Origin of the sequence: Micromonospora sp. DT62, assembly GCF_049847285.1 — a bacterium.
In the GTDB taxonomy this organism is placed as follows: domain Bacteria; phylum Actinomycetota; class Actinomycetes; order Mycobacteriales; family Micromonosporaceae; genus Micromonospora; species Micromonospora reichwaldensis.
The window spans coordinates 1-55942 of sequence record NZ_JBNCOB010000018.1 but is presented as its reverse complement, the minus strand read 5'-3'; the positions used below and the strand labels follow the sequence as shown (position 1 = coordinate 55942).

The following is a 55942-nucleotide window of genomic DNA, read 5'->3' as shown; positions in this document are numbered from 1 at the left end:
CGCGATGGACATCGCCGTGGACGCCTCGTACGCGGCCCGGCGCACCCTGCTGTCGCTGCGCAGGGGCGTCTGGGTGGTGCCGAAACACCTGCTCGGCCGCCCGTCGGACACCCTCAACGGCGCCCTGGCCCGGCGGTTGCCGTGGCGGCTGCGCCAGCGCATCACCCAGCGGATGCTCGCCGCCACCGTCGGCGCGCCCACCCGCTACGGCCTGCCCGCCCCCGCGCACGGCTTCCTCCAGGACCACCCGACGCTGTCGGACGGGCTGCTGTCCCGGCTGACCCACGGCGAGATCGAACCCCGCCCCGGCATCGCCGGCTTCGACGGCGACCGCGTCACCTTCACCGACGGCCGCGTCGACGAGGTCGACCTGGTGATCTGGTGCACCGGCTACCGGGTGGAGATCCCATTCCTCGACCCGGCGTTGCTCGGCGACGGGGCGGACACCCTGCCGCTGTACCGGCACGTGTTCCACCTCGACGCGCCCGGGCTGGCGTTCGTCGGGCTGATGCAGTCCACCGGTGCGGCGTTCCCGCTGGTCGAGGCGCAGGCCAAGCTGGTCGCGGCGCAGCTGTCCGGCCGCTACGCGCTGCCCGAGGCGCAGCGGCAGCGCGCCGCCTGCCGAGCCGAGCTGCGCGCCGCCACCGCCCGGTGGGGGCAGCGCCGGCCCGCCATGCGGGTGGACTTCGACGCGTACCTGGCAGAGCTGAGGCGGGAACTGGCCGCCGGCACCCGCCGCGCCCGCGGCAGCGGAGCCACGGCATGAGCGGGCTGGCGGGTCGCCGGGTGCTGGTCACCGGGGCCAGCGGCACCTTCGGCCGGCACCTGTGCGCCGCGTTCACCGCCGCCGGGGCACAGGTCGTCGGCATCGACCGCCAGCCGGGCACCGTCGCCGTCGACCACGACCCGGGCGACGGCGGGGGCGTGCCGGTGCTCGGCTGCGACCTGACCGACCCGGCCGCCGTGGCGCCCACGGTCGCCGCAGCCGTGGACCGCCTCGGCGGGCTGGACCTGCTGGTCAACAACGCCGGCGTCGGCGGACCCGTCCCGGCCGAGCTGCCACCCGACGAGGTGGTACGCCAGCAGCTGGAGGTGAACCTGCTCGCCGCCTGGCGCACCACCGCCGCCGCGCTGCCCGCCCTGGAGGCCGCCCGTGGGCGGGTGGTCTTCGTCGCCAGCCGGATGGCCCTGCTGCCGCTGCCGCTGGCCGCCGCGTACGGGGTCAGCAAGCGGGCCCTGGTCGCCTACGCCGACGCGCTGCGCCACGAGGTGGGCAGCCACGTCGGGGTGAGCGTCGTCTACCCGAGCATGGTCGCCTCGCCGATTCACGACAGCACCGCCGACGCCGGCCTGTCCCTGAACGGGGTATCCCGCCCGGAGACGGTGGACGGAGTGGTCGCGGCGATCCTGCACGCCGCCACCGCCCGGCGGGCGCCCCGGGACGTGGCCACCACCAGGCGTGGACGCCTCGAGCTGGCCCTCGCCCGGCACGCGCCGAGGCTGGCCGACCGGCTCGTGCGCCGTACCGTCTCAGCCCGGCTCGCCGCCGGTGACCTGGACGCCGCGCCGCTGGCGGCGGGGATGGTCCGCCGGCACCGCGACACCGGCTAGCGTGGGCGGGTGGCCGTCTCCCCGTACATCGCCAAGCTGCGCGCCCACGTCGGCCACGATCTGCTCCTGCTGCCCGGGGTGAGCGGCGTCGTCCGCGACGACGACGGGCGGGTGCTGCTTGCCCGGCGCGCCGACAACGGCCGCTGGTCGGTGCCCGCCGGCCTCATCGACCCCGGCGAGCAGCCCGCCGACGCCGTCGCGCGGGAGGTGTACGAGGAGACCGGCGTGCGCGTACGCGTCGACGGGGTCGCCGGCGTCGCCACCCACCGGGTCGTCTACCCCAACGGCGACACCTGCGAATACCTCAACGTGTGGTTCCGGTGCCGGGCCGTGGGCGGCGAGGCCCGGATCAACGACGACGAGTCCACCGAGGTGGCCTGGTTCGACCCGGGCGACCTGCCGGAGCTCGACGAGTGGGCGCGGCTGCGCATCGACACCACACTGCGCGAGGACGCCCCCACCTGGCACGCCGGGCCCGGCGAGCGGCATTCCGCGCTCAGCCGGCCCGACGCCCTCTGAACGCCGCTCACCCCGCCGCCTCGAAGGTCACCTCCAGCGGCGTTCCGGCAGCCAGGTCCACGTCCCGCTCGCCGTACGGGCTGCGCACCGTCAGCCGCTGCGCGACGGGGGAGCACAGGCGGGCCCGGACCTGCCCGGGTGACCAGGACAGCTCCTCGACGCCGACGCGGCCCCGGCAGGCCACCCCGCGCAGCACCCCCGCGTCCAGGCCCGGCAGCGCGGCCGGCAGCAGCCGCAGCAGCCCCGGGCGGGACTGCACCAGCGACTCGATCAGCACCGCCGGCAGGGCGTGCGCGGCGTCGGCGTTGTACGTCACCAGGTGCGGGTTGTGCGCGCTCATCAGGGACCGGAAGAACATGTCGTTGCCGACGATCTTCAGCAGGTTCGCGGCGGTCAGCGTCCCGTCGTGCAGCCGGGCGGCGGCCAGCGCCCGGTGCAGGCTGCCGTGCGCGGAGAGGTTCTCGTCGCCGCGCAGCGTCAGCGCCCGGTGCGCGGCCCGCGCCAGCTCGGGGGTGTCGTCCGGGTTGATCTCGTCGAGCGGCCACACCGGGTAGAGGTGGCTGACGTGGCGGTGGTCGTCGTCGCCGTGGTAGCCGGGCCACGCCCACTCGGCCAGCGCCCCGCGCCCGTCCACCCGGTACGCGGGCAGCCGCCCCAGCAGCCCCGCCCACCGGTCCGAGCCGGTCACCTCGGCGGCGGTACGCAGGGCGTGCCGGGCGGCGGCGATGTCCATCGTGGCGTTCACCGCCACGTGCACCGCCCGCCCCCGCTCGTCGTGCGGGCCGGTCTCCGCCGAGTACGACGGCACCACGACCACCGTGCCCGCCTCGTCGGTGACGGTGAGCAGGTCCGCGAAGAAGTCCGCCACCTCCGCCAGCCAGCCGGCCAGTTCCCCGAGGGGCGCACCGGTGACCAGGTGCTGCTCGTGCAGCGGGTGCAGCAGCCAGTCCGCGCCGGGCAGCCACGCGGCGAAGGGCCAGTCCTCGTGCAGGTGGAACAGGTGGCCGTGCTCGCCGTCGGTGCGGCTGGGCGCCAGCAGGCCCCGGGCCCCGTAGATCGCCCGCGCGTTGCGCCGCCAGTCGTCGACCTGGCCGCATACCAGGTTGGCATGCGCCGCGGTCACCTCCGGCAGGGCGCCGACGTTCGCGCCGGCCAGTTGCAGGTTCAGGTTGGCGTCGGTGGTGAAGTCACCCGCCCAGGCGGCGTCCCACGAGCCGAGCCACAGCCCGGTCAGCCGGGGCGGCAGGACACCGCTGGAGCTGAGCAGCAGGTACCGGCCGGCGTGGAACAGCCGCTCCAGCAGGGCCGGCCGCAGGGTGCCCGGGTCGGCGTCCTGCGCCGCGATCAGCTCGCCCACCGGCAGTTCCCGCTGCGCGTCCGGCACCCGCAGGTCCAGGCTCACCCGCCCGTAGGCGCGACCATGCGGCACGACGTGCCGGGCCAGCAGCGTCTCGTAGTCGTCGCCGGCGTGGGCCGCCAGCCGCTCCTCCAGCTCGCCGGTGCGCCACGGCGGCGTGTCGGGGCGGTCGAGCGCCGTGGTCAGCAGCGCCGGGCCGCGTACCGCCACCCGGTCGTCGCCGAGGACCGCCACGTCGCCGCGCAGCAGGGTGAGCCCCTCGAAGCCGTACGCGCCGCCCGCGTCGGGGTAGCGGCCCCGCACCCGCAGGAAGACCAGATCTTTCCGGCGGTACGCGGCGACGGTGTAGCGCACCGAATCCGGCCGGCCCGGCAGGTCCCCGGTGCCGCCCACCTCGCAGGGGCCCCCGTTGACGTGGGTGACCACCAGCGTGTCGGCCCGGGAGACGAACGAACGCCGCCGGCCGCCCGCCCACTCGACGACGACCTCCCCGGTGGTGAACTCGGTGCGGCGCCGGTAGTCGCCGACGGGGCCGGGCGCCACGGCGTCGACGGTGAGGGCGAAGCCGGGATGGAACGACTGCGTCCAGCGCAGTACGCCGTCGCCGGCGAGCAGCCGGCTGGCCTCGGCGCGCCGGCCGGCGAGGATCAGCTCGCGGATGCGGGGCAGCAGGGCGGCCAGCTCGGGCGGCCGGGCGTCGCGGGTGCCGTTGGGCAGGACGAAGCGGTGGTGGTTGACGATGATGCGTTCGGTGTGCGGCCGGCCGTACACCATGATGCCGGCCTCGCCGTTGCCGGAGAGGAACGCGTCCTCCCAGCGCTCGGCGGGGGCGGTGTCGACGATGCGGTGCGCGGCGGGGGACGGCCGGGCCGTCATCGGCCGGCCCTCGCCGCCGGGGCGGGGACGGCGGTGCTGCCGCGTACCGTCAGCCGGGGCGGTAGCAGGGTGACCTCCGGCACCGCCTCGCCGTCGAGCTTGCGCATCAGCAGCGACACGGCCTGCGTGCCGATCTCCTCGGCGGGGACGGGCACGGCGGTGAGCATCGGGCTGGCCTGCTCGGCGAAGCGGTCGGGGCAGACGGCGACCACCGACACGTCCTGCGGCACCCGCCGGCCCAGCGCGGGCAGCGTGGCCAGCACCGGGTCCACGGCGGCCTCGTTCTGCACGATCAGCCCCGACACGTCGGGGTGGCGTTCCAGCAGGTCGGTGAGGGTACGGCGGACGGCCGCCGCACCCTCCTCGCAGGGCAGCGCCACCGCGTCGACGCCGTGCCCGGTGGCGGCCTCGACCACGCCGGCGCGGGTGCGGTGCGCGAAGCCCGTGCCCCGGTCGTAGACGGCGGCGGGCGCGCCGAGCAGCGCCACGCGCCGGTGCCCCAGCCCGGCCAGGTGCGCGACGCAGGCCCACCCGGCCCGGTGGAAGTCCAGGTCCACGCAGGTCAGGCCGGTGGCGTCGGCGGGCAGGCCGATGAGCACGCTGGGTCGGGCCAGTGCCCGCAGCAGCGGCACCCGCGGGTCGTCCAGCTCCACGTCCATCACCAGGACGCCGTCGACCAGGGCGGTGGCGGCGACGCGCCGCAGGCCGGCGGGCCCCTCGTCGGAGGTGACCAGCAGCACGTCGTGGTCGAAGCGGCGGGCGGTGGTGACCACGGCCATGGCGAACTGCATCACCACGGGCACCTGCATCCCCGCGCGCAGCGGCAGGACCAGCGCGATCACGTTGGCCCGCCGGCTGGCCAGGGCCCGCGCGCCGGCGTGCGGGTGGTAGCCGAGCGACCGGATGCTGGCCAGCACCCGGTTGCGGGTGACCTCGGAGATGGCGCGCTTGCCGCTGAGCACGTACGACACGGTGCTCACCGCGACCCCGGCGTGCCGGGCGACGTCGGCGATGGTGGGCTGCTCGGGCGACGGGCGCCCCCGCGTCCCGCTCACCGCGCCCGCCCCGACGCCGGCACGGCCGCCCGGTCGTCGGGGGCCGCCTCGTCGCCGCGTACGGCGAGGGTGCCGACCAGCCGCACGTCGCGCGCGGAGCGCCCGACCAGGACGGTGTGGGTGGCGTCCTCCACCACCCGTCGGCCCCGGGTCTCGTCCCACCAGCTCAGCTCGGCGGTACGCAGCCGCAGCCGCACCACCTGCCGCTGCCCCGGCGCGAGGCTGATCCGGGCGAAGTCGCGCAGCTGGCGCAGCGGCTGCTTGACGCGGGAGCGGCGCTGGCGCGTGTAGAGCTGCACGACCTCCTCGCCGGGGCGGTCGCCGGCGTTGGTGACCTCGACGCTCACCTCGACCTCCTCGCCGGCGGTGGCCTCGTCGACGCTCAACCGCAGGCCGGCGTACTCGAAGCGGGTGTAGCTGAGGCCGTGGCCGAACGGGTACAGCGGGTCGCCCCGGTGGTACAGGTAGGTGGCGTCGGAGCCGATCACGTCGTAGTCGAGCAGGTCGGGCAGGTCGGCGGCGTCGGCGTACCAGGTCTGGGTGAGCCGGCCGCCGGGTTCGGCGTCGCCCAGCAGCACGTCGCCCAGCGCGGTGCCGTGCTCCTGGCCGCCGTGCGCCGACCAGAGCACCGCCGGCAGGTGCGTCCCGGCCCAACCGACGGCGTACGGGTAGCTGCTGGTCACCACCAGCACGGTGCGCGGGTTGGCGGCGTGCACCGCCCGCAGCAGCGTCTCCTGGCCCGTGGGCAGGGCCAGGTCGACGCGGTCCTCGGTTTCCCGGCCGTTGACCATCGGGTGGTTGCCCAGCGCCACCACCGCCACGTCGGCTTCGGCGGCCAGGGCGGCGGCCTCGGCGGCCCCGTCCGCCAGCAACTCCACCGTGAAGCGGGTCGCGTCGCCCGGCGTCGGGGCGTCGGCGCGCAGCCGCCCGTCCGCGTCGACGGCGACGTACCGGTCGGTGGCGAGGTGGTGCAGCAGCACCGTGCCGTCGGGGCCGTCGTGGAAGCGGAACGTCTCGCGTACCACCCAGCCGCCCGGTCCCGGGCGGTCGTTGGCGAGTGCGCCGGCCTCGTCGGCTCCGACGTGCCGGCCGTTGCCCGCGGCGCGCAGCGCCACCACGTCGCGTCCCCAGTCGAAGACGTCGAACCCGGTGGCGTCGGCGCCGACGGTCAGCGGGCCGCCGTCGGGGCTGTCCGGGCAGCCGACGTAGCGCCCGCCGACGCGCAGCGCGATCCGGTCGGTGCCGGGGTGGGTGGTGACCGTGGACAGTCGCTCGGCCAGGCCCTGGTACGCGGTCACCGCGTACGGCAGGGTGCCGCTGTACCAGTCCTCGTAAACGGCGTCGGCCAGCGGGCCGAGCACGGCCACCCGCAGGCCCGCGTCGGTCAGCGGGAGCAGCCCGTCGTTGCGCAGCAGCACGATCGACTGGCGGGCGGCCTCGCGGGCCAGGTCCCGGTGCGCGGGGCGGTCGACGGCGTCCGGCGCGACGCCGGCGAAGGGGTCGTCGCGCGGCGGGTCCAGGTCGCCGAGGCGGACCCGGACGGTGAGGATCCGCCGGACGGCGCGGTCCACGTCGGACCCGGTGATCAGCCCCCGGTCCAGCGCCTCGGTCAGTCGCGCGACGGTCGGGGCGCTGTCGGCGTCGTCCTCGGTGAAGCTGTCGATCCCGGCGCGCAGGGCGGCGGCGAAGCCGCTGACGTGGTCGGGCAGGTGGCCCTGCACCCCGGCGATGTTGGTCACCGCGCCGGCGTCCCCGACGATCAGCAGTTCCTCGGGCGTCCAGCGGCGCAGTTCGTTCTCGATGAGCGGGCTCAGGTGCGCGGGCACCCCGTCGACCAGGTTGTAGGAGGCCATCACGGCGACGGCCGCGCCGGCAGCGAGGGGGGCGCGGAAGGCGGGCAGCTCGTACTCGTGCAGCACCCGGGGGGACAGGTCGCTGGAGGTGGTGGCCCGGTCGGTCTCGTTGTTGTAGGCGAGGAAGTGCTTGACCGTCGGCGCCGTACGCAGCCGCTGCGGGTGGTCGCCGCGCAGTCCCTGGGCGTACGCGGTGGCGAGCCGGCCGGTCAGCCACGGGTCCTCGGACCAGCCCTCCTCGTTGCGTCCCCAGCGGGGGTCGCGTAGCGGGTTGACCACCGGCGCCCAGACGTTGAGGCCGACCCGCTCGGGGTCGGCGTGGTGCTTGGCGCGTACCTCGTCGCCGACGGCGGCGCCGACGGCCCGGACCAGTTCGGGGTTCCAGCTGCTGGCGAGCCCGACCGCCTGCGGGAAGACGGTGGCCTTGCCGAGCCAGGCCACCCCGTGCAGCGCCTCGGTGCCGGTGCGGAAGGGGGGTAGGCCGAGGCGGGGCACGGGCGCCTGCCACTGGTGCAGCAGGCCGAGTTTCTCCGGCAGGGTGAGCCGGTCCAGCAGGTCGTCGACGATGGCTTGCGGGGAGGGGGCGGGGTGGTCGGTCATGGTCGGGTCGCCTTCCGTGGGTCCGCGTCACGACCGTGTCGAAGCGCTTCGACGAACGGTGGCGTGAGCGGCGTCGCGGTGGGAGTGGCGGCCGCCGGCCCGGAAGCGTTGAAGCGCTTCGACGACTGCGCGAGACATGCCGCCCCGGGTGCCCGAGCCACAGGGCGGCGGTTCGAGGTTGGCACCCCGCGCCGGTCCGGTCAAGGCCTGCTGGCCCCGGGGGTCACGCCGCGGGGAGCCGACCCGACTCGACGGCGGCGAGCGAGGCGGTGGCGCCACCGAGCGCGGTGGCGGCCGAGTCCAGGGTGGAGGCGTCGAGCAGGCAGCCGCCGGAATCCGGCGCGTGGGTGCGCGCGGCGAACTCCGTGCGGGCCGCCGGCAGCAGCCACGGGGCCAGGGTCGCGAGGTGCCCGCCGACCACCACGGCTTGCGGGTTGAGCAGGTTGGCCAGGACGGAAGCGGCGTGCCCGAGCCGGCAGCCGGCGTCGGCCAGTCCGGCCAGGACGCCGGGGTCGCCCTGGCGGGCCAGCGCCTGGATCCGTTCGATCTCCGGCAGGAAGTCGGTGACCGGCCCGTCCTGCTGGGTGTCGGGCAGCAGGCGGCCGACCACCGCCGGCAGCCCGGCGTACGCGACCAGGCAGCCGCGCCGCCCGCACCCGCAGGCGGGACCGGCCGGGTCGAGCGTCAGGTGCCCGATCTCGCCCGCGAATCCCCGTCCGCCGCGCAGCAGCCGGCCGCCGGCGACGATCCCCGCGCCGACGGAGGCCCCGCCGGTCAGGTGGACCAGGTGGGCGGCCCCGGCGTACGCGCCGTGGCGGTGCTCGGCGAGGACGGCGAGGTTGGCGTCGGTGTCGACGTCGACGGTGAGACCGGGCTCGCGCAGTGCGGCCCGCAGGTCGGCGGCGAGGGTCACCTCCCGCCAGCCGAGCGCGGTGGCCCGGGGAACGGCGCCGTCGGCGTCGACGAGGCCGGGCACGCCCACGGTCAGGCCGAGCACGCGGCGGCCCTGCCCGGTCAGCCGGGTGATCGCCCGCCGGGCCAGGGCCGCCAGCGCGCGGACCGTCTCGGCGGGGGAGGACGTCGGCGCGGCGAAGGCACGCCGCCAGGTGAGCAGCCGGGTGCCGGCCAGGTCGACGGCCACCACCACCAGTTCGTCGGCGGCGATCTGCATGCCCAGGGCCGCGTACGGGGCGCCGTCGAGGACGAGCATGGTCGCGGGGCGCCCGACCCGGTTCTCGGTCAGCCCGGTCTCGCGCAGCAGCCGCCGTTCGATCAGCTCGCCGACCAGGCTGGACACGGTGGCCTTGTTCAGCCCGGTGTGCGCCGCGATGTCGGCCCGGGAGCAGGGGGCGTGACGGCGGACGTGCCGCAGCACGACGGCCCGGTTGGCCGTACGGACGTCGCCGAGGTCGCTCGGCCGCGGTTCGCTGTGGCTGCTGATCACGATCTGTCCGCTCCCTGGGCGACGGTGCGCGATCCCGGTGGTGCCGCGCGCCCCATCATCGCGTACGTGGCGGGGGCCGCTGTCTTGTGGGACGGATCACCGTCGATTAGTTTGTTCGGCTAGAACCCCAACTAATTCTAGCCGAACACGCGCGGTCCGCGAAACCGCCACCGAAGACGAAGGGAGTGCGCCGTGAAGCCGTCCCTGCCGGGCGCATCCACCGACCGCCGGTCCCTGCTGCGCCTGCTCGGCCTCGGCGCCGCCGCGACGATGGGCGGCACCACCCTGGCCGGCTGCAGCAAGGAGGCCGGGAGCAAGGGCAGCGCCACGAAGGCCGACGCCATCCGTGCGGTGCTGCCCACCCACAAGCCGGCCGACCTGCTCAAGCCCGACATCGTCGGGGAAGGGCCGATCCCCGACGGCTACCTCAGCTACCCGCGCAGCCTCGTCGACGCCGTCACCGAGCAGCCCGGCCGGGGCGGCCCGCCGATCCGCACCATGAGCCCGTGGTGGGGCCCCGCCCCACCGACGGCGGGCCGCAACTCCTACCTCGCGGCGGTCAACGCCAAGCTGGGCGTCGAGGTGCACCCGAGCCTGCAGGACGGCACCACGTACGCCGACAAGCTCAACGCGATGCTCGGCGCCCGCGACGTGCCGGAGCTGCTCAGCGCCCCCAACTGGGAGGTCGACAAGGTCGCCCGGTTCTCCGACGCGGTCAAGGCGCTGTTCGAGGACCTCACCGACCACCTCAAGGGCGACGCCGCCGCGAAGTACCCGTACCTGGCCGCGCTGCCCACCGGCGCCTGGGAGTACTCGGTCTGGGGCGGGCGACTGTACGCCGTGCCGTTCCCCACCGACGGGCCGTTCGGGTACGCCCTGTTCCACCGCGCCGACCTGCTCGCCCAGGCCGGCCTGGCGGCGCCGACGTCACCCGAGGAACTGCACGAGTTCGGCCGCAAGGTCACCGACCCCGCCAAGGGGGTGTGGGCCTTCGGCAGCGTCTTCGAGATGGTGCAGCAGTTCTTCGGCTGCCAGCAGTACTGGCGCAAGAAGCCCGACGGCGGCCTGGAGCACAAGTTCGAGAACCCCGCCTTCGCCGCCGCCCTGGAGTTCACCGCCAAGCTGTTCGCCGACGGGCTCGTGCACCCCGACACCGTGGCCAGCAAGGGCGCCGACGAGAAGCAGCTGTTCAAGGCCGGCAAGATCCTGATGTACCAGGACGGCCTCGGCGCCTGGCAGGGCATGCAGGGCGAGCGGGTCAAGCAGCTGCCGAGCTTCGACATGCAGCCGCTGCCGGTCTTCGGCGTGGCCGGGGCGCAGCCGGTCATCTGGGGCAGCGAGAAGCCCATCTTCTACACCTTCCTCAAGAAGGGCCTGGGCGCCGAGCGCGTCGACGAGCTGCTGCGGGTGCTGAACTGGTGCGCCGCGCCCTTCGGCAGCCGCGAGTTCGAGCTGCGCGAGTACGGCGTGGAGGGCAAGCACTTCACCCGCTCGGCCGACGGCAGCCCCATCCCCACCGAGCTGGGTCGCAAGGAACTGGGCGCGCAGTACACGCACATCGGCGGCCGGGTCCCGGTCAAGGTGCGCAGCGGGGACACCCCCGACTACGTGCGCGACTACCTGGGCTACTACCAGAAGAACATCGCCCTCATGGAGAAGGACCTCTTCGCCGGCATCAAGCTGGAGCTCCCGGCCAACTGGTCGAAGATCATCCAGCCGACCGACGACAAGATCCGCGACATCCTGCGGGGCCGCCGCCCCGTCAGCGACCTGGCACAGGTACGCAAGGAGTTCCTCGCCTCCGGAGGTGAGGAGGGGCGCGCGTTCCACGAGAAGGCGCTCGCCGACAACGGCCGATGAGCGGCCCGGGCACCGCCGGCTCGGTCGACGCGCCGGCGGCCACCGGCCAGCCCGCACCCGCCGGCCGCACCCTGCCCGTGCGGCCCCGGCGTACCCTGCGGGACCGGTTGCGCCGGGACTGGCCGCTGCTGGTCATGACGGCGCCGGCCGCGTCCCTGCTGCTGGTCTTCCACTATCTGCCGACGCTGGGCAACGTCATCGCCTTCCAGGACTACAACCCGTTCGTCGGCGACGACCCCGTCGAGGCGTTCTGGTACAGCGAGTGGATCGGCTTCGGCAACTTCGAGGCGCTCTTCGGCGACCCGCTGTTCTGGGACGCGGTCCGTAACACCCTGAGCATCACCGCGTTCCAGCTCGTCTTCTTCTTCCCGCTGCCGATCATGTTGGCGATCCTGCTCAACAGCCTGGTCTCCGGGCGGGTGCGCGGCTTCGTGCAGAGCGTGGTCTACCTGCCGCACTTCTTCAGCTGGGTGCTGGTGGTCACGTTCTTCGTGCAGATGCTCGGCGGGGCCGGGCTGCTGGCCCAGGAGATGCGCGAGGCGGGCATGCAGCCGTTCGACGTGATGACCAACCCGGACACCTTCATCGTGCTGGTCACCGCCGAGTCGGTGTGGAAGGACATCGGCTGGGGTGCCATCGTGTTCCTGGCCGCGCTGGCCGCGATCGACCCCAACCTGTACGAGGCGGCGGCGGCCGACGGGGCCGGGCGGTGGCGGCGGCTGTGGCACATCACCCTGCCGGGCCTGCGCCCGGTGATCGTGCTGCTGCTCATCATGCGGCTCGGCGACGCGCTGTCGGTCGGCTTCGAGCAGTTCATCCTGCAACGCGAGGCGGTCGGCCGGGAGGCCGCGGAGGTGCTGGACACGTTCGTCTACCACCAGGCCATCAGCACCCAGCAGTGGGGCCTCGGCGCCGCCGCCGGCCTGTTCAAGGCCGTGGTGGGGCTGATCCTCATCCTCACCGCCAACAAGGTGGCGCACCGGCTCGGCGAGCAGGGGGTGTACGCGAAATCATGACCGCACAGCTCAGTGGCGTCGGCCCCGCGCCGGCCCGCCCGACACCCGATCCGCTGCCCAGGCGGCGGCGGTCCCAGCGACCCGCCTGGGAGGAACCGCCCACGGCGGCAGGCACCCTGGCCAAGGCGACGGTGCTCACGCTGCTCGTGGCGGCCGTGCTCGTGCCGCTGTGGGCGGTGTTGGTGACCAGCCTCGCCTCGCGCAGCACGATCGACGCCGCTGGCGGGATGGTGATGGTGCCCCGCGAGCTCGACCCGTCGGCGTACGTCACGATCTTCAGCGGCGGGCAGATCACCCAGGCGGTGTGGATCAGCACCCTCGTCACGGTCCTCGGCACGACCGTGAGCCTGGTGCTCACCGTTCTCGCCGCGTACGGGCTGTCCCGGCCCGGGTCGGTGGGGCACCGGGGGCTGCTCTTCTTCTTCCTGCTGACCTTCCTGATCTTTCCCGGTCTGGTGCCCAGTTACCTCGTGGTCACCGGCCTCGGGCTCAAGGACAGCATCTGGTCGCTGATCCTGCCCAGCGCGATCAGCGTGTTCAACCTCGTGGTGGTCCGGGCGTTCTTCATGAACGTCCCCGGTGAGCTGCTCGACAGCGCCCGCATCGACGGCGCCGGGGAGTTCCACATCCTGTGGCGCATCGTGCTGCCGCTGTCCAGGGCGGTGATCGCCGTCGTCGGCCTCTTCTACGCCGTCGGCTACTGGAACGCCTACTTCAACGCGGTGCTCTACATCGACGACAACGACAAGTTCCCCATCCAGCGGGTGTTGCAGAGCTACATCCTCGCCGGGCAGTCGCCGAACGTGTCCGGGGCGGCGGTCAGCCTGCCCGGCGTCACCGCGTACCCGCCGACGCTGGCGGTGAAGATGGCGGTGGTGGTGGTGACCGTGATACCCGCGGTGATCGTCTACCCGTTCGTGCAGCGGCACTTCACCAAGGGCGTCATCACCGGCGCGGTGAAGGGCTGACCGGGCCCGAGCGGCGCCCGACCCCTGACGGGTCGGGCGCCGCGGCACGTCAGGCCGGGTCGGGCAACCAGGCGTCGAAGGGCGCCGGGGTGACCGGCTCGCCGTTGAGCAGCAGCCGGGCCGGCAGATCCGCGCCGACGACGCTGACGTGCGTCACCCGCAGCGGCCCGTCGGTGTCCACGCGCAGGGCGTCGCCGTCGCGTACGGCCGTCACGACCGTGTCGCCGTCGACGTCGTGCAGCACCGTGCGGGCGTCGACCCCGCCCCAGCTCACCAGGGTCACGTCGCGGAACGGCCCGTCGCCCACCGTGTCGCCCGGCGCGACCACCGGCACGAGCGCGCCGTGGCGGACGTAGAGCGGCAGCCGGTGCGGCGGCATGGCGACCCGCAGGTGCCGCCCGCCGGGGTGCCGCTCGGCGGTGGCGGCGTCGACCCAGTCGTCGCCGACGGGCAGGTAGACGTCGCGCCGCCCGGACGGGTCCGTGACGGGGGCGACCAGCAGGTCGGTGCCGAGGCGGTACTGCAGGTCCGTGGTCCACGCGGTCGGGTCGTCGGGGGTGTCCACCAGCAGCGCGCGCATCATCGGCGTCCCGTCGGCGGCCGAGCGCACCGCCGCCGACCACAGGTACGGCATCAACCGGTAGCGCAGCCGCAGGGCGGCCACCGCGTCGCGTTCGGTCTCGGCGGGGAAGTCCCACGGCAGCCGGCTGGTGGTGCCGTGCAGACGGACCAGCGGCGACAGCGCGCCGAACTGGGTCCAGCGGACGTAGAGCTGCGGCGTCGGGGTGCCGTGAAAGCCGCCGGTGTCGTGGCTCCAGAACGGCACGCCGGACAGCCCGTGCGACAGCCCGCCGCGCAGGGTGCTGGCCAGCCCGGGCCAGGTGGCGTTGACGTCGCCGCTCCACTGGGCGCTGTGCCGCTGCCCGCCCAGGTACGACGAGCGCGCCCACACCGTGCGGTGCCCGGTCACCTCCTCGGTCACCTGCGCGACCACGTCGTTGAACAGCAGCGCGTACACGTTGTGCAGCTCGACGCCGGTCATCCCGTTGTGGGCGACGGCGTCGACGGGCACCCCCTCGGCGAAGTCGGTCTTGAACACCGCCACGCCCTGCTCCAGCAGGGGCCGCAGCAGCCCGGTGAACCACTCGACGGCCGCCGGGTTCGTGAAGTCCACGATGGCGCTCGCCGGATGGCTGCCGTGCCAGACGTCGGCGACGTACGGGCTGCCGTCGGCGCGGCGCAGGAAGTAGCCGGCCTCGGCCGCCGCGGCGTAGAGCGGGCTGCCGGTCATCAGGTACGGGTTCATCCAGAGGCAGACCCGGAAGCCCTGCCCCGCGAGGGTCCGCAGCATCTGCGTCGGCTCGGGGAACGCCTCGGCGTCCCACTGCAGGTCCGACCAGCGGCCGGCGACCTGCCAGTAGCAGTCCAGGTGCAGCACGTCGCAGGGGATGCCGCGCTCGCGCAGCAGACGGGCACGCTCCAGGACCCGCTCCTGCGAGTCGGGGAAGAAGCCGGAGGAGACCCAGGCGCCGAACGCCCACTTCGGCGGCAGGTACGGCCGGCCGGTGAGCTGGTCGAGCCGGTCGAGCACCTGCGCCGGGGTCGGGCCGGCCAGCACGTAGTAGTCGAGCAGGTCGTCGGGGACCAGGATCTGCATGCTGCTGTGGGTGGACTGGCAGACGTCGAACTGCACCGGCAGCCCGCTGTCGACCAGCACCCCGTAGCCCCGGTCCGACAGGTAGAACGGCACGTTCTTGTGGGAGCGGTCCGACTCGCCGCCGAAGGCGTCGAAGTTCCACATCAGCGGCCGCTGGCCCCGCTTGTCCAGCGGGGTGAACTTCTCGCCGAAGCCGACGAAGCGTTCGTCGCCGGGTGCCACGAAGCTCTCGTGCCAGGCGACGGGCGCGCCGTCGACGGTGGAACGACCGAACGGCAGGGTGCGCCGCCGGCCGCTGATGTCGCGGGTGCCCGGGTCCTGTTCCAGCAGCAGCCGCCGGTCCGCGCCGAGGAAGCGCAGGTGCCACGGGTCCAGCCGGATCTCGGCGACCACGGCGCCGGCGTCGATCCGGACGCGGGCCTCGTCGACGGTGACGGTGGCCGGGTGGGTGCCGGGGTGCACCAGCGACAGCGCCCGTGCGGAGCGGCTGCGGGCCTGCGGATCGTCGGACAGGCGTACCCGGATCACCCCCTCACCGGCGGCGTCGACGCGCACCACCATGCTCGCGCCGTCGGAGAGGGCGGCCTTGAACGTCACCCCGTGCGCGTCGGTCGCGACGACCTCGGCCCGACCGACGACGGCGGCCGCATCCTCGCCGGGGCCGCGCACCGGCAGGTCGGGTGGGTCGGCCACGAAGGTCTCGTACGGGACCAACGGCGGTCGGTAGGGCATCGGCGTCTCCTCCAGGCTGGTTCCGGCGGTCCCGCCAGTTTCTTTGGCTTCCCAACTAACTGTCAACGGCGAGCTGCACCGGATCGGCGACGCATCGGCGTTGACAGGCGAAAACCCCGTCAATATTTTGGATGCCTCCTCAACAAACTGGCGGTGGACGATGTGGGGTGACGACGCGGGGCTGCGCTACGGCGGCGACTACAACCCCGAACAGTGGCCGGCCGAGGTGTGGCGCGAGGACGTCGCCCTCATGCGCCGCGCCCGGGTCAACCTGGTCACCGTCGGCGTGTTCGCCTGGTCGCGACTCGAACCGGAGCCCGGTCGGTACACCTTCGACTGGCTGGACCAGGTGCTGGCCCTGCTGCACGACAACGGCATCTCCGTCGCCCTGGCCACCCCGACGGCGTCGCCTCCGCCCTGGTTCTCGCTGGCCCACCCCGACGCCCTGCCGGTGACCGCCGACGGCGTACGCCTGCACCACGGCAGCCGGGACACCTACTGCGCCGCCGCACCCGCCTACCGGGCCGCCGCCCGGCGCATCGCCGCCGCCCTCGCCGACCGCTACGCCCACCACCCGGCCCTCGCGCTGTGGCACGTGCACAACGAGTACGGCACCACCTGCCACTGCGCGCACACCGCCCGGGCGTTCCGGCGTTGGCTGGCCGACCGGCACGGCGATCTCGACGCGCTCAACGCCGCCTGGGCCACCAGCTTCTGGAGCCAGCACTACACCGACTGGGCGCAGGTCGACACCCCGCGCGCCACGCAGTACCTGGCCAACCCGGGGCACCTGCTGGACTTCCGCCGCTTCTGGTCGGACACTCTGCTCGCCGCGTACGCCGAGCAGCGCGACCTGCTGCGCGCGGCCAACCCGGCGGTCCCGGTCACCACCAACCACGTCCTCGCCGACTGGGTGCCCGTCGACCACGCCCGCTGGGCCGCCGAGGTGGACCTGGTGGCGATAGACCACTACCCGGACGCCACCGACGGCGGTGCGGAGGAGCAGACCGCCCTCGCCGCCGACCTGGCCCGGGGCTGGGCGCGGCACGGCGCCGGTCGGCGCACCGGCGACGTCGGCCGCCCGGCGCGGTGGCTGCTGATGGAGAGCGCCCCCAACCAGATCCACAGCGGCGGGCGGATGCACGCCAAGGAGCCCGGCCGGATGGCCCGGCACAGCCTCTCCCACGTCGCGCGCGGCTCACGGGGGGTGATGTTCTTCCAGTGGCGGGCCCCGGCCGGCGGGGCGGAACGCTTCCACTCCGCGCTGGTGCCGCACGCCGGCCCCGACACCCGCGTGTTCCGGGAGGCCGTCGACCTCGGCGCGACGCTGGAGCGGATCTCGGAGGTCGACGACGGCACGGTCGACGCCGCCGTCGCGATCGCCTGGGACGCCGCCAGCGGCTGGGCCCTGGGCCACCCGGGGATGCCGTCGCCGCGGCTGAACCACCGCGACGAGATGTCGGCGGCGCACCGGGCGCTGTGGCGCGCCGGCTTCGGCACCGACATCGTGCTGCCCGGCGACCGGCTCGACGGATACCGGCTGCTGGTGCTGCCCGCCCTCTACCTGGCCTCCGAAGCCACCGCCGACTGGGTGGGCGGGTACGTCCACGGCGGCGGTCACCTGCTGGTGACGTGGCTCAGCGGGGTCGCCGACGAGCACGCCCGCGTCCGGCTCGACGGTCACCCCGGGGCGTTCCGCGACGTGCTGGGCGTACGGGTCGAGGAGTTCCACCCCCTCGCCGACGGCGAGACGGTGCCCCTGTCCGACGCCGGGACCGGTCGCCTCTGGGCCGAGACGGTACGCCTCGCCGGCGCGGAGCCGGTGGCCTCGTACGCTGGCGGCCCGCTCGCGGGGCTGCCGGCGGTCACCCGCCACCGCAGCGGCGCCGGCACGGCCTGGTACCTGTCCACCCGACCCGACGACGCCACCTACCGTCGACTGGTGACGCAGGCGGCGCGGGCGGCCGGCGCGACACCCGTCTGCCCGGCGGCGCCGGCCGGGGTCGAGGCGGTGCGCCGACGCGCCGCCGGGGCGAGCTGGCTGTTCCTGCTCAACCACACCGACCGGCCGCAGCAGGTCCCGGCGGCCGGGGTCGACCTGCTCACCGGCGCGACGGCCGCCACGGAGGTGCACCTACCCGCCGGGGGCGCGGCCGTGCTCCGGGAGACCGGGGCCGCCGGCCGCCCTGGCGACCCGGGTCGCCACGACCGCTGACCCGTCCCTCGCGCTCAGGGCATGGCGACGGCGGCGCGGGACCGGTCGGCGGCGATCCGCACCGCCAGTCCCGCCAGCACCGTGCCCATCACGAGTCGCTGCACCCGCAGCCACAGCGGCCGGCGGGCGAAGAACCCGGCGAGCGCGCCGGCGCTGAGCACGATCAACGCGTTCACCGTCAGCGCCACCGCGATCTGGGTCAGCCCCAGCAGCAGGCTCTGCGCCGCCACGTGGCCACGGGCCGGGTCGATGAACTGCGGCAGCAGCGACACGTAGAGGATCGCGATCTTGGGGTTCAGCAGGTTGGTGACCAGACCCATGGTGAACAGCCGCCGGGCCGGGTCCGGCGGCAGCGGCGCCGGGGCGAACGGCGACTGCCCGCCCGGTCGCAGCGCCTGCCAGGCCAGCCACAGCAGGTACGCCGCGCCGGCCAGCTTGACCGCCGTGTACAGGGCGGGCACCAGCACGAACACCGTGGCGATGCCGGCGACCGCAGCGGCCAGGTAGATGCCGAATCCGGCGGCGACGCCCAGCAGCGACACCAGCCCCGCCCGCCGGCCCTGCGTCACCGACCGGGACACCAGGTAGACCATGTTCGGCCCGGGGGTCGACACCATCCCCAGCGCCACCAGCGCGATGCCCACCAGTGCACCCGTACCGACCATGGTTCCCCCGTTGCCGCTGCTCGCGCCGACCTTACGCCGTACGTCGCCGCGCCGCCGACCCGTGCCGGCGTGCCGCGCGCCCCCACGGTCGACACGACGTTGGGCACACTGGGCCGATGATGCACGCCCCCGCCACCCCGACCCTGCCGGAGCTCGTGCTGCGTCCCTGGCGCGACGACGACGCCGACGCCCTGATCGCCGCGTACCGCGACCCGGTGCTGCTGCGCTGGACCCGGGCGCCGGTGACCACGACCACCGAGGCGCGCCGGTTCCTGGCCGCGGCACACCGGGACTGGAACGACGGCCACCGGTTCTGCTTCGCCGTGCTGGAGCCGCACCCGGTCGGCGAGACCCTGGTGGCGCAGGTGGTCCTCAAGAACGTCACCGAAGGCGGCGCGGACGCCGAGGTCGGCTACTGGACCGCCGCGCCCGCGCGGGGCAGGGGCGTCGCCCCGCACGCCCTGACCGCGGTCACCGACTGGGCGTTCGCCCGGTTCGCCGGCCTGCGGCGGTTGGACCTGCTGCACCAGATCGACAACCCCGCGTCCTGCCGCGTCGCGGAGAAGGCCGGCTACTCCTTCCAGGAGGTGCTGCCGGCCTGCCCGCCGTTTCCCCGCGACGGCCACCGGCACGCCCGCTGGGCCCGGTCAGACCGGGAATGCCCGGCCGGGGCGGGGCGCTGACGTCTTCCGTCGGCCCCGACGCCGGTGGCCGCGTTACCGTGGTGATCCGGGGGAGGTGTCGGCAGGTGGACAGCTGGGAAGCGACGGTCGAGGCGCGCATCCGCGCGGCGCAGGAGCAGGGGGAGTTCGACGACCTGCCGGGCATGGGCAAGCCGATCCCCGGTCGCGGCCAGCCGTACGACGAGTCGTGGTGGATCAAGAGCTTCCTGGAGCGGGAGAAGCTCCCCACCGACCTGCTGCTGCCGACGCCACTGCAACTGCGCCGCCGCATCGAACAGGTGCCGGACGAGGTGCGGGACCTGCCGACCGAGGAGTCCGTGCGCGCGTTCGTCGCCGATCTCAACGGCCAGATCCTCTCCTGGCTGCGTACGCCCACCGGGCCCCGGGTCGCGGTGCGCCCGGTCAACGCCGACGAGGTGGTCCGCCAATGGCGGGCCGACCGGAAGACCACCACCGCCGCGGTCCCGGTCCCGCCCCCGGCGGCTGCGCCGCGCCGGCGGGGCTGGCTACCGCCCTGGCGCCGCCGGGTGGCGTAGCCCGTCAGTCCACCGCCGCCCGCCACGACCAGGACGTGCGCCGGGGGCGGCCGGGCAGTTCACCACGGCCCGTCAGCCACCGCAGCACCTGCGGCGCGGGCCCGGCGGGCGCGTCCGGAAAGAGCCGCCGCACCACGGCGGCGCTCAGCGGCTGCGGCGGCTGCCAGGACACCCCGAGACCGCGGGCGATGTCGTCGGTGTGCAGCAGCGTCTCCGCCACCCCCATCGCCGCGAAGCCCGCCGGGTCGCAGGGACCGTAGTGCCAGGCCCGCGCCTGCGGCGGGGCGGCGTCGACGGCCGCCCGCAGCAGGCCGCCGCAGGCGACGACGATCCGAAGCACCTCGGCCGGGCCGGCGGCGGGGGAGACGGCCAGGTCGAACGGCAGGTAGCCGTCGTCGGGTCGCCCGCTGACCTGGCCGGCGTACGCCAGCAGGTCGTGCGCGACGTGCGCGGCGGTGGTCCAGCAGCTCCAGTCCAGTTCGCCGGCCGGCACGCCCCAGTCCCGCCCGACGTGCGGGCTGAGGACGGCGGTCATCTCGGTCACGGCGCGGTCCACGTCGACGCCGGTCAGCTCGGGCACCTCCCGACCGTGCCACCGCGCCACCGCTGCCGCAACCGGATGACGCTTGCCAGCCGTCCTAACCCGCACTACGGTCGAATCCGTGACTGCCGGGTCGGCCATGGGCCACGAGCGGACAGGGCACCCGGCCGTCAGGTGAGCCGGGGGCGGGCCCGTGGCCCGCCGGCCCCCGATTGCCGGTGTCGACGCCACGTCCACCGCAGCGCGCTTCCCACCGTCCACGCCGGTCGTCCGGCGTATCCGCATCCTCGCCGCCACCGGTCGCCGGGCGGGCGATCCATCGTGGCCGCACATTCCTGCCCGAGCAGAGAGCAGAGCATTGCCCAACGACTTCAACCAGCAGATCATCGACGAGTTCCGCGCCAACCACGGCCGGGTCGGGGGTCCCTTCGAGGGAGCCCGGCTGGTCCTGCTCACCACCACCGGTGCCCGTTCCGGCACACCGCACACCACCCCGGTCGGCTACCTGCCCGACACCGAACGCATCCTCGTCATCGCCTCGGCCGGGGGCGGCCCGAGACACCCCGACTGGTACCGCAACCTCCTCGCCGACCCGCTCGTCACCGTCGAGGACGGGGTCTTCACCTACCAGGCCCGCGCGGTCGTGTTGACCGGCGCCGAACGCGACGAGATCTTCGCCCGGGCCGTGGAGGCCGACCCCGGTTGGGCCGCGTACCAGGCGAAGACGGCACGGGTCATTCCCGTGGTGGCGTTGCACCAGGTGGCGGGCGGGCCGCCGGAGGCGGCGTCCTGGGGAGCGGCGCTCAAACTCGTCCACGACGCGTTCCGTCGGGAGCTGGCGCTGATCCGCGACGAGGTCGCCCGCAGCGGCCCCGGCCTGGGCGCGCAGCTGCGGGTGAACTGCCTGACCTTCTGCCACGGCCTGCACCACCATCACCGCAACGAGGACGACGGGATGCTCGCCCGCCTGGAGGGGCAACGGCCGGACCTCGCCCCGACGCTGGCCCGGCTGCGCGAGGAACACGGTCGCATCGCGGCCCTCGTCGAACGCCTCCAGCAGGTCGTCGGCGACCCCGACGCCGACCCCGACGAGGCCCGCCGGGAGGTCGAGCGTCTCAGCACCGAACTGGAGGCCCATCTGACGTACGAGGAGGAGCAGCTCATTCCCGTTCTCGACGGCACCGGCTGACGGCAGGCGACTGCGCCCCGCGACCGGAGCCGGTCGCGGGGCGCAGTCCGGTCCGGTCGTCGTGGGCCGGATGCGTACGACCCGGGTTGTGCCCGGATTTGAGGGTTCACCGGCTAACGGTGGCTGAAAACGGGCGGAAGCCTCAAGAAGCATCGCAATGAAAAAATTGAGGCATGGATATCGGGGACATGAAGCGCTACATCCGCGAGACCTTCGACGGGGTGAACGCCCTGGAGGCGAACGGGGACACCTTCTACATCTACGACCCCGGTCGGGACCTACCCGCGGAGCGGCAGATGCCGTTCGCGACGATCGTGACCGGCGACCACTACGACGACGCCTCCGACCTGGGCCGACCGGGTGCGTGGCGGCTCAACGTCGGGCTGACCCGCTCGGCGTACGGGGCGCTGTTTGCGCAGGGGCACGGACCGGATGTCGACCACACGGTGCCGGACACCGTGCTGCCGCATCCGGTCTACGCCCCGCAGCACTGGGTGTGTGTCGTGAACCCCGGCGAGGCGAGCGTGGACACGGTGCGGCAACTGCTGGCCGAGGCGTACGCCTTCGCCGCCCGCAAACACGCCAACCACCGGTCCCGGCAGGGCTCGTCCTGAGATTCGTGGCGGCCGGCGCGTCCCACGCACCGGCTGTCACATCCTGGGGCTAGTTTCGGCAGGTCTGCCGTCGGGCAGGCTCGCCGAGACGAGGGGACACCGCGCGATGTCGCGTAACACGCAGACCGTCGAGACCTATCTGGACGGCTTCCGAAAGAACGACCACGCGCAGATCCTGTCCTGCCTCACCGACGACATCGAGTGGACGGTGTTCGGCGCCTTCCACCTGAAGGGCAAGGAGGCGTACGACGCCGCGATCGAGGGGCCGGGCTTCGTGCCGCCGCCCCGGCTGGAGGTCGTACGCATGGTGGAGCAGGGTGACACCGTGATGGCGGAACTCGTCGGCTCGGTGCGGCGCGACACCGGCGAGGAGATGCGCATGTCGATGGCCGAGGTGTTCGTCATGCGCGACGGCAAGATCGCCGAGCGCCGCGCGTGGGTCATCGAGCTGAAGGAGAACGACCACCGCTGACGGGCGAGAGGTCAGCCCGGGCTTGATCTGGCCGAGCTGCACGAGCAGCTGCCCCCCTCGGTGCACCTCGACCATGTCCCGGCGGCCGCAGCGGTCAGCTCTGCTGGTAGTTCACCGCCGCCAGGCCGCAGGGCGCGTGCAGGTGCAGGTAGTAGGCGCCCTCACCGAAGTCCACGTCGGCTCCGCCGACCAGGCCGAGATAGTCCATCGGCTGCCGGCAGGCGGGGCAGTCGACGTGCTCGGCGTCCTGGATCCAGTCGGGGTGGCCGCCCAGGGTGGAGCCGCCCTCGTCCCACGCGCTGGCTTCGAACGGCGAGGCCCGGCGGGGGCCGACCACCGGAAGCACGGCCGGCGGATCCTCCGGCTCGGTGGTGACCGGCGCGTAGTCCGGGCGGCTGTTGCCCGCCCACCAGACGGCGTCGCCGTCGGGCGTGACCTCGCAGCACAGCGTCGTGTAGCAGGCGCAGAGGTGGCAGGTCACGATCCTCAGCCGGCCGGCCCAGCCGGTGTGGGCCAGGACCTCACCCACCTCGGGGCTGTCGGTGTCGAGGTCGGCGATGGTCCACAGTGGGGAGGCGCACCACGGGCAGGCAGGGCCGTCGTCGGACCTTGGCACCTCGTGCGGAATCAACCGGTACGCCGTAGGTGCGCACAGCTCCCGGCGGCTGCCGTCGGGAGCGACCGTCCAACCGGCCTGGTGGGCGTAGGCCAGCGCCCCGACGTGCAGTTTGTCGGAACCGGCCGGCGGCTGCTCCTGCCATCTCCGCAGGGCCTGCTCAGCGCGCGGGTCGCCGGCGTGCGCGAGGATGAGCAGCAGATGGTTGAGCCGGTGCGGCGTCCGGCCGGCGTCGACGTCGTCGATGATCCGGCGGACCACGTCTCCGGTCGCGCCGCGATACAAGGTCGGCGGCCACAGTACGCCCGCGTCGAGCAGCTGACTCAGGTGTCCGACGAGGCGTGCCGGCTCGGCGGCGGCGATCTCGATCAGTTCCTCGAGCGCGGCGTCGTCGCCGGCTCCGGCCGCCCGGACCAGTTCCTCGATCATGGCAGCATGGTAGCCAGGCGGTCCGTCGACCAGGCGTGGTGACCATCGGGCCGCCGCAGGTCGGGCGCAGCCGGCCCACCGCACACAAGGCCACCCCGGCTCAGCGGTTGTCGCCGCTGCCACCCAGCACGCCGCGGCCCTGGCGGCTGGCCAGCTTGGCCAGGTTGGCGGTCGCGATGTCGTCCAACGACAGGTCGAGGTAGTCGGCGAGCACCGCCACGTACCAGAGGACGTCACCGAGTTCCTTGGCGATGTCGGCCCGATCGATGCGCGCCTCGTCGCTGTCGAGGTCCCGGACCCACTTCTTGAACTTCTCGGCGATCTCACCGGACTCGCCGACGAGTCCGAGCACGAGGTGGAGCAGTTCGTTCCTCTTGTCACGCGGGGCGGCCGTACGGAGGGCCCCGCGCTGGTACTCGTCCAGGTCCATGGCGGACCAGTATGGACGATTCCCTCCCACCCGCCCAGCCGGCTCTCCCGACGACCGCGCGAAGGCTGACCCGGCCCACCTGAGACGAGACGGGCACCCTCCTGACCGATTATCGGATTACCGGTAATGATAAGCCGGCAAAGAGCTGGCACGAAAGCCGCAAATCGGCCGCACATCATAATGACTGTTCTTGGGTAACAACAATATGGAGTATTGTTGTGGCGTGTCCAAGGTGTGTAATCGGTGCGAGAAGACCCGGCCGCTCGAGAGCTTCATGAAGGCGGGCCGCGAGTTGGTCTCGTGCGCCTCGTGCCGCGAGTACGCCCGCGCCAACAACCACAAGAACCGCAGAGCCAATCCGGACAAGATCCGAGCCGACAACCTCTGGTCCTTCTACCGGATCAGGCCGCAGGAGTACGACGCGCGGCGTGTGACTCAGGACTACCGGTGCGCCATCTGCGGTCGCCATGAGAGCGAACTGAAGGTCAGGTCCAGGGGCCGGCCACGACTTGACGGGACACCGAAGTCCGAGCCGTTTCGCCTCGTCGTGGACCACTGCCACAACTCCCGGCAAGTACGCGGTCTGCTCTGCGGTGAGTGCAATATCGGCCTCGGCGTGTTTCAGGACTCGCCCCAGGCGCTGATGGCGGCCGCCCGCTACCTCCTGGCACGGGAGGACGCACCGCTCGTGTCGGAGTCGAGACCTGCGACAGAAGCGTGATCTGGCGCGAGGGTGATCGAGGTTGACCTGACGATGCTCTGGCTGTGACGGTCGGTTGTCGGGTTCGGAGGGGGAGCAAGTGGTCGCGCAACGGCTGCGGGGCGGCCCCGACGGCGCGGAGCTGCACAGCGTGGGCGTCTTCTACCGCGTACGCGTCACCGGCGGTGAACTCCGTGATGAGACGGACGGTTCGACCGACCTGGCGCGGTGGATTCCGCTGACGCGGGTGGGCACCCTGGACCGGTCCGTCGTCATCGACGTCGGGCTCGAGTTGCACCGTCGTGCGCCGCTCACCGGGCACGTGGAGCCGATCGAGGTCACGGGACCGCTGCGGCACTGACCGCCGCCGTGCCGAGGAAGCCGCCGGACTGCCGCGACCACAGGTCCGCGTAGAGCCCGCCGCGTTCCAGCAGCTCGGCGTGGGTGCCCTGCTCGGCGATCCGCCCGGCGTCGAGGACCACGATCCGGTCCATCCGGGCGATGGTGGAGAGCCGGTGGGCGATCGCGATCACCGTACGGCCGGTCATCACCTCGCTGAGCGTGTCGTGGATGGCGGCCTCCGCCTCGGAGTCGAGCGCGGACGTGGCCTCGTCCAGGACCAGGATCGGCGCGTTGCGGTAGAACGCGCGGGCCAGCGCGATCCGCTGCCGCTGGCCACCGGACAGGCGTACGCCCCGTTCGCCGACATGCGCGTCCAGGCCGGTGCGACCGTCCGCGTCCCTCAGCGTGGCGACGAACCGGTCGGCGGACGCCCGGCGTACCGCTGCTTCGACCCGTGCGTCGTCGGCGTCGGGGCCGGCGATGTTCTCGCGGACCGAGCGGTGCAGCAGGGTGGCCTCCTGGGCGACCATGGCGATCTGGCCGCGCAGGCTCTCCTGCGTCACGTCCGTGATGTCGGTGCCGTCGATCATGATCGTGCCGGACTCCGCGTCGTGGAACCGCAGCAGCAGCCCGACCAGCGTGGACTTGCCCGCACCCGACCTGCCGACGATGCCGACGCGCTCACCCGCGGCGACGTCGAGGCTGAGCCGGTCGAGCCCGCCCCCGCCACGGCCGTAGTGGTGGCTGACCTGCGCGAAGGTGATGGCACCACCGCGTACCCGCAGCTGGGTCGCCTGGGGTTTGTCCGCGACCGCGAGCGGTTGCGCGACGGTCCGCAGGGCCCGCCGGAGCGCGCCCACCGACCCGAACAGCGACGACACGGCGTCCAGGAGCCACTCCGCCATCGCGGTGATCCGGAAGCTGAGCGCCAGCGCGGCCGCGACGAGACCCAGGGGCGCGGCATCGGTACGCCAGAGCACGATCCCGTATCCGACCAGTCCGACGAGCAGCGCGCTGCTGAGCGCCATCATGGTGCCGTTGATCGTCACCTCGACCCGCTGCAGGTCCAGGTGTGCGCGCCGGGACAGCGCGAACACCCGGCGGTCGTGCGCCGTGCGGGTGTCCTGGCCGCCGAGCAGCGCGAGCGTGTCGACGTTGCCGTACGAGTCGACGAGCAGGCCGGTCAGCGCGGACTCCGCGTCCTGCAGGCGCTCCGACGCGCGCCGGTAGCGCGGCACGATCCACCGCATGAGCAGCGCGTACGCCAGTATCCAGGCCCCCAGCGGGAGCAGCAGGCGCACGTCGATCGTGGACATCAGCCACACCGAGCCGGCGATGTAGGCGGTCACGAACACCAGCGTGTGCACGACCGAGTACGCGGCGGTGCTGGCGGCATCGCCACCGTCGCGTACCAGGGTGGCGATGCGTCCGGCGAGGTCGGCGCGGAACCAGCCGACGGACTGCCGGGACACGTGCCGGTGTGCCCGCCAGCGGGCGAGCGGGCGGGCGTTGGCGCGGAACGCGATGTCGTCCAGCGCCTCGCCGATGACGTGGATCAGCGGCCTGACCAGCAGCACGAACACGGCGACGGTGAGCAACCCGGTGCCGTGGTCGGCCCAGAGCCGGTCCGGGCTCGCGGCGGCGAGCGTGTCGACGAGGCGTCCGGCGTACCCGATGAGCCACACCTCGATCGCGGCGGCCAGGACGGTGGTGGCGACGGCCGCCGTCACGACCGGTCGTAGCGGTCGCAACTCCTCCAGGAGGAACCGCCGGGCGCCGGCGGCCGGGGTGCGGTCGTCGCCGGTCGGGAAGGGATCAACAGGGTTTTCGAACAGACCGAACACGAAGTGCCTTTCCGGCGGTGGAGACGGACAGGGAACCGGGGAAACCGCCGGACGTCCTCATGATCGATCTCCGCTTCGTGTCGGGTGGATGTCCTCGCGAGGCTAGGCGACATGGCGGCGCGCCGCCTTCCTTTTTCGCGCCGGGGCCCGGGCAGTGATCTGGCCCACGCCTGTCACAACGGTCGGTCACGCGGTGTCTTGAGACCGAAGGCCCAGGAAACGGAGGAGACACCATGAACGGGAACACCGATGTGATCGTGATCGGCGGCGGGTACGCGGGCGTCATGGCGGCCAATCGCCTGACCCGGCGCGACGACGTGACAGTGACCCTGATCAACCCGCGGCCGACCTTCGTCGAGCGGATCCGCCTGCACCAGTTGGTGGGTGGGACCGACGACGCGGTCGTCGACTACCGGGACGTCCTGGCCGGGCGTGTGCGGCTGGTCGTCGACAGCGTGACCCGGATCGACGCTGCGGATCGCCGCGTGACGCTGGCGACGGGCGGCACGGTCGGCTACGACTACCTGGTCTACGCGGTGGGCAGCGGCAGCGCCGCCCCGGACGTGCCCGGCGCGGCCGAGTTCGCCTACCCGGTGGCGAGCCTGGAGGAGGCCCAGCGGTTGCGGCCCGTCCTCGCCGCCGCCCCCGCCGCGGCCCCGGTGACGGTGGTCGGCGGGGGCCCGACCGGCATCGAGACCGCCGCCGAGCTGGCGGAGGCGGGACGCGCCGTGACCCTGGTCTGCGGTGAGGTGCTGGGACCGTACCTGCATCCGCGGGTTCGGCGCTCGGTGGCCGCGAGGCTCGCCCGGCTCGGGGTGAGCGTGCTCGACGGCCCCGACGCGACGGTGACGGCCGTCGCCGGCGATGCCGTGCGGCTCGGCGGCGGTCGCCGGCTGCCGAGCGCGGTGACCATCTGGACCGCCGGATTCGGCGTGCCGGACCTGGCCGGCCGCAGCGGGCTGAGCACCGACTCGTCGGGCCGGCTGGTCACGGACGAGACGTTGACGAGCGTGGACGACGCGCGCATCGTCGCGGCCGGGGACTCGGCGGCGCCGTCGGACCTGCCGTTCCGGATGAGTTGCCAGGCCGCGATGCAGCTCGGCCCGCAGGCCGCCGAGACGGTACTCAGCCGGCTCGCGGGTGAGCAGGCCGCGCCGGTCCACGTGGGGTTCGCCGGCCAGTGCGTCAGCCTGGGGCGTCGCGCCGGCCTGTTCCAGTTCTCCCGCCGCAACGACACCGCGGTGCGGCTGCATCTCGGCGGCCGCCCGGCCGCGAAGCTCAAGGAACTGGTCTGCAGGAGCATCATCTGGCAGCTGGCGTACGAGGCACGCAGACCCGGTTCGCTCGCCCTGCGGATCAAGGACGACACGCGCCAGCAGTTGCTGCGGGCCAGACGCGTCGAGGCGACGGCGCGGGCGGCCCGGCCGTCATGAGAGCCCTCGCCCCCCGAGGGTCCGGCCGCGAAGAGGCGTTCGAGGGGCCTCTACTGTGTCCGCAATCCGCAGAAGCTGACCCGCATCGGGTCGGAGACCCCGCTCACCCTGCGATGAACGGTCGATTACGGTTCCTCACGGCAGAGCCATCCCCCGACCGTGAGGAACCGTGGTGACCGACACCAGCACGACGACCGTCCCCGTCCGCGTCTTCGGCGGCCCGACCGCTCTCATCGAGTACGGCGGCCTCAGGTTCCTGACCGACCCGACCTTCGACGCCCCCGGCGACTACCCGCTGGGTCCCGGCATGGTCCTGACCAAGACGGCCCCCGCCGTCGCCGGCGCGGCCGACCTCGGCCCCGTCGACGCGGTGCTGCTCTCCCACGACCAGCACCCCGACAACCTCGACCACGCCGGTCGGGCCCTGCTGGCCGACGTCGCCCTGACCGTGACGACTCCCAGCGGCGCGGGTCGTCTCGGCGGCACCGCCCGGGGCCTGGCGCCGTGGGAGTCCGTCGAGCTGGAGCGCCCGGGCGGGGGCACCGTGACCGTGACGGGCGTGCCCGCCCGGCACGGTCCGGAGGGCTGCGAGCCGCTCACCGGCGAGGTCGTCGGGTTCGTCCTGACCGCCGCCGACCTGCCCACGGTCTACGTCAGCGGCGACAACGCCTCGCTGGACCTGGTCCGGCAGATCGCCGAGCGCTTCGGGCCGGTCGACACCGCCGTGCTGTTCGCCGGGGCCGTGCGTACCCCCATGTTCGACGGGGCGCTGCTCACCCTCGACAGCGCCCAGGCCGCCGAGGCCGCCCGCATCCTGGGCGCGCGGCGGGTCGTGCCGGTGCACGTGGACAGCTGGGCCCACTTCACCGAGGGGCGCGACGACGTGGTCGCCGCGTTCACCCGGGCCGACCTGGCCGACCGTCTCCAGCTCAGCTGAGCGGTCGCCGGGAGCTATCGGGGCAGGTCAGGTCCGCGCGCCGCCGAGTCCGAGCAGGACGGCGAGGCCCAGGGCGCTGCGCGGGGCGTACGGCACCCGCCACAGTCCGCCGTGCGCGGCGCCGTACGCCTCGTCCTGCCACGGGTGCGGCAGCGCCGGACCGCCCGTACGCAGGTGGTGCACCAGGAGCGCGGCCATCAGCGTGTTGCTGGTGGCCGGGTCGAACACCTCGATGCCGAAGCGGTGCGCACCGGCGTACGCGGCGGCCAGCGCCCGGTTGCGCAGCACCGAGCGGGTGCGGGTGGGCGGGGCGACGGTGAACGACACGGTCGCCCCGGCGTCGCGGGCGACCGTCGCCCGCCACCGTTGCAGGCGTTTGGCCAGCGCGTAGTTGGGGCCCTGCTGGGGGACGAGGCTGTCGTTGACGCCCGGGTCGACGCCCGGCGGGTAGCTGCGGTGCAGGAGCCTGCCGCCGGAGGCGACCCGCAACGACCGGCGGACGACGCCGCGCGCCGCGTAGCCGCGTTCGGCGTGGCGCACCGCGTCGCCGGGGACGGCGAACACGTCGGTGGGGGTGGCCAAAAACGCGAGCGCCACGTCGTCGCGGCGGTCCTGCAACCGGAGGGTGAGGGCGTCGACCGCCGTGGCGACCCGGACGTTGGTCGCGCCGTCGGCGTAGACGTAGTTGCCCAGCACGAGCCGGCCGTCGACGCCGAGCAGCCAGTCGGCCACCTGCGGAAGGTTGTGCAGCAGGTCGGCGCCGGCCCGGGCGGCCAACGCGCCGTCGTCGGGGTCGGTGCCGGCGGGGACGGGCAGGTGCAGCCGGCCGCCGCTGCGGCGCGTCGTGTCCAGCAGGCGCCGCCAGATCTCCGGGCGCGGCAGGTCGACCGCGACGACGTCACCGCCCCAGCGCAGCACGGACGGCAGCGGGCCCATCTCCGCGCCCGCGCCGAGCACCACGATGCGCTGGTCGCGCAGGTCGAGCCAGTCCGGGTTGGCCATGACGGCGCGTACCGCCTCGGCGCAGGAAGGCTCGACGACGCCGGCGGTCACCCACGCGTCGAGCCGGCGGCGCAGCTCGTCGCCGCGCAGCCGCCGGCCCCGGTACGGCAGGGAGAACTCACGGTCGACCTCGCCGGTGCCGGCGACCGTCGCCGTGCGCAGCGGCGCGACCTCGGTGGGCGTGGCGAACACCTCGCCAAGGCCGATCTCGGTGCCGTCGGCGTGGACCACGGCCATCCGGTGGTGCAGCGAGGCGAGCCCGTCGCGGGCGATCGTCACCGCGGCCTCGCGGGAGAGCAGTCCGGCCTCGACGAGCCGCCGGAAGTGCCCGAGGTAACCGTGGCGCCAGTTGGTCTCGTGTTCCGCCGAGCGCGCGCCGACCGGATCGACGGCGCGCAGGGCGTCGGCGACGACCGCCCGCCCGAGCGCGGACGTACTGCGTCCCGCCCCGGTCTTCGGGAACACCACCCCGGTCGGACCCTCCACGCGTAACCGCCCTTCCTCGCTCGCCGGCCGTCGGTGCCACTCTGCCGCACCGGGGGCCGCCGCGCAGCGCCGGACCTGCGGAGCGGGCGCTCAGGCCGGGGTCGGCAGGCGCAGCCGGCCGTCGATCATCTCGGCGACCGCGTCGACGCGGTGCAGGTGCTCCCGGTCGTGGGTGACCAGGACGGTGGCGGTGCCGCGCTGGCGGGTGAGGTCGGTGACCAGCTCGACGATCGCCGCGCCGCGCTCGTGGTCCAGCGCGCTGGTGGGTTCGTCGACCAGCAGCACCGCGGGATCGTTCATGAGGGCGCGGGCGATGTTGACCCGCTGGCGCTGCCCGCCGGAGAGCTGGTGCGGGCGACGGTCGGCCTGGCCGGTGAGTCCCACCGCCGCCAGCAGCTCGGCGGCGCGGGCGCGGCCGGCGCGGCGGGAACCGCCGGCGAGGTGAGCGATCACCTGCAACTGTTCGGCGGCGGTCAGCGAGGCGATGAGGTTGGGTTGCTGGAAGACGATTCCGATCTTCTCCCGCCGCAGCGCGGCCGTGCCCGCGCGGCCGAGCCCCGCGGTGTCGGTGCCGGCGACGAGCACCGTTCCCGAGTCGGGGGTGATCAGGGTGGCGGCCACCGCCAGCAGGCTCGACTTGCCGGAGCCGGAGGGGCCGATGACGGCGGTGGTGCTGCCCGCGGGCACGCGCAGGCTGACCCGGTCGAGCGCGGTCAGCCGGGCGTCGCCGTCGGGGTAGGTCAGCGTGACGTCGGCGAGTGCGAGGCTCATCGGGCGCTCCCCAGGGCGATCAGCGGGTCGACGGAGGTGATGCGGCGGATGGACAGGGCGCCGCCGGCCGCACCGAGCGCGATCGTCACGGCGGCCGGGAACAGCACCGATTCGGCGGTGAGCGCGAACGGCACCGTGCCGGCCGCCGCGGCGCCGAGCGCGACCGCGAGCGCGGTGCCGGCGGCGGTGCCGGCGAGCAGCAGCACCAGGGCCTGCCCGAGAGCGTCGCGCAGCAGGTGGCCGGTGGTGGCGCCGAGCGCCTTCAGCACGGCGACGTCGGGGGCGCGCTGGATGGTCCACACGGTGAAGAACGCGCCGACGACCAGGGCGGAGATCCCGAACAGCATCCCGCGCATCAGTTGCAGCGACCCGTTCTCGGCGGTGTAGGAGCCGATCGCGGACAGCGCCTCCGTGCGGGGGACCGTACGGGTGTGCAGGTGTCGGTCGGCGGCGGCCAGGTCGGCGTCGCGGGTGGTGCGCAGCGCGACGACCGTCGCGGCGTCGCCGTCGGCGCCGGGGGCCAGGGCCTGCCAGTCGTGCAGGTCGGTCCAGATCACCGGGGTGTGGCTGTGGGAGGCGTCGCCGGCCACCGCGTCGACGGTGAGGCGGTGTGTGCCGACGGACACGGTCTGTCCGGGCCGGGCGTGCAGCGCGTCGGCTGCGCCCCGCGACAGCACGGCCCGTCCGGTGGCGAGGGTGGCGGGTGCCAGGCCCGAGCCGGGCGGGACGCCGAACACGGACAGCGCGGCGCTGCGCTCGCCCGCGTCGACGCGGGCGGTGGCGATTCCCAGCGGCGCGGCGGCGCTCACCCCCGGCACGTCCTGCCAGCGCAGCCACTGCTCGCGGCTGACGGTGGATTCGGTGAACGAGAGCTTCTGCCCGTCGGCCGGGGCGGAGAACACCAGGTGATCGGCGGGCAGGTCGGTGATCGCCGAGGTGCTGCCGCGTCCCAGGCCGGCGGTCAGCCCGGACAGCAGGACCACCAGCAGCGTCATCAGCGTCACGACCGTTCCCATCAGGGCGAAACGGCCCTTGGCGAACCGTAGATCTCTCCACGCGACGAACACGATCGCATCAGCCTTCCGGTAGGTGCCTGAAGCCGCGGTAGCGGCCCGGCACCAACCGTCGTCCGGATGGCGGCCGGCGCCATCGCGCCGCCGATCGGGTTCGGGACGTCGAACTGCGTACGTCGGGATCAACCTTTTGGTTGATGGCGGCAGCCGTCGGCGTCCTAGCCTGGAGGCATCGTGAACGCGGAATCGCTCGCTCGGCCGCTGCGGGTGCTGCGCGTCTGCCTGCACCTGCTGGTCGGGCTCCTCCTCGCGGTGGCCGCCGTGCGTGCCGTCACCGGGCCGGGCCCGCGGCGTGCCGCCGTGCTCGCCGCAGCCGTGGCGCTGGCCGTCGTCTACGCCGTCGGGGCGGCGCTGCCGCTGGTGCGCCGGCACCGACCTGCCGCGTTGGCCTGGCTGGCGGTGCTGACCGGCGGGTGGCTGGTGCTGCTGGCCCTGACCCCGGACGGGGTGTGGTTCGCGTTTCCGCTGTTCCTGCTGCATCTGCATCTGCTGCCCGTGCGCTGGGGGATCGTGGCGGTGGCGGCGACGACCGTGGCGGCGGTCGCCGGTGTCGCCGGTCACCAGGGGGCGCTCACGCCGGGCGCGGTGATCGGTCCCGCCATCGGCGCCGCGGTGTCGGTGGGCACCGTCCTCGGCTACCAGGCGTTGTACCGGGAGAGCGAGCGCCGCCGGCGGTTGATCGAGCAGCTGACCGCCACCCGCGCCGAACTGGCCGCCGCCGAGCACGCCGCCGGGGTCCTCGCCGAGCGGGAACGCCTGGCCCGCGAGATCCACGACACCCTCGCCCAGGGGTTGTCGAGCATTCAACTGCTGCTGCGTGCCGCCCAGCGTGGGTTCCCCGACCGGCTCGACGTGGCGGCGGGCCACGTCGAGCAGGCACGCCGCACCGCGCAGGACAACCTCGTCGAGGCGCGCCGGTTCGTACGCGCCCTGACACCGCCGGGCCTCGACGGTGCTTCGCTGCCGGCGGCGCTGCGGCGGCTGTGTGACGCGACCGCCGCCGCGTCCGGGCTGACCGTACGCCTGCGGGTCGACGGGACGGCGGTGCGTCTGCCGACCCGCCACGAGGTGGCGCTGCTGCGGATCGCGCAGTCCGCGTTGGCCAACACCGTGCGCCATGCCGGGGCGAGGCGCGCCGACGTGACGCTGCGGTACGGCGCGCGCGACGTCGTCCTCGACGTGGTCGACGACGGGTGCGGCTTCGACGTGGGCGCGGCCGGCGACCGGCCGGACGGCGACGGCGGGTTCGGGCTGGCCGCCATGCGGGCCCGGGCCGAGGAGTTGGGCGGCAACCTGATCGTGGAGTCGGCGCCCGGGTGCGGCGCCCGGCTGGCCGTCGGCTTCGCACGCCCGGGCACCGAGGAGGCGGGCGCGTGAGCGGTCCGATCCGCCTGTTGCTGGCCGACGACCATCCGGTCGTACGGGCCGGGCTGCGCGCCGTCCTGGCCACCGAGCCGGACTTCGAGGTGGTCGCCGAGGCCGCGACCGCGCAGCGGGCCGTCGCCCTCGCCGAGGGGGAGCGGGTCGACGTGGTGCTCATGGATCTGCGCTTCGGCGCGGGGATGGACGGCGCCGAGGCGACCGCCGCCATCACCGCCCGCCCCGGCGGCCCCGCCGTGCTGGTGCTGACCACCTACGACACCGATGCCGACATCCTCGCCGCCGTGGAGGCCGGTGCGATCGGTTACCTGCTCAAGGACGCTCCGCCCGAGGAACTCGCGGCGGCCGTGCGCGCCGCCGCCGCCGGCCGTTCCGCCCTCGCCCCGGCCGTCGCCCGTCGCCTCATGGGTCGGGTGCGTGCCCCGGGCACCGCGTTGAGCCGCCGCGAGACGGAGGTCCTGCAGCTTGTCGCCGAGGGCCTGTCCAACCAGCAGATCAGCCGGCGGCTGCACCTGAGCCAGGCCACGGTCAAGACGCACCTGGTGCACGTCTACGGCAAGCTCGACGTCGACTCGCGTACCGCCGCCGTCGCCGTCGCCCGGGCCCGCGGGCTGATCCGTCGGTGACCGGGCCGTGGGGGGCGGAAATGACGTGCGGTGCGCGTACGCCTGCTGGCAGGGTGGCCGGCATGACTGCGCAGGCTCTGGCGGGGGCACTCGCCGACGACGTACGGCGGCAGGTCTTCGCGGCGATCGTGCTGGGCGGCACCGACGCCCCGGCGGTGGTCGACCGGACGGGGCTGTCGGCGCGGCAGGTGCTCACCGCGATCCGCCGGCTCGTCGACGCGGGCCTGGTGGCCGGCGGCGACGGTGACCTGCGGGTCGACGCCGAGCGGCTGCGGGAGGCGGCCCGTACGCCGGCGGCGCCCCGGCCGGCCGGCGACTCCACGGACCGCGTGCTGCGCACCTTCGTGCGCGACGACAGGCTGACCGGCCTGCCGGCGCAGCGCGGCCGGCGGCGGGTGGTGCTGGCGCACGTGGCGAGGTCCTTCGAGCCGGGGGTGCGCTACCCGGAGCGGGCGGTCGACGAGGTGTTGCGGCGCTGGTGCGAGGGCGGCGGCTCCGACCACGTGGCGCTGCGCCGGTACCTGGTCGACGAGCAGTTGCTGGCCCGGGAGCAGGGCGTCTACTGGCGCGTCGGCGACTGACCGCCGCGTCGGGCCCGTCCTCGTCGCGGCCGGCGGATATCCCGTTGACCCGAGGGCGAGGATCGACGGGTGAGCGCGACAGAGTGGACGACGGTGCCGGCCCGTCCCGACCGGCCCGAGGCGACGACCCTGCTCGAGGAGTACTTCGAGGAGATGGTCCGCCGCTACCACGCTCGCCCGGTCCGGCCGGGTGAGGTCGCGGCGGCGATGGCCGAGGACCCGAGCGACGACCTGGCCGCACCCACCGGGATCCTCCTGCTCGCGTACCGCGACGCTCGTCCGGCCGGCTGCGCCGGGCTGCGGTACCGGCCGGGCTGGGCGGAGCTGACCCGGGTGTACGTGCGCCCCGCGCACCGCGGCCACGGCGGCGGGGCGGCCTTGCTCACCGCCGTGGCGCAGCGGGCCCGGGCCGCCGGGGCCGACCGGATCCGGCTGGGCACCCGGGGCGACCTGGTGGAGGCCCGTGCCCTGTACGCCCGGCACGGCTACCGGGAGATCCCGGCGTACAACGACGGCGCCTACGCCGAGCACTGGTTCGAGAAGGTCCTGAGTTGACGTCGCGGCCGGAACGCGCTAAATAAAGAACAGGAAGTTGAGTCCCATCGGCTCAACTCAAGGACCTTCGGCCAGGAGAACCGAGGAGGCAGGCCATGTTGATGCGCACCGACCCGTTCCGTGAGATCGACCGGATCACCGAGCAGTTCTTCGGCACCGCCGCGCGCCCCGCGGTCATGCCCCTGGACGCCTACCGCGACGGCGACTGGTTCTACGCGGCGTTCGACCTGCCGGGCGTCGACCCGGACAGCATCGACTGCACCGTCGAGCGCAACGTGCTGACCGTGCGCGCCGAGCGCCGCCGGCCCGCCGGCGAGAACGTCGAGCTCGTCGCCGCCGAACGCCCGATGGGCACCTTCACCCGGCGGCTCTTCCTCGGCGACACCCTCGACACCGACAAGCTCGAGGCCGGCTACGACAACGGCGTGCTGACCCTGCGGATCCCCGTCGCGCAGCGGGCCAAGCCCCGCCGGGTCACCGTCACGGCCACCGCCAGCGGCAACGGCCGCAAGGAGATCAACGCCTGATCGCGGCGGGTGGGGGCGGGACGGCCGGTGCGGCCGCCCCGCCCCTCGCTCTTTCTCGGGGTGTCGGTGAGACCCGTGTCGGCGCGCGCTACCGGCGTGGCGTCGGCGATGCTGTGGGCGTGGAGTACGTGTCCAGAGTGCCGCGACCGCCGCTGGACGGGCTGATCGACGACCTCTACTACCTGGAGGGTGTGTCGCCGTACGCCCGGCTGACGCTGCCGCCGATGCCGGGGGCGTTGCTCATCGTCAACCTCGGCGCGCCGTTCCGCATCCGCGCCGGCATCGACATCGAGCCGGCCGGGTACGCCGACGGCTGTGTGGTCACCATGCCCACCCGCGCCTTCGAGTTCGGCTACCCACTCCGGACCCGGTCCGTCGGCGTGCACTTCAAGCCGTGGGGGCTGGCGCCGTTCCTGCCGCTGCCCGCGGCCGAGCTGTGCGACCGGCCGGTGACGGTGGAGCAGGTGTGGGGCCGGCCCGCTGTTGCTGAGCTGCGGGACCGGCTGGACACGGCGGACGGACCGCACGAGATGCTGACGCTGCTCGAGGAGGAGCTGACACGACGGCTGTGCGAGACCGCCGGCCTGGGACTGGTCCGCCGTACGAGCAGCGTCATCGCGGCGACCAGCGGGGCGGTGGCGATCGGCGACCTGAGGGTGGCAGCCGGGGTCAGCAGCACTCATCTGACTGCGGTTCAAGGAGCTCATCGGCGTCACGCCGAAGCGGCTGGCCCGCACCTACCGCTTCGCCGCCACCGTGTTCTCGATCGACCCCGCCGAACCGGTCGACTGGGGCGACCTCGCCGGTCGCGCGGGCTACTTCGACCAGGCCCACTTCGGCCACGAGTTCCGGGCGTTCACCGGGCTCACGCCGACCCGGTACGTCGAGGTCCGGCGGCAGTTCCTGCGTGAGCATCCCGGCCACGTGCTGGACAGCTGGCCGCTGCCGGCCGATTGATTTCTTACAAGAGCGACAGCTCACGACACGTCAACATGGGGGCATCCCACAGCAGAGGAGCGCCCCATGGGCAAGGTGGTCATGTACAGCTCGGTGTCGGTGGACGGCTTCGTCGCGGACGAGAACGACCAGCCCGGGCCGCTGTTCGACTGGTTGTCCAGCGGTGACGTGCCGCTGGACTCCAGCGGCGAGCTGAAGGTGTCGCAGACGTCCTACGACTACACCCGGGCGTACTGGGACCAGATCGGGGCGACAATCGTCGGCCGCCACGTCTTCGACATGACGGACGGCTGGGACGGGAAGCCTCCGGGCGAGGTCGACCACGTGGTCGTCGTGACGCACCGGCCGGAGCCCGAGGGCTGGGACCCCGAGGCGCCGTTCCACTTCGTCGACGGCGTCGAGGCAGCCGTGGCCAAGGCGCAGGAGCTTGCGGGCGACCGCACAGTCGAGGTCGCCGCCGGCGACGTCGGTGGCCAGGTGCTTGCCGCGGGCCTGGTCGACGAGGTACGCATGGACGTCGTACCCGTCGTGTTCGGGTCCGGCAAGCGCTACTTCGGGTCGGTCCACGCGCAGCACCTGCTGGAGGATCCTGACGTGACGATCCAGGGCAACCGGGTGCTGCACCTGCGCTACCGGGTACGCCGTAGCTCGATCTGAGTGGGGTACGCGAAGAAGCCCACTGCCAACGGTGAGACACGATCGTGCCCCGCGCCCGATCAGTAGGGCCACCGGGCGGCCCGGCCCGATCGCGTAGGGCGCGCCTCCTCCCGTTCTCGACCCGAAGCTGAGAACCTTTTTCACATGCTCTCCCCGAACGCTCCGGCGCGGCCAAGCCGGCCCACCCCGCTGGCCCTGCCCGGGGGGCCCGTCGACTTCACCGAGGCGTGGCTGCGCAACCGGCGGCTGTCCGAGCACACCCGCGACGCGTACCGGCGGGACGTCGCCGGCTGGCTCGCATGGTGCGCGGCCCGCGAACTGGACCCGTTGCAGGCGAACTTCCTGCACGTCAACGAGTACGGCCGGGCGCTGGAGGCCACACTCGGCGCGCGCAGCGGCAAGCCGCTGACCCCCGCCACCGTCGCCCGCCGGCTCTCCGCCCTGTCCAGCTGGTACGACTTCCTGGTCAAGCTGCGCGCGGTCGAGGCCAACCCGGTCGCCGGCGCCGACCGCCCCCGCATCGACCGGGACCACTCCGCGACCGTCGGGCTCGCCCCTGAGGAGGTCGACGCGCTGCTCGCCGCCGCCGAGGCCGACACCGGGCCGACCGCCGCCCGCAACCGGGCCGCGATCGCGTTGCTGGCCGACCTCGGCCTGCGCGTGGGGGAGCTGGTCTCACTCGACCTGGCCGACCTCGGCGCCGAACGGGGCCACCGCAGTGTGCGGTTCATCGGCAAGGGCGGCAGGTCCCGCCGCCGCGCCCTGACCCCCGGCACCGCGTACGCGGTCGACGCGTACCTGGCCCAGCGGGCCGCCGCGCAGGGCGTGGCGGTGCACGAGCTGACCGGCCCGCTGCTGGTCACCGCCAGCGGGGCCCGGCTGGACCGGCACGCCATGTTCCGGCTGGTGCGCCGGCTGGCCCGCACGGCCGGCATCCCGGCGTGGGCGAGGCTGTCGCCGCACTCGTTGCGGCACGCGTTCGCCACCACCGCCCGCGCCGAGGGCGTGCCCCTGGAGGACGTGCAGGACGCGATGGGCCACGCCGATCCGCGCACCACCCGCCGCTACGACCGGGACCGGCACAACCTCGACCGCGATCCCGCGTACGCCATCTGGGCGGCTCGGGCCCGCCGCCGCGGCTGAGGTGCCGGCGGGCGGTGGATGCCGCGCCTGGGTGGCATCCACCGGCCGGTGCCCGCGCGGCCTACGGGGTTCCGTGTGCAGCGGCCTACGGGTCCGTGTGGATCAGCGCCCGGCTCAGCGCCTCGATGCTCTGCTGGCCGCCGGCGACGATCAGGACGTCGCCGTGGGCGAGGACGTGCCCCAGCCCCGGTGCGGTGACCGTCCGCCCGTCGCGGACGACGCCGACGACGCTCACCCCGTTGATGCGCGCCACGGCCTCGGCCAGGGTCCGGCCGTCGTAGGGCGACGCCGCCGTCACCGGCAGCTCGACGACGCTGATCGCCTCCCGGTGGCGTTCCAGGTGCGTGACGTGATCGATGGTGGCGATGGGGTGCAGCAGCTCGGCCACCTCCTGCGCCTCGGTCGGGCTGAGGGTCACGGACCGTTCCACGGTGTCCGGGTCGCCGGGGGCGTAGACGACGACGTCCCGCCGGCCGCCGCGATGGCAGACGACCCCGATCACCTGTCCTTCCCCGGTGTGCAGGGTGTAGCCGACCCCGATGCCGGGCAGCGGCATGCGTTCTATCTGCATCATTGCCTCCTGTCGTGTCGCACAGCGGACTGGCCTACGCCACGAAGTAGCGCAGCCACACGTACACCCAGGCGATCACCGTGGTCATGATCGTGGTGACGATGCCGTACCGGGTGAACTGCCAGAAGCTGATCGGCTCCTTGGCGCGGGCGGCGATGCCCAGCACGACGATGTTGGCGCTGGCCGCCACGGCCGTGCCGTTGCCGCTCAGGTCGGCGCCCAGGGCGAAGGACCACCACAGCGCCTGGCCGGTACCCGGATCCGGGGCCCCCGCGACGAGGCCCTCCACGATCGGCGCCATGGTCGCCGCGTAGGGGATGTTGTCGAAGAACGCGCCGAGCACCGCCGAGCCGAAGACCAGGCCCGTCGCCGCCGCGAAGTAGTTGTCGCCGACGGCGTCGCTGGCCCGTTCGCCGATCCAGCTGATCACCCCGGTCTCGGTCAGGCCGGCGACCATCACGAACAGGCCGGTGAAGAACACCAGCGTCGGCCATTCGACCTCGCCCAGGTAGGCCGACTTGTCCGTCCTGGACACCAGGACCATCAGCCCCGCACCGAGCAGCGCGACGACGGCCACGTCGATGTGGATCACCGTGTGGAGCGTGAAGGCGACGATCACCAGGCCGAGCACGACCAGGCAGCGGATCAGCAACCGCGGGTCGGTGATGGCGGCGCGGGCGTCCATGTCGCGTACCGCCTCGAACTGCTCGGGGCGGTGCACGAACGCCCGGCGGAACATGACCCGCGCCAGCACCAGGAACGCCAGGAACATCAGCACCGTGACCGGGGCCATGTGCCAGAGGAAGTCGTTGAAGCTCAGCCCGGCCCGGCTGCCGATGATGATGTTGGGTGGGTCGCCGATCAGCGTGGCCGCGCCGCCGATGTTGGCGGCGAGCACCTCGGCGATCAGGAACGGCGCGGCGGGCATGCCCAGCCGGCGGCACACGGAGATGGTGATCGGGGCGACCAGCATGACCGTGGTGACGTTGTCCAGGACCGGCGAGGCGATACCGGTGATCGCGACGAGCAGCACCATCAGCCGGTACGGCCGCCCCTGCGAGCGCTGGGCGGCCCAGATCGCCATGAACTCGAACACGCCGGTCTGCTTGATCACCCCGACGATGATCATCATGCCGAGGAGCAGGAAGATGACGTCCCAGTCGATGCCGGCGTGGTGCGCGTAGAACACGTCCGAGCCGGGTACCAGCCCGAGCGCGGCCATCAGGCCGGCGGCGCCCAGCACCACCGCGACCCGGTTGATCTTCTCGGTGGCGATGAAGACGAAGGCGACCGTGAAGATGACGATCGCGGCGAGGGCGGGCCACGCGCTCACGGGCACCCGCCCGGCGGACCGTGCTCCACCCCGGCGCGCCGCTGCGCGCAGGTGACCGTCTGAGCTTCCGGTGGCGCGGGTTCGGTCACCATCGGATGACGGTTCACAGGGTCCTCCCGGGTTCGGCGCGGCGCGGCGGGGAACGCCCGCACGGGCGGCGACAGTGGGAGCCGGGCACGAGGGATCGGAGCCCGGAGCGGCTCCCGGCCCCGGGCTCGCGTTCATGGTCATCGGTCGGCTGCGGGTCGACATCGGGGCTGACACCCATTTGCCGCCGACCCGGTCGACGCGGCCCGTCGGCGGCCCGGCGGACCTGCGGCGATAATGGGTGCCGGCACGCATTTACAGGACGCGCCCCGGCCGACAGGCTGGCCATGACGAGGGTGATCACCGCCGCGGCGTGTGCCGGCCCGCCGCGTCACGAAGCGCGGACGAGCGCCGGAGTCGCAGGGCGTCGGAACCGGAGCGGGAGGGGAGGTGCCGTCGTGTCGCTGTTCTGGCGGATCTTCCTGCTCAACGCCGCCGTACTCGTCGCCGCCACGCTGCTGCTGCTCGGCCCGGTCACGGTGTCCACCCCCGTGCTGCTCACCGAGGCCCTCGTGCTGACCGTGGGCCTCGCCGCGATGCTGGTCGCCAACGCCGCGCTGCTGCGCGTCGGCCTCGCGCCGCTGCACCGGCTGACCCGCGCCATGACCACCATCGACCTGCTGCAGCCCGAGCCTCGCCCGGTCCCGGCCGGGCAGGCCGGCATCGCGGACCTGATCCGCGCCTTCAACGCCATGATCGACCGGCTGGAGGCGGAGCGGGCCACCAGCGCGGCCAGCGCCCTGTCCGCCCAGGAGGCCGAGCGCCGGCGCGTCGCCCAGGAACTGCACGACGAGGTCGGCCAGACCCTGACCGCGGTCCTGCTCGAACTCAAGCAGGTCGCCCGGCACGCGCCCGAACCGGTCCGCGCCCAACTCGCCCAGGTGCAGGAGACCACCCGCGACAGCCTCGACGAGATCCGCCGCATCGCGCGCCGGCTGCGCCCCGGCGTACTGGAGGAGCTCGGCCTGACCAGCGCCCTCAAGGCGCTCGTCACGGAGGTCACCGGGCACACGGACCTGTCCGTGCGCCAGCACCTCGACGCCGACCTGCCCGCCCTCGACGGCGAGGCCGAACTGGTGATCTACCGGGTGGCGCAGGAGGCCCTGACCAACACCGTCCGGCACGCGCGGGCCGCCACCGTCGAGCTGTCGCTGACCCGTCGACCGGGCCACGTGCAGCTGCGGATCCGCGACGACGGCCGGGGCATCGGCGACGCCGCCGAGGGCGCGGGCGTACGCGGCATGCGGGAGCGGGCCCTGCTCATCGGCGCCCAGCTCAGCGTGGGATCCGGCCCGGGTGGCGGCACCGAGGTGCGGCTGCGGGTGCCGGTCGGTGACCGGGAGGGCCGGCCGTGACCACCCGCATCCTGCTCGCCGACGACCACGCCCTCGTCCGCCGTGGCGTGCGCCTCATCCTCGACAGCGAACCGGACCTGACCGTCGTGGCGGAGGCCGGCGACGGCGCGGAGGCCATCGCCCTGGCCCAGACCGAGCGTCCCGACCTGGCCATCCTCGACATCGCCATGCCGCGGCTGACCGGCCTCCAGGCGGCCCGGGAGATGTCCCGGCAGCAGCCGGGCCTGCGCATCCTCATCCTGACCATGTACGACAACGAGCAGTACTTCTTCGAGGCCCTCAAGGTCGGCGCCAACGGCTACGTGCTCAAGTCCGTCGCCGACCGCGACCTGGTGGAGGCCTGCCGCGCCGCCGTACGCGACGAACCGTTCCTCTATCCCGGTGCCATCAACGCCCTCATCCGCACCTACCTGGAACGCAGCGCGCGGGGCGAGAGCGTGCCGGCCAGGGCCATCACCGAACGCGAGGAGGAGATCCTCAAGCTCGTCGCCGAGGGCCACTCCTCCAAGGAGATCGCCCGCCTGCTGTTCATCAGCGTCAAGACCGTCGAGCGGCACCGGGCCAACCTGCTGCAGAAGCTCGGCCTCCGGGACCGGCTGGAACTGACCCGCTACGCCATCCGGGCCGGGCTCATCGAGCCGTGACCGCGCGTGCCGTGCCCGGCCCCGGCCGTGCCTGGCGCCGGCGGCGACCGCGACCCGACCGGCCGGTACGGGGGCGACAGGGCCGACTTTCCTGCGGGCGGGCCCACCGGTTCTCTACGGTCGACGGGTGGGCGCTGAGCAGCCGTGGAGCCGGCCGGCCCGTCGGGGCCGCCCGGTGCGTACCGGGTTGGTGTTCGCGGGCGTGACCGTGCTGCTGTGCTGCATCGGGGTCGCCGGGCTGGGCGCCTGGAACGTGCAGGTGGTCACGCAGGCCAGCGGCCCGGTGCGGGAGACCGCGGACGGGTTCCTGCGGTCGGTGGCGGCGGGCGACACCGACGGCGCGTACGACCGGCTCTGCGCCGACGCGCGCAGCCGGTGGAGCCCGATCGGGTTCACGAGCTGGCTGCGCACCCCGCCGCTGGTCAACGGCTACGAGATCGTCGACGTGTCGGTGGCGACCCGGGGCGGCAGCCCGCGCGGCACGGTGGCGGTGCGGCTGACCCGCGACAGCGGCCTCACCGAGGAGCGGAAGCTGTCGGTGGTGCGCGAGGACGGCGACTGGCGGGTGTGCGGCGACCCGTACTGACGCCTCAGCGGCGGGGGCCGAGCTCGCCCGCGCGGTAGTGCCGGCGGCAGAGCACCTGGTAGCGCACCTCGGCGCTGTCCACGGTGTCCCCGATGACCACCTGCAGGCCCTCGCGCACCACCCGGCCGTCGACCACCCGGGCGTTGAGCAGCCCTTCCCGGCCGCACCAGCAGAGCACTTCGACCTGGATGCGGGCCACCTCGTCGGCCAGTTCGAACAGCCGCTGCGCGGCCGGGAACAGGCACGAGCGGAAGTCGGTGGCCAGCCCGAACGCGTACACGTCGACGTCGTAGCTGTCGACCAGCTCCGCCATCTGCTCGATGTGCTCCAGGTTGTAGAACGACGCCTCGTCGCAGATCAGGTAGTCGACGCGGACGCCCTCGGCCCAGGTGTCGCGCACCAGGGTGCGCAGGTCCAGCTCGTCGGTGACCTCGACGGCCTCGTGCGCCAGGCCGATGCGCGTGGTGACCTGCGGGCCGAGCGAGCGGTCGATGCGCGTGGTGACGAGGCCGCGGCGGCCCTGCCGGGAGTGGTTGTGGTTCATCTGCAACGCCATCGTGGACTTGCCGCAGTCCATCGGCCCCCAGAAGAACTTCAACGCCGCCGCGTGCAGCGGACGCCCGTCCACGCCCCGCGCCGCGGCGCACCCGGCGGGGGAGTCGTCGGGGCCCAGCGGCGGGCGCGCCAGGCAGGTCGGGGCGGTGGCGTGGACGGTCACGGTCGGGCAGCCTAGCCGATCGACGCCCGCTGATCCGGCCGGTGCGGACGGGTCCGCGTTGCTCAGAGCACCCGGGGCGGGGTGTTGCCGGCGGCGACGATCGCCCGGCGGATCGGCACGGCCAGCAGCAGCAGGAACCCGACGACGAAGAAGATCAGCAGGGAGACCAGGCCCACCCGGTAGGAGTTGGTGAGCTGGAACACGATGCCGAAGGCCAGCGGGCCGAGCCAGCTGGTGCCCTTGTCGCTGATCTCGTAGAAGCCGTAGTACTCGCCCTCCTTGCCGGCGGGGATGAGCTGGCTGAACAGCGACCGGCTCAGGGCCTGGCTGCCGCCGAGCACCAGGCCGATGGCGGCGCCGAGGATCATGAACGGCACCGGCGCCTCGGCGGGCAGTCGGAACGCGCCGAGGATCACCCCGGTCCACAGCACCAGGCTGATCAGCACGGTCTTCCAGGCGCCGATGCGCTTGGCGAGGGCGCCGAGCAGCAACGCGCCGCCGAAGGCCAGGAACTGCACCAGCAGGATGGTGACGATCAGGGTGCTCTGCCCGAGCTTCAGCTCCTCGGTGCCGTACTGGCTGGCCAGGGCGATGACGGTCTGGATGCCGTCGTTGTAGACCAGGAACGCCAGCAGGAAGAACAGCGTCAGCGGGTACGCCTTGATCTCGCGCAGGGTGCGGCCGAGCTGCCGGAACCCGTCGGTGACCGGGTTGCCGCCGGCCCGCGCGGCGGCCGTGGGGTGCTCGCGCAGCCAGCGCAGCGGGATCAGGGTGAACGCCGCCCACCACACGCCGGCGGACACGATCGACCAGCGGGCCAGGTCGAGGGTGCGCTGGTGGTTGCCCTCCTCGCCGAGCATGCTGACCGCGACGAGGTTGAGCGCCAGCAGCAGGCCGCCGCCCAGGTAGCCCAGCGCCCAGCCGCGGCTGGAGATGCCGTCGCGGTCGTCGGGGCCGCCGAGCTGCGGCAGGAACGAGTTGTAGACCACGACACCGGCGCCGAAGGCGATGTTGGCGGCCATGAACAGCGCCCCGCCGAGCAGGTACCGGTCGCCGGTGACGAAGAGCATGCCGACGGTCGCGCCGGCGCCGATGAAGGCGGCGGCGGCGAGCAGCCGCTTCTTGTGTGCCGAGCGGTCGGCGATCGCGCCGACGATCGGCAGCGCGAACACGGTGAGGAACACCGACAGCGACACGAGGTACGGGAAGTACGAGCCGGCGGCGACCTTGATGCCCAGCGGGTACACGTAGCCGTCGCAGGTGTCGGCGCCCAGTTCGCAGCCGGCGGCGAGTTCGGTGACGGTGGTCAGGAACGGGCCGAGGAAGACGGTGATGACGGTGGTGGAGAAGGCGGACATCGCCCAGTCGTAGAAGTACCAGCCGCTGCGTTCGCGGCGGGTGCTCGCCGGGGCGGGGGTGTCGTCCACGGCGGGGGTGACGGTCTCGGCCATCGGGGTCCTTCGAACGGTTCAGGCGGCCCAGTGGCCGCGGCTGTGATACACGTCGCGCAGCACGCCGACGTGATCGGTCATGATGCCATCCACTCCGAGGTCGAGTAACTCGTGCATCTCGGCAGGTTCGTCGATCGTCCAGACATGCACGTGCAGTCCGAGTCGGTGGGCGTGTCGCAGGAACCGGCGGTCCACCACGGGCACCCGCCCGTAGCGCACCGGCACCTGCGCGGCGACCACCGACGGGGGCAGTCGCAGCGCCCGCCCGGTCAGCGACGCCATCCGTAGCCGGGCCACCCCGCGCATGCCGAGGCTGCTGGCGACCTGCCCCTGCGTCAGGGCGCGCAGCCGGGCCAGCCGGGCGTCGCTGAACGAGGCCAGCAGCACCCGGTTGCCGGCTCCGACGCGCGCGACGGTGGCCACGGTAGGCTCGACGCCGCCGTCGGCCTTGACGTCGATGTTGAAGCGCACCTGCGGCCAGGCGTCGAGGACCTCGTCGAGGCGGGGGACCACGGCGGCGCCGCCGACGCGTACCGAGGCCAGGTCGGCCCAGCGCAGGTCGGCGATGCGCCCCGGCTCGCCCGTGACCCGGGCCAGCGTGGCGTCGTGGAAGACCACCGCGACGCCGTCGGCGGTGCCGTGCACGTCGGTCTCGACGTACCGGTAGCCGAGCCCGATCGCCCGGGCGAACGCCGCGGCGGTGTTCTCGTCGCCCTCGGCGGCGCCGCCCCGGTGGGCGAAGGCCAGCGGGGCGGGGCCGTCGAGGTAGGCGTGGGTCACGCGGGGAGTATGCCGGGGCGCGGTGGCCGGCGGGTGACCGGCCGGCGGCCAGACCGGGTCAGCTCCAGTCCGTCTGGTAGCCGGGTCCGCGCAGCAGGGCGAGCAGCTCGCCGTCGGAGGGGTGGTGGGTGCGGGTGAGCGGACCACGCAGGTCGTCGACGGTCACCGGATCCGGACCCTGCACGCTGACGCTGAGCACCTGGTCGCGGGCGAAGAGGTACAGCGCGGTGGCGGGGTCGCTGTTGTCGGTGTCCCGGGTCACGACGAGGGTGAGACCGTCGCCGGCGTCGGTGCAGACGTAGATAGTCCGGACGCCGCAGTCGACCCCGTCGGCCAGGGACCCGTCGGGGGCCGGGTGGTGCTGCTGCCACACCACGGGCACCGTACGGCCGTCGTGGGTGCGCAGGCCGTAGGCGATGTCGAGACCGAGCCGGTCCAGCCAGCCGAGGGCGCCGGAGCGGGGCAGGTCGTCGGGGACCAGCAGGTCGTCGGGAGGCCAGGGGGAGGGGCGGGTCAGGTCGATGAGATCCCGGCGGTCCTTCTCGTCGTGGTACGCCGACCGTAGGACGGCGTACCCGCCTGCGCAGACGAGGACGAGCAGGGCGACGACGAGCAGCGGCAGGCGCAGGCGGGTCACCTCGCCATTGTGCCCACGCCGGGGATCAGGTTCTTCCGGAGCGCTGGGAGCGGCTGGTGTCGATCGGGCGACCCGGGTCGACGTGGCGGGGCCTGTCGGGCTCGTCGGGCCGCAACGGCACCAGCGACTCGGTGATGGCGTCGATGATCCGGTCGGTGGCGCGCAGGGCGGCGCCCGGGGTTGCCGGCGTCAGGTCGGCGAGGTCCACCGGGTCGCCGAAGTGCACCCGCACGACAGGACGGCGCACCAGGGAACGGGCGATGCCGCGCAGCAGCCCCTTCGGGGCGCGGTAGGGCACCACCTCGTGGGAGCCCCACTGGGCGACCGGGATGACCGGCGCCCCGCAGGCCAGGGCGAGGCGGGCGGTGCCGGTCTTGCCGCGTTCGGGCCACAAGCCGGGGTCCAGGCCGATGCGGCCCTCCGGGTAGACCAGGATCACCGAGCCGGCGGCGACCGCGGTGGCGGCGTCGTCGAGGGCCCGGCCGACGGCGGCGGTGCCCCGGTCGACGCGCAGGTGCCCGGCGTGGCGCATCGCGGCGCCGATGACGGGGGTGCGGAACAGCCCGCCGGTGGCCATGATCCGGGGGGCGACGCCCCGGGCGCGGCAGGCGGCGGCGAGCACGACGGGGTCGCACGGGCTGATGTGGTTGGCGGCCAGGATCAGCGGGCCCCGGCGCAGCGCCTCGGGCACGTCGCCGCTGACCTCCAGGCGGGCCAGGAGCGCGACGACGACGCGGGCGAGCAGTTGCGCGGCACGCCAGATCAGCGGTGGCTGCCAGGTCGGGCGGGTGGTGTCCATCAGCGCGCATGGTCGCACGCGCGCGCCACCCCGCATGGCGCGGGGCGCGCAGCGCCGGGGCCGTCCGGCAGAGGTGATCAGGGTCATTGGTCCCAGGTCGCTTCGGGACCCCCGCCCCTGCCGATTCGTCTACGACGAGCGGTAGTATTTACTACGTCTCGTAGTATGCACAGCCTGGGGGTCACTGGTGGACGCGTTGGACGTCGCCCGCTGGCAGTTCGGTGTCACCACCGTCTACCACTTTCTCTTCGTGCCGTTGACCATCGGCCTGTCCGTGCTGGTGGCGATCCTGCAGACGATGTGGCACCGCACCGGCGACGAGAAGTACCTGAAGCTCACCAAGTTCTACGGCAAGCTCTTCCTGATCAACTTCGCGATGGGCGTGGTGACCGGCATCGTGCAGGAGTTCCAGTTCGGCATGAACTGGAGCGACTACTCCCGCTTCGTCGGCGACATCTTCGGCGCCCCCCTGGCGATCGAGGCGCTTGTCGCGTTCTTCCTGGAGTCCACCTTCATCGGCCTGTGGATCTTCGGCTGGGACCGGCTGCCCAAGCGGCTGCACCTGGCCGCCATCTGGGCCGCCGCGATCGGCAGCAACCTCAGCGCGTACTTCATCCTCGCGGCGAACTCGTTCATGCAGAACCCGGTCGGCTACCGGATCAACCCCGACACCGGCCGCGCCGAACTCACCGACTTCGTGGCCGTGCTGACCAACAAGGTCGCCATGATCACCTTCCCGCACACCATCGCCGGCGCGTTCCTGGTGGCCGGCTCGCTGCTGGTCGCCGTCGCCATGTGGCACCTGGTACGCAACCGTGAATCCACCGACACCCCCGCCTACCGCTTCGCCGCGAAGTTCGGCTCCTGGGTCACCCTGGTCTCCGCCGCCGCCGTGGCCATCACCGGCGACATCCAGGGCAAGATCATGACCCAGGTGCAGCCGATGAAGATGGCCGCCGCCGAGGGCCTCTACACCACCGAGAGCCCCGCCTCGTTCTCCGTACTCACCGTCGGCAGCCTCGACGGCAGCCGCGAACTGTTCGCCCTCAAGATCCCGCACCTGCTGTCCTGGCTGGGCACCGGCGACCCCAACGGCACCGTGCACGGCATCAACGACCTGCAGGCCCAGTACGCCGCCCAGTACGGCGCCGGCAGCTACACCCCGATCATCCCGGTCACCTACTGGAGCTTCCGCTTCATGATCGGCTTCGGGATGGCCGCCGCCGCCATCGCCCTGCTGGTGCTCTGGAGCCAACGCAAGGGCCGCACCCCCACCAGCAAGTGGCTGCTGCGCGCCGGCCTGGTCATGCCCCTGCTGCCCCTCGCGGCGAACTCCTTCGGCTGGATCTTCACCGAGATGGGCCGCCAGCCGTGGATCGTCTTCGGCGAGATGCTCACCCGCGACGGCGTCTCGCGCAGCGTCTCGCTCACCGAGGTGCTCACCTCCTTCACCGCCTTCACCCTCATCTACGCCACCCTCGCCGTCGTCGAGGTCAAACTGCTGCTGCGCTACGCCAAGGCCGGCGTACCCGACCTGACCCCCGACCCCGACATCGACGGCACCCACGACGACGCCGAGCGCCCGCTCGCGTTCGCCTACTGATCACCGGAGACAACCGTGGAACTCACCACCATCTGGTTCCTGCTCGTCGCGGTCCTGTTCACCGGGTACTTCATCCTCGAGGGCTTCGACTTCGGCGTCGGCATGCTGCTGCCCGTACTCGGCCGCGACGACCGGGAACGCCGCGTCCTGATCAACACCATCGGCCCCGTCTGGGACGGCAACGAGGTCTGGCTCATCACCGCCGGCGGCGCCATGTTCGCCGCGTTTCCCGAGTGGTACGCCACCCTGTTCTCCGGCTTCTACCTGCCGCTGCTGCTGATCCTGCTCGCCCTGATCATCCGCGGCGTCGCCTTCGAATACCGCCACAAGCGCCCCGAGGCGTCCTGGAAACGCCGCTGGGACACCGCCATCTTCGTCGGCTCGGTGGTGCCGGCGATCCTGTGGGGCGTGGCGTTCGCCAACATCCTGCGCGGCGTGCCGCTCGACGCCGAACACGAGTACGTCGGCGGCCTGCTCGACCTGCTCAACCCGTACGCCCTGCTCGGCGGCGCCACCACCGCGGCCCTGTTCCTCACCCACGGCGCCGTGTTCATCGCCCTGAAGACCGTCGGCGAGGTCCGCGAGCGCGCCGCCGCCCTCGCGGTACGCGTGGGCGTGGCCGCCGCCGTGCTCGCGGTGGCGTTCCTGACCTGGACGCTGACCATCCGCTCCAGCACCGCCGCCGTCGTGCTCGCCGTCGGCGCGGCCCTCGCCCTGCTCGGCGGCCTCACCGCCGCCCGCGCCCGCCGCGAGGGCTGGGCGTTCACCGGCACCGCCGTGGCCATCGCGCTGGCCGTGGCGACGCTCTTCGCGGCGCTCTTCCCGAACGTGCTGCCCTCCACGCTCGACGCGGCGGGGACGCTGACCGCCACCAACGCCGCCTCCACCCCCTACACCCTGAAGATCATGACCTGGGTGGCGGTGGTGTTCACCCCCATCGTGCTGGCCTACCAGGGCTGGACGTACTGGGTGTTCCGCAAGCGCATCGGGGTGGCCCACATCCCGCGCCACTGACCCGCCCACGGCGGGTGACGGCGGGTCCCGCCGCCACCGCCCGCGCCGGCCGCAGGGTCGACGCGACCCTCCTCCCGCGCCGACCCCGCGGCCGCGTCGCGTCACCGGGGCCCGGAGCCGAGGGCGGCGCGCACGAGCACGCCGGCCACCGTGAGGGGCCTTCGCTCACCGCAGCACCGAGCTACGGCTGACCGACCCTGGCGATCGCGCGGATCCTGTCTGCCAGCGTGCCGTACAGGTGGCGGGGAATCTCGTGTCCCATCGCCGGGTACACGACCAGGCGGGCACCGCGGATCGCTGAGGCGATGTCCCGGCTCGCTCGCGGGCGGATGAGCGGGTCGTCCTCGCCGTGCACCACGAGCACGGGCATGTCCAGCCCGCGCAGTCGTGTCGTCAAATCGCCGGTCGTGCGCCCGGCGGCGAACTGGCGCTGCATCGCGGCGTTGTCCAGACCGCCGCGATCGGCGGCGGTGGCCGCAGCACGCCGCGTCCACTCCGCCTCGAAGGGATGGTGCGGTGACGACATCGCCTGGATGACATCCATCTGCGCCTGGATCTGGCCCTCACGGTCGGGCGAGTGGCGCCTGGTCATCAGCTTGGCCAAGGTGCCGAAGCGCAGGACGCGCAGGGTGTTCCAGGCTCCGCCGACGCCACCGCTCATGATGCAGGTCAGGCTCCTGACCCGCCTCGGCGCCGTGATCGCGACGACCTGAGCGATGGCCGAGCCGAGCGAAGCGCCGGCGACGTGGGCCGACTCCCAGCCCAGGTCGTCCATGACAGCCAGGGCATCGGAGGCCATGTCCTGCGCGGTGTACCTGGTCCCGGCGCATCGTGAGGACAGACCGCTGTCGCGATTGTCGAACCGGACCACGTGGAAGCCCCGCTCGGCGAGCTGCTCGCAGAAGTCTTCCGGCCACCACACCATCTGGAACGACAGGCCGATGATAAGCAGCAGTGGCTCGCCGTCAGGCCGCCCGAACTCCTCGTACGCGATGCTGACGTCTCCGCTGCGTGCCGTCCTGATCATTCGCCCGCCTTCCGTTTTGCAATACACTTGACATGCTAACAGCGTGAGGCGCCGTTGCAATGCACCCGCATTGCAACGGTCGACAGGGGGAGGGCGCGGCTTGCCGAAGAGGGTGGATGTCGATGAGCGGCGGCGGGCGTTCGCGGAGGCCGTGTTCCGTGTGGTCGAGACAAGCGGTAGCGAAGCGGTGAGCCTGCGCGACGTCGCCGCCGAGGCCGGTGTCTCGATGGGGATGGTGCAGCACTATTTCCGCACGAAGGACGAGATGCTCATGTTCGCCCTCGAGCACCTGGGCGAGCGGGTCAGCCGTCGCCTGGAGGATCGGCTCGAGGCACTACCGGACCCCACGCCCAAGGAGGTGGTTCGGGCGATGCTTGCCGAGGTGCTGCCGTCGACGAAGGCGTCCCGGCAGGAGGCGGCCGTCTCGATCGCCTTCTTCAACCGCGCTGTCGTGACTCCGGCGTACGCACAGGCGCTACGCGAAAGCTACCGCCGCGTTCTGGCCCTGGTGGCGGCCCGGTTGCCGGCCGGCCGACAGGATGAGGCGACAGTGCTGTTCTGGCTCACCCAAGGACTGCTCGGGCCGGTGCTGATCGGCCACTACACCGCCGACGAGGCGCTGGCGCTGCTCGACGCGCAGGTGGATCGCGCGTTCGCGTGACACCGCGCTCAGCGGCTCGCGTGCGGGGATTGCTCCTGCCGGAGCGTGATGTCGCCGAAGGCCGCCGCGAACGCCTTCGCGATCAGGTCGGGCAGATCGGTACGCCCGTCGTCCTTCGCCCACCGCACCAGCGCGGTGTGCATGGCGGCCAGGCAGGCGCTGGCCGCCGCCGCGGCGTGGAAGGCCGTGTCCGGATCGGCGGCCTCGTCCCCGAGGCCGTCCACGATCGCTTGTTGCAGCACGTAGTGGTTGTCCAGGTGTCGGGCGCGCAGGGCGGGCGTCGAGATCATCAGCCGCAGTCGGGCCAGCAGGAGCCGGTCGTCGCCGGCGGTCAGCGTCCGCGCCGAGTCGACCAGCGCGCTGCCGATGCGGCGCACCAGGGGCTGCCCGGCCGGCGTCGCGGCGATCCGTTCGGCGACCAGCGGGCCGTTCTGGTCGACCAGCACGAGGTCCTCCTTCGTCGGGAAGTGCCGGTACACCGTCATCGCAGACACGCCCGCGGCCGCTGCGACGTCGTTGACGGTCGTGCCGTCGTACCCGCGCTCGACGAACAACCGCACCGCGTGCGCCTGGATCACGCGCTGCGTCTCGGCCCGTCGTTGCTCCCGCAGTGTCGAGTGCCGCTCCCTCATGTGGTAGACACTATCGCACTGGTAGTCACTAACAAGTTGGGAGTACCTAACATCATGGGTGATCTGATGGGTAGGACAGCCCTGGTGACCGGCGCGTCACGCGGCATAGGCCAGGCGATCGCGATCCGGCTGGCAGCGCGGGGAGCGGTCGTCGTCGCGCACTTCGGCACGGACAGGGACGGCGCGACGGCAACGGTCGACCAGATCCTGCGGGACGGTGCAACGGCGTACGCCGTCGGCGCGGAACTGGGCGTGGACGCGGATGTCGAGACACTGTTCGCGGGGGTCGAGGCCAGCCTCGCCGGGCGACCACTCGACATCCTCGTCAACAACGCGGCGGCGCCACCCGCCGGCCCGCTCGGCGCCACGACACGAGCAGCCTTCGACCATCTGTTCGCGGTCAACGTACGGGCGCCGTACTTCATCATCGAGCGCGCATTGCCCCTGCTGCGCGACGGCGGCCGGATCATCACGATCTCGTCCGCGGCGACCCGGATGGCCAACGCCACCCAGACGTCGTTCGCCATGACCAAGGGCGCGGTCGAGACGATGACCCTGACGTTGGCCAACCAGCTCGGCGCCAGGGGCATCACGGTGAACGCGGTCGCGCCCGGCGCCACCCGGACCGCGACCAACGGGCCGGTCTTCGAGACACCGGGCCTGGCCGAGCTGATCACCGCAATGACGGCACTCGACCGGCTGGGCGAGCCCGGCGACGTCGCCGACGTGGTCGCGTTCCTCGCCTCCGACGCCGCACGCTGGGTCACCGGTCAGGTCATCGACGCCAGTGGCGGCCTGTTCCTGGGCCCGCGCGCCTGACCACCCAAAGCCGCCCGCCAGCCAGCCCGACCTCGCCGCCACCCGGCGCGTCGGCAGGCTCGTCGACCACCACAACCGCCAGCGCCGGCGGGGCGAGCGGCACCGCCACCCACCCCGCCGGCCGTCCGCGTCAGTGCGCCTCGCGCAGCTCCGCCAGACGCGCCTCGATCTCCGCCAGCTCCGCGCGCAGCTTCTCCGCCTGCTGCTCCGCCTCGGCCCGCTCCGCGGCCATGATCTGCTCCACCGCCTCCTGCACGCCCGGCACGTCCACCAACGCCACCATCCGCAGCGCCTCCGCCGGCTTCACCACGTACGGCTTCGCCAGGGACTTGCTGCCCTGCTGCGCCGCGACCGTCCACTCACCGTCGGCGTACGCCAGCGTCACCGTCAGCCCCGCCGGCCCCTTCGGCTTCACGGCCTTCACCGCCTTGCGCGCCGGGGCGGGCTTCGGCTCCGCCGTCTCCACCTTCGGCTCCTCCCGCCGCTGCTGCGGCACCCGGTCCAACACGAACTCCGGCTCCGCCGGCGCCACCGGCTCGGGCTCCGGCGTCTCCGGCTGCGGCTCCGCCGCCTTGCGCCCGGCGCCGCGCGGCGCCACCGCCACGTCGGCGGGGGAGAAGGGCAACTCGTCGCGACCGAACCGGACCACCACGAACTCGTCCGACACGGCCGGGTCGGTCAGCTCCACCACCTGACCCACCTGCCCGGCGACCTGACCCGCCGAGGCGGTGAACACCACCTTCGGCTTGCGGCCCGCCGCCAGCGCCTCCCGGATGCTCTGCACCTCGTCAGTGGACAAACCCTGGCCAGCAGCACCCATCAGCAACCTCTTCCCCTCGTACACCTGTTCAGACGCCTGCCTTGATACCAGCCCACGCCGACAAGCGAAAGATCAACCCCCCAGCGCCCGCAACGCCGCGTCCGCGTGGTCGTTCATGTTCAACTCACTGTGGACCACCTCGACGACCCGCCGGTCGGTGCCGATCACGAACGTCATCCGCCGCGTGCTCAGCGCACCCAACGGCAGCCGCCGCCGCACCCCGAACAGGTCAGCGACCGTGCCGTCGACGTCCGACAGCAGGGGATAGTCGAACCCGTGCCGGCGGGAGAACTCCGCCTGCTTCGCCACCGGATCGCGGCTGATGCCCACCCGCGTCGCACCCACCGCCGCGAACTCCGCCGCCAGGTCCCGGAAGTGGCAACTCTCCGCCGTGCACCCCCGCGTCAACGCCGCCGGATAGAAGAACAACACCACCGGACCGGCGGCCAGGAACTCCGACAGCCGCCGCGGCGTACCCGTCTCGTCGGGCAACTCGAAGTCCCGCACCACGTCGCCGACACCCACACCCGCCACCGCGCACCTCCACGTCACCGTCCACCGACGCGCCCGAGCCTATGCGCCCACCCACCGGCCCGCCCCACGCCGCCCGCCGGTAGCGTCGGCCCCGCAGCCACGACAGGGGAGGGGCACATGCGACCGGTCACCGTCATCACCGGCGGCAGCCGCGGCATCGGCGCCGCCACCGCCCGCCGCCTCGCCCACGCCGGGCACCACGTCGCCTTCAGCTACCGCCGCGACCACACCGCCGCCACCGCCGTGCTCGCCGACATCGAAGCCACCGGCGTACGCGGCCTCGCCGTACCCGCCGACACCCGCGACCCCGAGCAGGTCACCGCCCTGTTCGACGCCGCCGCCGACCTCGGCCCGATCACCGGCCTGGTCAACAACGCCGGCGTCACCAGCCCCATCGGCGCGTTCGTCGACCTCGACCCCGCCGACCTGCGCCACGTCGTCGACGTCAACCTCATCGGCTACGTCCTCTGCGCCCAGCAGGCCGCCCGCCGGATGAGCGACGGCGCCGCCATCGTCAACGTCTCCTCCGCCGCCGCCACCCTCGGCAGCCCCGGCGAGTACGTCCACTACGCCGCCGTCAAGGCCGCCACCGACACCCTCACCACGGGCCTCGCCAAGGAACTCGCCCCCCGCGGCATCCGCGTCAACGCCGTCGCCCCCGGCATCATCCGCACCGACATCCACGCCCTCTCCGGCCAACCCGACCGACCCGAGCGGGCCGCCGCCCGCATCCCACTGGGCCGCCCCGGCGAACCCGACGAGGTCGCCGGCGCCATCGCCTGGCTGCTCGGCCCCGACGCCACCTACACCACCGGCACCGTCCTGCGCGTCGCCGGCGGCCTCTGACAGTGATGATGTGGGAGCGGGTCACCCGGTCGGTCTGACTCAGCCTCTGACTGACCGTGGTGTCTTCTAGGGG

56 protein-coding genes and 1 pseudogene (1 of these 57 cut by a window edge) are annotated in these 55942 nt (G+C 73.4%); 33 read left to right on the top strand and 24 right to left on the bottom strand.

The genetic code is table 11. The features are described 5' to 3' along the window. The 3 genes in view from ACPXCB_RS22340 to ACPXCB_RS22330 are tightly spaced (at most 9 nt apart) and all read left to right on the top strand, a layout consistent with a single transcriptional unit that may run on beyond the window. Positions 1–766, top strand: partial view of a flavin-containing monooxygenase gene (locus ACPXCB_RS22340; RefSeq protein WP_425877512.1) — the 3' portion only. It extends 560 nt beyond the left edge of the window; 766 of the gene's 1326 nt are visible here — the last part of the coding sequence; its start codon lies beyond the left edge, outside the window; the stop codon is at positions 764–766. Then, the gene (locus tag ACPXCB_RS22335; protein ID WP_425877511.1) at positions 763–1611 is read left to right on the top strand and encodes an SDR family NAD(P)-dependent oxidoreductase; all 849 of its coding nucleotides are present in this window, start codon (positions 763–765) and stop codon (positions 1609–1611) included. The genes ACPXCB_RS22340 and ACPXCB_RS22335 overlap by 4 nt, the downstream gene beginning before the upstream one ends. Positions 1612–1620: 9 nt before the next feature. Then, on the top strand, positions 1621–2130 hold the full coding sequence (locus tag ACPXCB_RS22330) for an NUDIX hydrolase (RefSeq protein WP_425877510.1): 510 nt from the start codon (positions 1621–1623) through the stop codon (positions 2128–2130). A gap of 7 nt (positions 2131–2137) precedes the next feature. Here the strand turns inward: ACPXCB_RS22330 and ACPXCB_RS22325 are convergent, their stop codons facing one another. The 4 genes from ACPXCB_RS22325 to ACPXCB_RS22310 all read right to left on the bottom strand — a co-directional run bounded on the left by ACPXCB_RS22325 (position 2138) and on the right by ACPXCB_RS22310 (position 9315). Beyond that, complete coding sequence (locus ACPXCB_RS22325; RefSeq protein ID WP_425877509.1) at positions 2138–4363, bottom strand: glycosyl hydrolase family 95 catalytic domain-containing protein; 2226 nt, start codon at positions 4361–4363, stop codon at positions 2138–2140. Continuing rightward, a complete protein-coding gene (locus tag ACPXCB_RS22320; protein WP_425877508.1) occupies positions 4360–5418 on the bottom strand; it encodes a LacI family DNA-binding transcriptional regulator in 1059 nt (352 codons plus the stop codon). Before ACPXCB_RS22320 ends, ACPXCB_RS22325 begins: the two co-directional genes overlap by 4 nt. Further along, positions 5415–7871, bottom strand: a complete 2457-nt coding sequence (locus tag ACPXCB_RS22315) for a glycoside hydrolase family 3 C-terminal domain-containing protein (RefSeq protein ID WP_425877507.1) — start codon at positions 7869–7871, stop codon at positions 5415–5417. The genes ACPXCB_RS22320 and ACPXCB_RS22315 overlap by 4 nt, the downstream gene beginning before the upstream one ends. Before the next feature lie 223 nt (positions 7872–8094). Then, a complete protein-coding gene (locus ACPXCB_RS22310; protein WP_425877506.1) occupies positions 8095–9315 on the bottom strand; it encodes an ROK family transcriptional regulator in 1221 nt (406 codons plus the stop codon). A 192-nt stretch (positions 9316–9507) separates the two neighbouring features. Here ACPXCB_RS22310 and ACPXCB_RS22305 point away from each other — a divergent pair, with 192 nt between their 5' ends. Genes ACPXCB_RS22305 through ACPXCB_RS22295 form a run of 3 tightly spaced genes read left to right on the top strand, consistent with a single transcriptional unit; the run spans position 9508 to position 13159 of the window. Continuing rightward, positions 9508–11175 (top strand): extracellular solute-binding protein, encoded by a 1668-nt coding sequence (locus tag ACPXCB_RS22305; protein WP_425877505.1) that lies wholly within the window; start codon positions 9508–9510, stop codon positions 11173–11175. Then, a complete protein-coding gene (locus tag ACPXCB_RS22300; RefSeq protein WP_425877504.1) occupies positions 11172–12191 on the top strand; it encodes an ABC transporter permease in 1020 nt (339 codons plus the stop codon). Before ACPXCB_RS22305 ends, ACPXCB_RS22300 begins: the two co-directional genes overlap by 4 nt. Next, positions 12188–13159: a carbohydrate ABC transporter permease gene (locus tag ACPXCB_RS22295; RefSeq protein WP_425877503.1), complete on the top strand. Its 972-nt coding sequence runs from the start codon at positions 12188–12190 to the stop codon at positions 13157–13159. Before ACPXCB_RS22300 ends, ACPXCB_RS22295 begins: the two co-directional genes overlap by 4 nt. Positions 13160–13208: 49 nt before the next feature. On the opposite strand, the gene ACPXCB_RS22290 is transcribed toward ACPXCB_RS22295, so the two are convergent. Next, complete coding sequence (locus ACPXCB_RS22290; RefSeq protein ID WP_425877502.1) at positions 13209–15548, bottom strand: TIM-barrel domain-containing protein; 2340 nt, start codon at positions 15546–15548, stop codon at positions 13209–13211. 160 nt (positions 15549–15708) lie between these two features. Here ACPXCB_RS22290 and ACPXCB_RS22285 point away from each other — a divergent pair, with 160 nt between their 5' ends. Continuing rightward, on the top strand, positions 15709–17763 hold the full coding sequence (locus ACPXCB_RS22285) for a beta-galactosidase (RefSeq protein WP_425877501.1): 2055 nt from the start codon (positions 15709–15711) through the stop codon (positions 17761–17763). Between the two features lie 14 nt (positions 17764–17777). Here the strand turns inward: ACPXCB_RS22285 and ACPXCB_RS22280 are convergent, their stop codons facing one another. Beyond that, positions 17778–18428 carry a LysE family translocator gene (locus ACPXCB_RS22280; RefSeq protein ID WP_425877500.1) on the bottom strand — a complete coding sequence of 217 codons (651 nt, stop codon included), beginning with the start codon at positions 18426–18428 and terminating at the stop codon, positions 17778–17780. A gap of 116 nt (positions 18429–18544) precedes the next feature. Here ACPXCB_RS22280 and ACPXCB_RS22275 point away from each other — a divergent pair, with 116 nt between their 5' ends. Together ACPXCB_RS22275 and ACPXCB_RS22270 are read left to right on the top strand one after the other, a co-directional pair. Continuing rightward, complete coding sequence (locus tag ACPXCB_RS22275; protein ID WP_425877499.1) at positions 18545–19111, top strand: GNAT family N-acetyltransferase; 567 nt, start codon at positions 18545–18547, stop codon at positions 19109–19111. A 65-nt stretch (positions 19112–19176) separates the two neighbouring features. Further along, positions 19177–19647 (top strand): DUF1992 domain-containing protein, encoded by a 471-nt coding sequence (locus ACPXCB_RS22270; protein WP_425877498.1) that lies wholly within the window; start codon positions 19177–19179, stop codon positions 19645–19647. Between the two features lie 4 nt (positions 19648–19651). On the opposite strand, the gene ACPXCB_RS22265 is transcribed toward ACPXCB_RS22270, so the two are convergent. After that, on the bottom strand, positions 19652–20218 hold the full coding sequence (locus tag ACPXCB_RS22265; RefSeq protein ID WP_425877556.1) for a maleylpyruvate isomerase N-terminal domain-containing protein: 567 nt from the start codon (positions 20216–20218) through the stop codon (positions 19652–19654). Positions 20219–20546: 328 nt separating this feature from the next. On the opposite strand from ACPXCB_RS22265, the gene ACPXCB_RS22260 reads away from it, so the two are divergent. The 3 genes from ACPXCB_RS22260 to ACPXCB_RS22250 all read left to right on the top strand — a co-directional run bounded on the left by ACPXCB_RS22260 (position 20547) and on the right by ACPXCB_RS22250 (position 22463). After that, positions 20547–21377 (top strand): nitroreductase/quinone reductase family protein, encoded by an 831-nt coding sequence (locus tag ACPXCB_RS22260; protein ID WP_425877497.1) that lies wholly within the window; start codon positions 20547–20549, stop codon positions 21375–21377. Between the two features lie 173 nt (positions 21378–21550). Next, positions 21551–21991: a DUF6194 family protein gene (locus tag ACPXCB_RS22255; protein WP_425877496.1), complete on the top strand. Its 441-nt coding sequence runs from the start codon at positions 21551–21553 to the stop codon at positions 21989–21991. 106 nt (positions 21992–22097) lie between these two features. Continuing rightward, positions 22098–22463: a nuclear transport factor 2 family protein gene (locus tag ACPXCB_RS22250; RefSeq protein ID WP_357579375.1), complete on the top strand. Its 366-nt coding sequence runs from the start codon at positions 22098–22100 to the stop codon at positions 22461–22463. Positions 22464–22557: 94 nt separating this feature from the next. On the opposite strand, the gene ACPXCB_RS22245 is transcribed toward ACPXCB_RS22250, so the two are convergent. Continuing rightward, positions 22558–23508: a hypothetical protein gene (locus tag ACPXCB_RS22245; RefSeq protein ID WP_425877495.1), complete on the bottom strand. Its 951-nt coding sequence runs from the start codon at positions 23506–23508 to the stop codon at positions 22558–22560. A gap of 100 nt (positions 23509–23608) precedes the next feature. Then, on the bottom strand, positions 23609–23938 hold the full coding sequence (locus ACPXCB_RS22240; protein WP_425877494.1) for a nucleoside triphosphate pyrophosphohydrolase family protein: 330 nt from the start codon (positions 23936–23938) through the stop codon (positions 23609–23611). A gap of 223 nt (positions 23939–24161) precedes the next feature. Between ACPXCB_RS22240 and ACPXCB_RS22235 the strand changes: the two genes are divergently transcribed. Together ACPXCB_RS22235 and ACPXCB_RS22230 are read left to right on the top strand one after the other, a co-directional pair. After that, a complete protein-coding gene (locus ACPXCB_RS22235; RefSeq protein ID WP_425877493.1) occupies positions 24162–24659 on the top strand; it encodes an endonuclease domain-containing protein in 498 nt (165 codons plus the stop codon). A 79-nt stretch (positions 24660–24738) separates the two neighbouring features. Further along, positions 24739–24999: a hypothetical protein gene (locus tag ACPXCB_RS22230; RefSeq protein ID WP_425877492.1), complete on the top strand. Its 261-nt coding sequence runs from the start codon at positions 24739–24741 to the stop codon at positions 24997–24999. On the opposite strand, the gene ACPXCB_RS22225 is transcribed toward ACPXCB_RS22230, so the two are convergent. Further along, positions 24977–26824 (bottom strand): ABC transporter ATP-binding protein, encoded by a 1848-nt coding sequence (locus tag ACPXCB_RS22225; RefSeq protein ID WP_425877491.1) that lies wholly within the window; start codon positions 26822–26824, stop codon positions 24977–24979. The two genes, ACPXCB_RS22230 and ACPXCB_RS22225, sit on opposite strands and share 23 nt — an antisense overlap. 233 nt (positions 26825–27057) lie before the next feature. Here ACPXCB_RS22225 and ACPXCB_RS22220 point away from each other — a divergent pair, with 233 nt between their 5' ends. Next, on the top strand, positions 27058–28257 hold the full coding sequence (locus ACPXCB_RS22220) for an NAD(P)/FAD-dependent oxidoreductase (protein WP_425877490.1): 1200 nt from the start codon (positions 27058–27060) through the stop codon (positions 28255–28257). 169 nt (positions 28258–28426) lie between these two features. Next, on the top strand, positions 28427–29194 hold the full coding sequence (locus tag ACPXCB_RS22215; protein ID WP_425877489.1) for an MBL fold metallo-hydrolase: 768 nt from the start codon (positions 28427–28429) through the stop codon (positions 29192–29194). Positions 29195–29221: 27 nt separating this feature from the next. Here the strand turns inward: ACPXCB_RS22215 and ACPXCB_RS22210 are convergent, their stop codons facing one another. From ACPXCB_RS22210 to ACPXCB_RS22200, 3 genes are all read right to left on the bottom strand, one after another. Next, positions 29222–30682, bottom strand: a complete 1461-nt coding sequence (locus ACPXCB_RS22210; protein ID WP_425877488.1) for a hypothetical protein — start codon at positions 30680–30682, stop codon at positions 29222–29224. A gap of 90 nt (positions 30683–30772) precedes the next feature. After that, entirely contained in the window at positions 30773–31453 is a 681-nt protein-coding gene (locus ACPXCB_RS22205; RefSeq protein ID WP_425877487.1) for an ABC transporter ATP-binding protein, read from the bottom strand. Further along, complete coding sequence (locus ACPXCB_RS22200) at positions 31450–32448, bottom strand: ABC transporter permease (protein ID WP_425877555.1); 999 nt, start codon at positions 32446–32448, stop codon at positions 31450–31452. Before ACPXCB_RS22200 ends, ACPXCB_RS22205 begins: the two co-directional genes overlap by 4 nt. Positions 32449–32700: 252 nt before the next feature. On the opposite strand from ACPXCB_RS22200, the gene ACPXCB_RS22195 reads away from it, so the two are divergent. The 9 genes and pseudogenes from ACPXCB_RS22195 (at position 32701) to ACPXCB_RS22155 (ending at position 38952) form a co-directional block, all read left to right on the top strand. Then, positions 32701–33903: a sensor histidine kinase gene (locus ACPXCB_RS22195; protein ID WP_425877486.1), complete on the top strand. Its 1203-nt coding sequence runs from the start codon at positions 32701–32703 to the stop codon at positions 33901–33903. Further along, positions 33900–34532 carry a response regulator transcription factor gene (locus ACPXCB_RS22190; protein ID WP_425877485.1) on the top strand — a complete coding sequence of 211 codons (633 nt, stop codon included), beginning with the start codon at positions 33900–33902 and terminating at the stop codon, positions 34530–34532. Before ACPXCB_RS22195 ends, ACPXCB_RS22190 begins: the two co-directional genes overlap by 4 nt. Positions 34533–34594: 62 nt before the next feature. Further along, positions 34595–35113: a DUF2087 domain-containing protein gene (locus tag ACPXCB_RS22185; protein WP_425877484.1), complete on the top strand. Its 519-nt coding sequence runs from the start codon at positions 34595–34597 to the stop codon at positions 35111–35113. 69 nt (positions 35114–35182) lie between these two features. After that, positions 35183–35668, top strand: coding sequence for a GNAT family N-acetyltransferase (locus ACPXCB_RS22180; protein ID WP_425877483.1), 486 nt, complete (start codon positions 35183–35185; stop codon positions 35666–35668). Positions 35669–35763: 95 nt separating this feature from the next. Then, on the top strand, positions 35764–36195 hold the full coding sequence (locus ACPXCB_RS22175; RefSeq protein ID WP_425877482.1) for an Hsp20/alpha crystallin family protein: 432 nt from the start codon (positions 35764–35766) through the stop codon (positions 36193–36195). 113 nt (positions 36196–36308) lie between these two features. Next, positions 36309–36584: pseudogene (locus ACPXCB_RS22170) on the top strand (AraC family transcriptional regulator); the annotation flags it as partial. A 298-nt stretch (positions 36585–36882) separates the two neighbouring features. Then, complete coding sequence (locus ACPXCB_RS22165; RefSeq protein ID WP_425877554.1) at positions 36883–37152, top strand: helix-turn-helix domain-containing protein; 270 nt, start codon at positions 36883–36885, stop codon at positions 37150–37152. Between the two features lie 66 nt (positions 37153–37218). Beyond that, positions 37219–37809 (top strand): dihydrofolate reductase family protein, encoded by a 591-nt coding sequence (locus ACPXCB_RS22160; RefSeq protein WP_425877481.1) that lies wholly within the window; start codon positions 37219–37221, stop codon positions 37807–37809. Positions 37810–37953: 144 nt separating this feature from the next. Then, positions 37954–38952, top strand: coding sequence for a tyrosine-type recombinase/integrase (locus ACPXCB_RS22155; protein ID WP_425877480.1), 999 nt, complete (start codon positions 37954–37956; stop codon positions 38950–38952). Positions 38953–39037: 85 nt separating this feature from the next. Here ACPXCB_RS22155 and ACPXCB_RS22150 read toward each other — a convergent pair whose 3' ends face one another. Both ACPXCB_RS22150 and ACPXCB_RS22145 read right to left on the bottom strand, forming a co-directional pair. Continuing rightward, a complete protein-coding gene (locus ACPXCB_RS22150; RefSeq protein WP_425877479.1) occupies positions 39038–39523 on the bottom strand; it encodes a cation:proton antiporter regulatory subunit in 486 nt (161 codons plus the stop codon). A gap of 34 nt (positions 39524–39557) precedes the next feature. After that, complete coding sequence (locus tag ACPXCB_RS22145; RefSeq protein ID WP_425877478.1) at positions 39558–40856, bottom strand: SLC13 family permease; 1299 nt, start codon at positions 40854–40856, stop codon at positions 39558–39560. 485 nt (positions 40857–41341) lie between these two features. Between ACPXCB_RS22145 and ACPXCB_RS22140 the strand changes: the two genes are divergently transcribed. From ACPXCB_RS22140 to ACPXCB_RS22130, 3 genes are all read left to right on the top strand, one after another. Next, positions 41342–42298 carry a HAMP domain-containing sensor histidine kinase gene (locus ACPXCB_RS22140; protein ID WP_425877477.1) on the top strand — a complete coding sequence of 319 codons (957 nt, stop codon included), beginning with the start codon at positions 41342–41344 and terminating at the stop codon, positions 42296–42298. Then, positions 42295–42942: a response regulator gene (locus ACPXCB_RS22135; RefSeq protein WP_425877476.1), complete on the top strand. Its 648-nt coding sequence runs from the start codon at positions 42295–42297 to the stop codon at positions 42940–42942. The genes ACPXCB_RS22140 and ACPXCB_RS22135 overlap by 4 nt, the downstream gene beginning before the upstream one ends. A gap of 127 nt (positions 42943–43069) precedes the next feature. Continuing rightward, a complete protein-coding gene (locus ACPXCB_RS22130) occupies positions 43070–43528 on the top strand; it encodes a hypothetical protein (RefSeq protein WP_425877475.1) in 459 nt (152 codons plus the stop codon). Positions 43529–43532: 4 nt separating this feature from the next. On the opposite strand, the gene ACPXCB_RS22125 is transcribed toward ACPXCB_RS22130, so the two are convergent. The 5 genes from ACPXCB_RS22125 to ACPXCB_RS22105 form a co-directional block, all read right to left on the bottom strand. Further along, the gene (locus tag ACPXCB_RS22125; RefSeq protein ID WP_425877474.1) at positions 43533–44246 is read right to left on the bottom strand and encodes a thymidine kinase; all 714 of its coding nucleotides are present in this window, start codon (positions 44244–44246) and stop codon (positions 43533–43535) included. A gap of 62 nt (positions 44247–44308) precedes the next feature. Next, positions 44309–45697 (bottom strand): MFS transporter, encoded by a 1389-nt coding sequence (locus ACPXCB_RS22120; RefSeq protein ID WP_425877473.1) that lies wholly within the window; start codon positions 45695–45697, stop codon positions 44309–44311. 18 nt (positions 45698–45715) lie between these two features. After that, positions 45716–46477, bottom strand: coding sequence for a glycerophosphodiester phosphodiesterase (locus ACPXCB_RS22115; protein ID WP_425877472.1), 762 nt, complete (start codon positions 46475–46477; stop codon positions 45716–45718). Positions 46478–46535: 58 nt separating this feature from the next. Then, on the bottom strand, positions 46536–47114 hold the full coding sequence (locus tag ACPXCB_RS22110; RefSeq protein ID WP_425877471.1) for a hypothetical protein: 579 nt from the start codon (positions 47112–47114) through the stop codon (positions 46536–46538). Positions 47115–47139: 25 nt separating this feature from the next. Further along, a complete protein-coding gene (locus ACPXCB_RS22105) occupies positions 47140–47913 on the bottom strand; it encodes a lysophospholipid acyltransferase family protein (RefSeq protein ID WP_425877470.1) in 774 nt (257 codons plus the stop codon). Between the two features lie 187 nt (positions 47914–48100). Between ACPXCB_RS22105 and ACPXCB_RS22100 the strand changes: the two genes are divergently transcribed. Continuing rightward, positions 48101–49516 (top strand): cytochrome ubiquinol oxidase subunit I, encoded by a 1416-nt coding sequence (locus ACPXCB_RS22100; protein ID WP_425877469.1) that lies wholly within the window; start codon positions 48101–48103, stop codon positions 49514–49516. 15 nt (positions 49517–49531) lie between these two features. Beyond that, positions 49532–50530, top strand: coding sequence for a cytochrome d ubiquinol oxidase subunit II (cydB, locus tag ACPXCB_RS22095; RefSeq protein ID WP_425877468.1), 999 nt, complete (start codon positions 49532–49534; stop codon positions 50528–50530). A 181-nt stretch (positions 50531–50711) separates the two neighbouring features. Here cydB and ACPXCB_RS22090 read toward each other — a convergent pair whose 3' ends face one another. Next, on the bottom strand, positions 50712–51557 hold the full coding sequence (locus ACPXCB_RS22090; protein ID WP_425877467.1) for an alpha/beta fold hydrolase: 846 nt from the start codon (positions 51555–51557) through the stop codon (positions 50712–50714). Between the two features lie 112 nt (positions 51558–51669). Between ACPXCB_RS22090 and ACPXCB_RS22085 the strand changes: the two genes are divergently transcribed. Continuing rightward, positions 51670–52218 (top strand): TetR/AcrR family transcriptional regulator, encoded by a 549-nt coding sequence (locus ACPXCB_RS22085; protein WP_425877466.1) that lies wholly within the window; start codon positions 51670–51672, stop codon positions 52216–52218. Between the two features lie 8 nt (positions 52219–52226). Here ACPXCB_RS22085 and ACPXCB_RS22080 read toward each other — a convergent pair whose 3' ends face one another. Further along, positions 52227–52850 carry a TetR/AcrR family transcriptional regulator gene (locus ACPXCB_RS22080; protein WP_425877465.1) on the bottom strand — a complete coding sequence of 208 codons (624 nt, stop codon included), beginning with the start codon at positions 52848–52850 and terminating at the stop codon, positions 52227–52229. Positions 52851–52916: 66 nt separating this feature from the next. Here ACPXCB_RS22080 and ACPXCB_RS22075 point away from each other — a divergent pair, with 66 nt between their 5' ends. Next, positions 52917–53669, top strand: coding sequence for an SDR family oxidoreductase (locus ACPXCB_RS22075; RefSeq protein WP_425877464.1), 753 nt, complete (start codon positions 52917–52919; stop codon positions 53667–53669). A gap of 130 nt (positions 53670–53799) precedes the next feature. On the opposite strand, the gene ACPXCB_RS22070 is transcribed toward ACPXCB_RS22075, so the two are convergent. Then, a complete protein-coding gene (locus ACPXCB_RS22070) occupies positions 53800–54489 on the bottom strand; it encodes a hypothetical protein (RefSeq protein ID WP_425877463.1) in 690 nt (229 codons plus the stop codon). A 72-nt stretch (positions 54490–54561) separates the two neighbouring features. Further along, entirely contained in the window at positions 54562–55023 is a 462-nt protein-coding gene (locus ACPXCB_RS22065) for a peroxiredoxin (protein WP_425877462.1), read from the bottom strand. A 117-nt stretch (positions 55024–55140) separates the two neighbouring features. Here ACPXCB_RS22065 and ACPXCB_RS22060 point away from each other — a divergent pair, with 117 nt between their 5' ends. Continuing rightward, the gene (locus ACPXCB_RS22060; RefSeq protein ID WP_425877461.1) at positions 55141–55869 is read left to right on the top strand and encodes an SDR family oxidoreductase; all 729 of its coding nucleotides are present in this window, start codon (positions 55141–55143) and stop codon (positions 55867–55869) included. The last annotated feature ends 73 nt before the right edge of the window (positions 55870–55942 follow it).

Excerpts from the sequence above, each read along its gene's own strand:
- ACPXCB_RS22255 (WP_425877496.1), top strand. The coding sequence starts at position 21,551 with ATGGATATCGGGGACATGAAGCGCTACATCCGCGAGACCTTCGACGGG.
- ACPXCB_RS22070 (WP_425877463.1), bottom strand. The coding sequence starts at position 54,489 with ATGGGTGCTGCTGGCCAGGGTTTGTCCACTGACGAGGTGCAGAGCATC.
- ACPXCB_RS22075 (WP_425877464.1), top strand. The coding sequence starts at position 52,917 with ATGGGTAGGACAGCCCTGGTGACCGGCGCGTCACGCGGCATAGGCCAG.
- ACPXCB_RS22220 (WP_425877490.1), top strand. The coding sequence starts at position 27,058 with ATGAACGGGAACACCGATGTGATCGTGATCGGCGGCGGGTACGCGGGC.
- ACPXCB_RS22160 (WP_425877481.1), top strand. The coding sequence starts at position 37,219 with ATGGGCAAGGTGGTCATGTACAGCTCGGTGTCGGTGGACGGCTTCGTC.
- ACPXCB_RS22315 (WP_425877507.1), bottom strand. The coding sequence starts at position 7,871 with ATGACCGACCACCCCGCCCCCTCCCCGCAAGCCATCGTCGACGACCTG.
- ACPXCB_RS22300 (WP_425877504.1), top strand. The coding sequence starts at position 11,172 with ATGAGCGGCCCGGGCACCGCCGGCTCGGTCGACGCGCCGGCGGCCACC.
- ACPXCB_RS22155 (WP_425877480.1), top strand. The coding sequence starts at position 37,954 with ATGCTCTCCCCGAACGCTCCGGCGCGGCCAAGCCGGCCCACCCCGCTG.
- ACPXCB_RS22280 (WP_425877500.1), bottom strand. The coding sequence starts at position 18,428 with ATGGTCGGTACGGGTGCACTGGTGGGCATCGCGCTGGTGGCGCTGGGG.
- ACPXCB_RS22105 (WP_425877470.1), bottom strand. The coding sequence starts at position 47,913 with ATGGACACCACCCGCCCGACCTGGCAGCCACCGCTGATCTGGCGTGCC.
- ACPXCB_RS22295 (WP_425877503.1), top strand. The coding sequence starts at position 12,188 with ATGACCGCACAGCTCAGTGGCGTCGGCCCCGCGCCGGCCCGCCCGACA.
- ACPXCB_RS22080 (WP_425877465.1), bottom strand. The coding sequence starts at position 52,850 with ATGAGGGAGCGGCACTCGACACTGCGGGAGCAACGACGGGCCGAGACG.
- ACPXCB_RS22205 (WP_425877487.1), bottom strand. The coding sequence starts at position 31,453 with ATGAGCCTCGCACTCGCCGACGTCACGCTGACCTACCCCGACGGCGAC.
- ACPXCB_RS22200 (WP_425877555.1), bottom strand. The coding sequence starts at position 32,448 with ATGACGCTGCTGGTGGTCCTGCTGTCCGGGCTGACCGCCGGCCTGGGA.
- ACPXCB_RS22175 (WP_425877482.1), top strand. The coding sequence starts at position 35,764 with ATGTTGATGCGCACCGACCCGTTCCGTGAGATCGACCGGATCACCGAG.
- ACPXCB_RS22245 (WP_425877495.1), bottom strand. The coding sequence starts at position 23,508 with ATGATCGAGGAACTGGTCCGGGCGGCCGGAGCCGGCGACGACGCCGCG.
- ACPXCB_RS22185 (WP_425877484.1), top strand. The coding sequence starts at position 34,595 with ATGACTGCGCAGGCTCTGGCGGGGGCACTCGCCGACGACGTACGGCGG.
- ACPXCB_RS22060 (WP_425877461.1), top strand. The coding sequence starts at position 55,141 with ATGCGACCGGTCACCGTCATCACCGGCGGCAGCCGCGGCATCGGCGCC.
- ACPXCB_RS22250 (WP_357579375.1), top strand. The coding sequence starts at position 22,098 with ATGTCGCGTAACACGCAGACCGTCGAGACCTATCTGGACGGCTTCCGA.
- ACPXCB_RS22325 (WP_425877509.1), bottom strand. The coding sequence starts at position 4,363 with ATGACGGCCCGGCCGTCCCCCGCCGCGCACCGCATCGTCGACACCGCC.
- ACPXCB_RS22150 (WP_425877479.1), bottom strand. The coding sequence starts at position 39,523 with ATGCAGATAGAACGCATGCCGCTGCCCGGCATCGGGGTCGGCTACACC.
- ACPXCB_RS22285 (WP_425877501.1), top strand. The coding sequence starts at position 15,709 with ATGTGGGGTGACGACGCGGGGCTGCGCTACGGCGGCGACTACAACCCC.
- ACPXCB_RS22090 (WP_425877467.1), bottom strand. The coding sequence starts at position 51,557 with ATGATCAGGACGGCACGCAGCGGAGACGTCAGCATCGCGTACGAGGAG.
- ACPXCB_RS22120 (WP_425877473.1), bottom strand. The coding sequence starts at position 45,697 with ATGGCCGAGACCGTCACCCCCGCCGTGGACGACACCCCCGCCCCGGCG.
- ACPXCB_RS22275 (WP_425877499.1), top strand. The coding sequence starts at position 18,545 with ATGATGCACGCCCCCGCCACCCCGACCCTGCCGGAGCTCGTGCTGCGT.
- ACPXCB_RS22290 (WP_425877502.1), bottom strand. The coding sequence starts at position 15,548 with ATGCCCTACCGACCGCCGTTGGTCCCGTACGAGACCTTCGTGGCCGAC.
- ACPXCB_RS22240 (WP_425877494.1), bottom strand. The coding sequence starts at position 23,938 with ATGGACCTGGACGAGTACCAGCGCGGGGCCCTCCGTACGGCCGCCCCG.
- ACPXCB_RS22335 (WP_425877511.1), top strand. The coding sequence starts at position 763 with ATGAGCGGGCTGGCGGGTCGCCGGGTGCTGGTCACCGGGGCCAGCGGC.